Source organism: Ignavibacteriales bacterium (genome assembly GCA_026390595.1).
Lineage (GTDB): Bacteria > Bacteroidota > Ignavibacteria > UBA10030 > UBA10030 > UBA9647.
In genome coordinates, this window is record JAPLFQ010000015.1 from 57,672 (window position 1) to 115,342 (window position 57,671).

Consider the following 57,671-nt stretch of genomic DNA (forward strand, 5'->3'; position numbering starts at 1 on the left):
CTGAGTGTCCTTGCCATCGCAGTGCTCGACAACGTGAAGTACTTCAATGACACAGAGGAGAAAAGGTTCAAGAATTCGCGGGTGTTGGGAAGCGATCAGAATCAATTCGTTGGCGGAATTTCGTGGCAGCATCTCTTCGACAAAGGCTATATGACTCTGACGCTCGGCCAGTCATACGTCGAATACAATTTTGGACAGGCCGACTCCAATCTGGTTCCGATTTTCTCCAACGCGTCCTCGGAATACGAATCCTCATTGCGAGCCGACATTCTGCTTCATCCGTTTACTTCCACTGAGCTCCTGATTGGTACGCAGGCGAAAGTGCTTCGGTTCGCTGCGGATGTGTTCCTCCGTCCTTTCGAGACTCGTTTTGGGGACTTGCTGAGTGTCGATGCGATGTTCAAGACAACGGGTTTCAAAGGCTCTGCGTTTACCCAGGTTTCTCAGGTTCTGGGAAGCTCGCGCATTACACTCGGCGGTCGGGTTGATTACTTCGATCTCATCGACAAGTACGCTTTCTCACCGCGGCTTTCGTACACCGTCGCGCTCTTTCCGACGCTGAATCTCAACTTGAGTGTTGGGAAATATTCGCAGACGCCGTCGTATATCTGGCTGGCGGCGAACGAGCAAAACCGTAAGCTCGCATTCATTGATGTGACACAGTATGTTGCAGGTATCGATTACACGGTCCGTTCTGACACGAGGGTGACGGTCGAAGCGTACGTCAAGCAGTATGCTAACTACCCGGTGAGCCTTGCGCGCCCGTATCTTGTCCTCGCGAATACCGGTGCAGGTTTCGGCGGGTCCGATGACGGCTATTCATCTTTTGGTCTCGATCCGCTCGCGAGCAAGGGGACAGGACTTGCCCGTGGTGTTGAGCTGCTTGTGCAGAAGAAGCTCTCAGAGATCCCATGCTATGGAACGGCAAGCGTCAGCTTCAACCAGTCGGAGTTCAAGGCGCTCGACGGCGTGGAACGGCCAAGCTCATTCGATCAGCGATGGATCATCAATCTGGGCGGAGGGTATGTTTTCAATGAGAAATGGGAGATCAGCACGAAGTTCCGGTATGCCACTGGCAGGCCGTACACCCCATTCGACTCAAACGGCGACCAGAATCCGGCGTTCTACAACTCTGCCCGGATTGGGGCGAACCATAGTCTCGATGTCCGCGTCGACAGGCGATGGTCCTTCACCAAGTGGGAACTTGTCACGTACGTCGATATCCAGAACATCTACAACCGCAAGCCCGCAAACGTTCCCCGATACAATGAGCGGCTGCAGGCGGCCGAACAGAATACCTCAACAATCGGTATTCTCCCATCGATTGGCGTGAGCGCCGAATTCTGATCTGACAGATGAAATCTCCGGGGTCTTCCTGACCCCGGAGCCATGTTCTCTTCCTGAATCTTCTCCCTTCTTCTCCTTTCCTTTCGCTTCTTGGAAGCATTTGTTACATTCCTTCTCAAGCCCGTGTCTCATCAAGGAGGTTGCCATGACTTGCTCACCACGTCGTTTTCAGAAGCTCTGCGCGGTTCTCATCCTGATTATTGTCGTTGCCGAACACGCCTTATCCCAGGACATCCCCAAGGGATGGTCGCCAGAAGTCATGACCAGGATCAAACGGGTGGGAGGAACGTCCATTTCACCGGACGGGAAGTGGATCGCGTACACGGTGTCAACCCCGACCATGGAAGGGGAAAAATCGGAGTTCCTGACACAGATCTGGGTGGTGTCGGCGGATGGGAAATCGGACTATCAATTCACCTACGGTGAGAAGTCGTGCACCAATCCGTCATTTTCTCATGACGGGAAGTGTCTCGCATTTCTCTCTTCGCGTGGGCCAGGCGGGAAGAACCAGGTCTGGATGATGAGGATGACTGGAGGAGAGGCCGAGCAGCTGACCGATGCCAAGGCCGGCGTGAGTTCCTATGCCTGGTCGAAGGACTCCAAACGCATCGCGTACACAATGGTCGATCCCGACACGGAACAGGAAGAAAAGGCGAAGAAAGAAAAACGGGACATGGTTGTTGAGGACGCCAATCTCAAATACGCTCACCTCTATGCTATCCCCGTAACCGCCGATGCGCAGGCACAGAGAAAAATCAGGCGGCTCACAGGCGGTAATTTCCATGTCACGACGTTCGACTGGGCTCCCGATGGCAGGACGATCGTGTTTGCTCACCAACAAACTCCTTCTGCTGATGTCTGGCCGACGACCGACATCGCCACTGTCCCATCGGACAGCGGCGCTGTGAAATCCCTGGTTACCTGGAAAGGATCAGACTCGTCGCCCCTTTATTCTCCCGACGGGAAGTGGATCGCTTTTGCATCCGACAAAGGAGAAACGAGTTGGGCAAGCGCCTACGATCTCTACGTTGTGCCTTCGGGCGTCGGCGAGCCGAAAAAGCTGTCGGAGACTCCGGACCGGAATTTTGGAATCGTAGCGTGGTCGGGCGACGGAAAGGGAGTGTTCGTGACCGAGTCGGATCGAACGGTGAACCGCGTATTCTCCGTCCCGATTGACGGTGCGAAACCAATACCAGTGACGACCGGTATTGGCAATTTCTCGGGTGTATCGTTCAATGCGGATCGAACTGTCCTTGCCTTCGTCTATCAATCGTGCGAAACACCCCCGGAAATCCATGCCGCCAGCGCGAAGACATTCATACCTAAGAAGCTCACTCAGGTGAACGCGGATGTCCCGAAATTGCCGGTGGCGAAGACGGAAGTTATCCATTGGAAGTCAAAAGATGGAAAAGAGATTGAAGGGCTTTTGACGTATCCGGCAAACTATGAGAAGGGGAGAAAATATCCCCTCATACTCAATGTCCACGGCGGTCCGGCCGGGGTGTTCCTCCAAACCTACACCGCAGCAGGGAGTATCTATCCGATTCAGGCCTTCGCTCAGCAAGGCTATGCTGTTCTGCGTCCGAACCCGAGGGGGAGCAGCGGGTATGGCGCTGAGTTTCGGCGCGGAAACATCAACGATTGGGGCTTTGGAGATTACGAAGACGACCAGTCAGGAGTCGATAAAGTGATTGCCATGGGAATCGCCCACCCTGACAGTCTCATCATCTGCGGCTGGAGCTACGGCGGTTATATGACTTCGTTCACTGTCACGCGCACGAAGCGCTTCAAGGCCGCGAGCGTTGGGGCTGGTGTAACGGACCTCGTCAGCTTCACAGGGACTTCAGACATTCTGAGCTTTCTCCCTTCGTATTTCGGAGGCGAGTTCTGGGATCGTCAGGCAGCGTACATCAAGCATTCGGCTGTCTTCAACGTGAAGGGAGTTACAACTCCGACCCAGGTCATCCATGGCTTGAGTGATGTCCGCGTTCCGGCTTCTCAGGGATACGAATTCTACCACGCTCTTCGCCGTCAGGGCTGCCCCACTGAGATGATTGCATATCCGCGCACACCCCACGGTCCGCAGGAGCCGAAATTCATTCAGGACATCGGTCAGCGTATGATAGCCTGGTTCAACAAACACCTGGGCCGCAACACAGCCTCACAGTGAACATGCCAACCCCGGAGATCATAGCGCAGTGAACTCAGTTCAACACAAACATCCCTTGGTCACCATCCCGCACGCGGAGTTGCGGTTTCGCACTTCGCGCAGTGGCGGACCGGGCGGGCAGAATGTCAACAAGGTCGAAACGCGCGTTGAGCTGATGTTTGATGTCCTCCGTTCGACGTCGTTGAGTCACGACCAAAAGCGGACTATCATTTCAGTTCTGGCTTCAAGGATTGATGGCGAGGGGATCCTGCACATCAGTTCCCAGAAGTCGAGAAGTCAATGGGAAAACAAGCAGCTGGCAATTGAAAAACTCTCGATACTCCTGCGTTCGGCACTACGAGTCAGAAAGAAACGAGTCAACACAGCCCCGACGCGCGGATCAAAGGAACGCCGGGTTCAAACAAAGAAGAAACACGGCCAGAAGAAACAGATGAGGAGGGTCAGCCTGAGCGATGAATAGCGACCTTGGTAAAGTGTACGTCGAGTGGTGCCGGTTCCGGCTCCTCAATCAGTACTGGCCACGCGTGCAGAAGTGTGTGGAGGAATTGTCGCAGGACGATATCTGGTGGCGTGGCCATGAAACCAACAATAGCGTTGGTAACCTGCTGCTGCATCTGACGGGCAACCTGAACCAGTTTGTCCTCGCGGGGATCGGCGGAGCACCCGACACCCGGAACAAGCTGCTGGAGTTCACCGAGCGCCAGCGCGTCCCGAAGGATGAAATCTTGGGCAGGCTGCACCAGGCGCTTCTTGAGGCGGATCGAACACTCGGACGATTCGACCCCAATCGTCTTCTCGACCGCACGGTTGTTCAGGAGCGTGATCGCCCCATCCTCGAAGTCCTTTCCATCGTCGTCGAACATTTCGCTCTTCATGTCGGCCAGATCATCTACATTACGAAACTACGGACCGGCAAGGATCTGAAATTCTGATTCCCCGGATTGGAGTCTCTGGACGTGACTTCTCGCCGCGGCTTGTAACTTCCGAAGTTCCGGACTCGTAGGAACCATGTACGTTGTCTTCGATTACCGGACATCAAAGGATTAGCCTCATGAAACACTCCTGCCCAGCATTCTTAACCTTGATTCTCATCCTGGTTCTCCTCACTTCCGCGATTGCCCAGGAAAGCCGCGAAGTCAGGAAATCTGGCCCGTTTGGTGCGAATGGCCGTATCTCTGTCGATACATACAAGGGGAGCATCACCATCCTTCCGTGGGAGAAGTCGGAAATCGAAATACACGCCGTAATCGAAGCGGATGGAAGCGATCGTTACGAGCGGGAAATGGTCCAGGATACCGACGTCCGCATCGACCTCACCTCGGGTTCAGCGCGCATCAAAACCGACTATGAGCATGCGAAACGCAGACATCGCGGGTTTCTTGGATTGTTCGGCGAAAGTTCAGACAACCTGCCATCCGTGTATTACACGATCAAGGTGCCCCGATCCACCCGGGTTTCGATCAAAGACTACAAGTCCAAAACAACGATTGAGGATCTCCAGGCGGATGTGGACATTGAGACGTACAAGGGCGAAGTCTCGATGAGTCGGCTGTCGGGCGGTCTTGAGCTGAAGACCTACAAAGGCGAAGCGCACGTCGCGTTCGCCGACCTTTCGGGGCGTTCGAGAGTGGAAACCTACAAGGGAGAGATCGAACTGAGTATCCCAAGAGGCAGGGGATTTGATCTCGAAGCGTCCATCGGGAAGCACGCACGACTGGTGTCGGATTTTGAGAAGGTCCGCGATCGTGATACTGACCGTCGCAGGGGCTATGAGGCACGCACATCCGTGAATGGGGGAGGACCTCTGCTGAGGGTAAAGAGTGATCATGGTACAGTACGCGTACGTGAGCGCTAAAAAAGGAGAAACCTATGAAACGACTCTATCGATCCTATACTGACAAGAAACTCGCTGGTCTATGCGGCGGATTGGGTGTATACTTGAATGTCGATCCTACCGTGGTGAGACTCGCCGCTGTGTTTGGCGGTATCCTCACGGGCGTTTTCCCATTTGTTATCGGGTATATCATCGCCTGGGTGCTTGTGCCGGAAGCGCCTGCTTCCGTCTCTTCCTGACGACAAGCGTGTCTTCCATCCCTTGTCTTTGGGAACCTTGTTCCGCAATGGTGGTGTTATGTACTACGTCCGGCAACTTCTGTCAATTACATTGTAGAACGGAGACGACACCATGATGCGGTCCAGCCTGTTTCTCCCATTCATGTTCATTATCATTGTATCATCGGTGCTCGTTTCACAGCCAAAGGAGCAAGCAGCTGTGGGAAAAAAGAGCATGTACGATTTCACGATGAAAACCATCGACGGCAAGGACAAGTCTCTCGCTGAATACAAAGGGGATGTCCTTCTTGTCGTCAATGTCGCGTCGCAGTGCGGGTACACCCCTCAATACAAAGACCTCGAGGAAGTGTTTGAGAAGTATAAAGGAAAGGGGCTTCGCATCCTCGCTTTTCCCGCCAACAATTTCGGTGAACAGGAACCAGGCTCAGACAAGGAGATCAAGACTTTCTGTGAATCGAAGTACAACGTGACGTTTGACCTTTTCTCGAAAATCAGCGTGAAAGGGGACGACCAGCACCCTCTGTATCGATTCATCACAAAGGATTCACCCTATCCGGGGGATGTGAAGTGGAATTTCCAAAAATACCTGGTTGACAGAAATGGAAATATCGTCGCGATGTTTTCGTCTCGTGTTAAGCCAACCGACAAGGCGTTCATCGAGAAGGTTGAATCTCTTCTCGTCCCCGGAGTGTAAGAGAGTCCTTTCTACTAGCAACCAATTCGTGTGACCTGCGGCACGCCCGTTTCGTGAGACGGTCGCAGGTCTTGCTCTCCGTTACTCATTTGTCTACCTTCGTATTAAACTTCGCCTCTTCAGAGAGCGACTAACCAATAGTCTGATTTTCCCACACACGATCAACTCTGTCGCAGGAATGATGCTTTGGTTCGGCACAACAGCAGACTCCGAGCCGGAATGAATCGTCCTCAACCACGATCAAAGGTCGCATGAATCGACGACAATTCTTTACTGGTGCATCCGGCGTATCGTACTCCACTTCCGACCGTCCGTTCTCAAGCTCCGGCAACCAGACGAAAAATCTCATTCGGTCGCAGAAGGGAATTGAGCCCATCCCCGCTGCTGAGTGGAACGCAAAAACCGCGGCGCACTTGCTTCGCCGGACCATGTTCGGGCCCACGAGAGCTGAGATCCAGCAAGCCGCCTCGCAGTCGATGGACGCAACCATCAACGCTCTCTTCGCGCCGCAGCCTCTTCCGGATCCGCCTGTAGGTCCCGCACCGCTCGCCGCGGGCCAGACGTGGGTGACCTCCGCCTTCGACTCCACCAACGATGGCACCTATTCTGCCTATCTGAAAGCGTGGTGGGTCGGTCTGATGATTCGCCAGGGCATGTCTATCCGCGAGAAGATGGTTCTGTTCTGGCACAACCATTTTCCCACGGAGTTGGATACTGTGACCGACTCGCGATACCTGTACAGACAACTCGACTTGTTCAGGCGGAATGCACTTGGTAACTTCAAGCAGTTGACGAAACTGGTGACGCTCGATCCGGCGATGCTCCTGTATCTCAACGGTAACACCAATGTTGTCGGTCGCGCAAATGAGAATTACGGGCGTGAACTCCAGGAGCTGTTCACTATCGGCAAAGGAGCCGAGATCGCACAGGGAAACTACACGAACTATACGGAACAGGATGTCCAGGCCGCGGCGAGAATGCTCACCGGCTATACCGTTACGGGATATCGGGACACGACGAGCGCAGCCATCGGTTCGACCTTCACCGCTTCACGTCACGATTCCACAAGCAAGCAATTCTCCTCTGCGTACGGGAACAAGGTCTTTGCGGGACGTGCGGGGACGGATGGCGCAAAAGAGCTGGATGACCTGCTGGACATGATCTTTGCGCAAACCGATGCCGACGGCGTCGGGCGTGTGGCGAAGTATATGTGCCGCAAATTCTACCGTTGGTTCGTGTACTACGACATCGACGCCGCGGCGGAGCAGAACGTCATCGTGCCGCTTGCCCGGACGATGATGGCAAACAACTACGAAGTACAGCCGGTTCTCGATGCGCTCTTCCGGAGTGCGAATTTCTACGACGATATCAACATTGGGTGCGTGATCAAAAACCCCATTGATTTCGTGGCGGGGACGGTCCGGCAGCTTGGGATTTCGGTTCCGCCCATGACGGACACTTCCTACTACCGTCCGTTGAATGACCTTCGATCGCGCGCTTCAAATCTCCAGATGAATCTTCTTGATCCGCCCAACGTGGCGGGCTGGGAGGCATACTATCAGGTGCCGGATTTCTACGAACTATGGATCAGCACGACGACGCTGCCGCTGCGAGCCGGGGTCGGGGGGTTCACCGATCTCCTGTTCACCGGAGTTTCGGGACTCACGCTGGACCGGCTCGTGTTTGCAAAGACCATGGGGACGCCCGGCGATCCTTACAAACTCATCGCGGAACTTGCAGACGCGTTGTTTCCAATCCCCCTCACACAGTCTCAGAAAGACTACCTGATGTACAACGCCATGGGATTGAAACTGATGGATGAGTATGAGTGGACGGCGGTCTGGAACGCCTACTGGGCGCCGGGAGGTCAGACAACAGTGAACAAGACCAACGTGTTGAAATCACTTGACCCGCTCCTGAAGTTCATGTTCCGGATGGCGGAATTCCAGTTGTCGTAATTCGCTGACAACGTTTTCTATTGGCAGGGGACGCATGAAACGCAGACACTTTCTTCGTGGTGTTGTTCCGGTAACAGCAATGCCGTTCTTGCTGAACGGCCTCCCGCTTCGGGCATTTGGCCGCTCGCCATTTCTTGAGGCGCTCATCGGTGCTTACTCGGCGACGGACAGAGTGCTGGTTCTGGTTCAGCTTTCAGGGGGCAATGACGGAATCAATACCGTCATTCCGCTCGACCAACTGACGGCATACAACAACGCCAGGGGAAACATCGCCATCCCGCAAAGCGCTGTGCTGCCGCTTACGAGCGCAACAGGCCTCCACCCGAAGATGACCGGTTTCAAACAGCTTTACGACCAGGGGAAGCTGATGGTTGTGCAGGGCGTCTCGTATCCGAACCCGAACCTCTCGCATTTCAGGGCTACTGACATCTGGCTCACCGCGGCGAACTCGAACGAATACCTCAACGACGGATGGGCAGGACGGTATCTCAGCCAGGAGTTTTCCGGGTATCCAACCGGTTATCCCAATCAGGTCATGCCCGACCCCCTCGCGATCCAGATCGGCGCGGTCACATCCACCGCACTCGAAGGGCCGTCGAGGTCGATGGGTATCTCCATTCAGGATCCCAATTCCTTCTATCAGCTTGTGAACGGCGTCTCCGCCGGGGGACAGGACACACCCCCTCAGACTCCGGCAGGACACGAACTCACCTACATCAGAGAGGTCATGCTCCATTCGCAGCAGTACGCGGCCCAGGTCAAGGCCGCCGCAGACAAGATCAAGACCCAGGTGACGTACCCCGCATCGAACTCCCTTGCCGATCAACTCAAGATCGTCGCCAGACTGATTGGCGGAGGATTGAAGACCCGTGTGTATATCGTGAGCATGGGCGGATTCGACAACCATTCCGCACAGGTGGATTCGAACGACTCCACAATCGGGACGCATGCAACGCTGCTGCAGCGGCTGGCAGACGCCACGCTCGCATTTCAGAATGATCTGATACAACTCGGAGTCGAAGATCGCGTCATCGGATTGACCTTCTCAGAGTTCGGCCGCCGGGTGCAGTCGAATGCCAGCAGGGGAACGGACCACGGCACCGCAGCGCCGATGTTCGTCTTTGGCAAGGGCATCAACGGCGGTGTGCCGAACGGCGTGCTCGGTTTCAATCCAAGCCTGACGGACCTCTCGAGCTCAAATCTCAAGATGCAGTACGACTTTCGCTCTGTCTACGCGTCGGTGCTGTGCCAGTGGTTTGGCGTCAATCCGACTGAACTGAATGCGGTGCTTCTCCGGAACTTCCAGCAGCTGCCCCTCATCAAGGCGGGCGTCGCAGTCTCGGTTGAGGAGGCCTCGAACCTGCCTTCGGAGTACCGGCTCTATGAGAACTATCCTAATCCATTCAATCCAACGACCACGATCGCTTACGATCTCCCTGGCGACTCAAACGTCGTTCTGAAGGTGTATGATATGCTCGGCCGCGAAGTGACGACGCTTGTCGACCAGCATCAGGGAGCAGGCCATCACACGGCGCAATTTGCGCCCACGTCAGGACTCTCGAGCGGGGCATACATCTATCATCTTCAGGCCGGATCATTCCAGGACCGAAAGAAGATGATGTTCGTGAAGTAGCTGAGTCGAGGTGACCGTCACCTCCCAAGTGCTGACTTGGGTGCCGGTCACCTTCCGAGCAAATTGGACAGGCCCGACCGCATCGCGATCGGGCTTTTTTCGTTTTGGAGAAGGTCGCGGTGCGGGCGTCTACAGGGAAGCGCTGTCCCTGTCTTGAAATTCAGGCAATGTCTCAGTAGGTTGGCTCATTCGAAACCCAGAATGAACCTTCGTACGACCTATATCCGTTTCAAATCCCTTCTGCCAGACCCTCTTCGTGAGGCCCTGAGTGCTGTCAATCAGCGTCTGTTTGCACGGCGAACGCTTGCGAAGAAGTACGGAGACTGGTTCGACGTCGATTGGAGAAAGAAATATCGATCGCTGTCGGAAGACGAATGGAAGCGGGCCTACAACGAAGCGTGGAAACACAGGAACAACGACTGCGTTGAGGAAACCGATGCAGAGCTGATTCTCGGAGCTCTTGGCCCCAAAGGTTCTGTGGCAGAAGTGGGGGCCGGGATCGGAACGCTGGCTCTGCGGCTGGCGAAGGAAGGCTTTGACGTGACCGGTGTCGACGTCAGTTCTGAAGCCCTGAAACGAGCGGGGGAACGCGCCAGGCTGGAGCACCTGACAATCCAGTGGCGTGAGGGCTTTGCGGAATCGCTTCCTTTCCCGGACAAGTCTTTCGATTATGTGACCTGCTGTCACACGCTCGAGCATGTCAAAGATCTGGCGAAGGCTGTTTCGGAGTTGAAACGGATCGCGCGCAAGAAAGTGGTCGTTCTGACGCCGAAGCAGAAGTTCCGGCTGTACGCTGAAAACTATCACACTCAATTCTTTGAAACTCCCGGGCAGTTGTCGGATGCCTTTGATCTTCCCCGATTCGACTGCAGAGAGATCGACTGCATCGATCACAAGAATGAGTTCCAGGGCAAGGCGTTCTTCTATGTCGGGTATATCAGTGGATAGCACACAGAAAGCGCAGGAACAGAGCATGATTGTCTCGTCCCATCTGTGTCGTCAGCGTTCGCTTCTTCCAGGATGCATTCGACCTCTGAGGAAACACTTCTTACTCGCTTCGCATCGCACACTCTCAATGCCATGATCACACATCTCCCGCTGGCGCACCCGAAACCCAACGCATCCGAGTTCATCGATATCCTGATGGGACGTACGCCGCAGACGCGTACTCCCCTCGTGGAGTACATTGTCGACGACGTTGTCATGAAGCCGGTTGTTGAGAACCTCCTGGGGAAGCAATGGGTTGCCTACGGGGCAGATCGAGAATCTCAGAAAGCATATCTCGACAACTTCATCGAATTCTGGTACCGGATGGGGTACGATTTTGTCCGGTTCGAACAAAGTCTTCCGTTCCCGGAATCCAAGTTGATCATTCCCGATGCGGCACCGGGATCCCTGAAATCGAGAGAATGGGCTGACGAACATCAGAGCGCGCTCTCGGGCTGGGACGACTTTGAGAACATTCGCTGGCCGAAGGTGGAAGAGTTCGACTTCTTCGCATACGAATACCTGAACGCTCATCTCCCCGACGGCATGGGACTCATCAGTTCTCACGGAGGAGGGATCTTCGAACATATCACCTGGATGATGTCTCTCGAGGGGTTCTGCAATGCCCTCGTGAACGATCCTGCTCTGGTGAAGGCCGTTGCCGACAAGCTTGGCGAGCTCATGGTCGGGTTCTACCATCATTTGCTCGGCCTGGATCGACTGCTGGCGGTTTTTCCGGGGGACGATATGGGATACAATGTTGGCACTCTCGTATCACCGAAGGTACTGAGGACGTACTTCCTCCCATGGCATAAGAAATTCGCTGCATTGGCGCACGACAAGGGGCTCCCGTATTTTCTCCATTCGTGCGGGAATCTCGAGAAGATCATGGCGGATCTGATCGATGATGTGAAGATCGACGGGAAACATTCCTTCGAGAACAATATCATCGCTGCCGCTGATTTCCAGGCGCGCCACGGAAGCCATATCGCCGTACTCGGGGGACTCGATCTCAATATCCTCGGTGCCTCATCTCCTGAGGATGTGCGCGCACAGACCCGATTACTCGTCGAGACATGCGGTGCACGCGGCCGCTATGCGATCGGATCGGGCAATTCGATACCGAGTTATGTGCCTGTCGATAACTATCTTTCGATGGTCGACGAAGCCGTCGGAATTTCTGCACGGCAGGCTGGATCTGTGCATTGACTTTCGCAGTTGCCCGGGGTACTTCGGTATGACAACCCTACAATGTCGCCCTTTCGATGAGGTTACGCTATGAGCTGCCGCAAACATGTCATCATCATTGTGTCTCTCTGCATGCTGATGCTGCTTCCGGCCTGTCAGAATCCCGTCGACGACGCGTCGGCGGTCAATGATGTCTATGATCACGTAAGGGCAAGCTGGTCGCCTGACGGTCGGACGATCGCGTTTACTTCCTACGTCGAGAATGCCACAGGAATTCATCTGGTGGATTCCTCCGGCGCAAATATCCGGAAGATCTATGGGGGCGATGGCGTGGGACTCACTTGGTCGCCGGATGGCAAATGGCTGGTGTTCTCGCTCGGAGGCACCCTCACGAAGATCAAACCGACAGGGGACAGCCTTACCACGATGAGCGATGTGGCAGGGGCGATTCGTCCCTCATGGTCCCCCAATGGCAGGAAGATCGCCTTTGTCCAGCGGTCACCGGGATATGGAATCTGGATCTACGATGTTGCTGCAAAAGCCGCTACGCAGGTTCTTTCATACGGAGATTTTCCATCGTGGAATCCCCTCACCGGGGAATTGGTGGTCCTCAACGCTCAGTTTGATCAATCTACCGGATACGTCGTGTACAACTACATTGCCGTGGACTCCACGAACACGTTGACCCGTTCGCTCGGCTCTTTTGCAACCATCGCAAATGTTGGCTTCTCGCCGATCAATCCAAAGGGGAACAGCATTGTCCTTGGCGTGAAGCGACCCGATGACTACGCACAGGTGTGGGTGTTCGACCTGCTCGCCAGAACAATCACACAGTTGACGAGTGACGGCGGGGACTATCCCTCATGGAGCCCGGACGGGACAAAAATCGTCTACACCCGAACGCAGCTCGGCGACGGGGGCTTATGGGTGATGAACGCTGATGGGAGCAACAAGCACCGCATCACAAAGTCGTGAAATGTCGATACCAGCCATCGTTTGGCGCTCGGCGGTTTCCCAGTCCAAAGCAACGTATGATTGAATGAACATTCTTCTTGATCCGTTGAAAACCCGACTGCCATCCCTCAAGAGCCGCAGGCAGGATGGCATTCCCCGAATCAGTTTCGAACTTGCCCTCTTTTGCCTGTTCTCGCTTCTCTTGTCCCTCGTTGGCTGTAAGAATTCTCAGTCTGGTCCTGACCCGGCTTCAATTGTGATTCGAAACAGACTTGCCGCCGGAGGAACGACCTCTCCTTTCCTTGTCCGCGCCGATTCGATCGGCTCTTGCGAATTGCTGCATGCGTTCTATCAGAAACGATCGTATCGTCCCGCATGGTCTGCGTCGAAGCAAATACTCCCGGACGTGGACTCGCTGGTTGGCATGATAAGGGATGCCGAGCGTGAAGGCCTAAGACCCCTTGACTATCACCTGGCCACGCTGGAATCGGTACTTCTGGAGCTCGGCGATTCTGCAGAGTTGAAAGGAAGCCTGGATCCTTTCAAACGTGCCGACCTGGATATTCTCCTGACTGATGCGTACCTCCTTTTTGCTTCCCACCTCTCAGAGGGATGCATCGATCGCGATACTCTTCGCATGCGATGGAACGCGAGCACCACATCAGTCCGACACGATTCACTCCTGGAGCGCTCTCTGGATTCTCATACCCTGGCGCACGATCTCAGGCAGCTTCTGCCGCCGCATCCGCTCTATACCGATCTCAGGGACCTGCTCGCTTCATTCAGGATGATTACCAAGCGCGGGGGATGGGGAAAGGTCGCTTCAGGTCCTCCGATGAAGGGGGGAGATGTGGGAAGCCGTATCTTTGCTTTGAAGGGGCGTCTGCGCGTGTCTGGTGATCTTGTCCCAAGAAGCGGTGCAGGGGGTGATGAATTCGATTCTACTCTTGTCGATGCAGTGCGGGCGTTTCAGAAGCGCCTTGGCCTGGAACCGACAGGTATAGCGGATAGCTCAACCATCGCAGCGATGAATGTGCCGGTCGAAAAACGGATCGAGCAGATCAGGGTCAATCTCGATCGATGGCGATCGGCGCCTCACGATCTCGGGCAAAACTCCATCCGCATCAACATCCCGGATTTTCGCCTCTCGGTTTTCGAGAACGGAAAAGAAGTCGAGACGATGAAAGTGGTTCTCGGTCTCCCGAACTGGCAAACCCCTGTCTTCAGCGCGGAGTTGACCCAGGTGCTCTTCAACTCACACTGGATGGCTCCCGAAGATATTGTCGAGAAGGAAATGATCAACTACATGAAAGCGGACTCGAACTATCTCCGGAGCAACAACATGTCGCTCTGGCGCATGGTGCGCGATTCGCTCGTGCAGATCGATCCGCGGACTGTCGACTGGCCGTCGATGAACGAGAAGACGGTGGACTTCCGTCTGCGGCAGGAGGCCGGACCTCAGAATATTATGGGGCAAGTCAAGTTCCTGATGCCGAACAGATACAACATCTACCTTCACGACACACCGTACAGGGATGATTTCCGGAAGATGAACCGCATGTTCAGCCACGGGTGCATTCGCCTGGAGAGACCATCGGATCTGGCAGAATTTGTTTTGAGACAATTCCCTCACTGGGCGAGAGAAAGAATCGATACTGTGATTGCTCGAAACACAGAACAGACCGTTCTGTTGAAGAAACCGATTCCGGTTCATATCCTCTACTATACGGTTTGGAGAGAGAAGGATGGCTCGATCCAATTCCGTGATGATCATTACGGCCTTGACAGGCGCCTTGCCTGGGCGCTGCAGGCCGGGCAGATGAAGATGTCTGCGCCACCCGATACCGTGCGCTCGAAGGCGCCGGCAGCCAGAACCGCGAATTACCAATCCCCGATTCGTTCGCTTCGGGGCATTACAGGCATGCCCCCCACAAACCCTCTTGTTTATGTTCGATTTTGAACAATTGTAAGATCAAGTATCTCAATAAGTAAGAGGTATCCTGTAAAGAGCTCCTGCCTGAGATGTTTGACTTTTGCAGAGCGTTCGAGTAGCTTTGTTCCCGTGCTTCAGTTCCCGGCCACACATGGCGAGGACGCACTGATGAAGAACAAAGCCCTCATACCGAACATCACGATTCTCTCGAGCCTTGAATATGCGGATGCGCCTGGAGGACAAGGCTGCAATCCGCTGCGAAAACCCCCGTTTGCCCTCCCAACAAAGACTGGCGATTAGGATTCGAGCGACCGTTCGGCGTCCCCTGCCCGAATAGTCGCGCCGACCTTCTCCTTTGTGGGGGTACGTGCACTCATTTCAAATGCAATAGCAACCACAATTGAAAAACGTTGTTCTGTAGACTATGGAGCCAGCAATGACAACCCTACTTTGGTTTCTGGCGACAATTGTCGCCGCGTTCATCTTTTTGGTACTCTTGCCGTCTATACGGCTCATCGGTCCGACAGAAATCGGTTTGCCGATGAAGCGGTTCTCACTGAAGAAGCTGACTGAAGACAATCCCATTGCGTTCAACGGAGAGCCGGGTTACCAGGCCAGGCTGTTGATGCCGGGGCTGCGGTTCAAATTGAACATTCTTTACAAGGTGAAGACCTATCCCTGGGTGCAGGTGCCGGCCGGTGAGATCGGTGTGGTCATAGCACAGGTTGGATCGCCGCTCCCGATCGGCGCGAAATCGGCGATCTATAAGAAGGAGTTCGGCAATTTCACGGATGTCGAATATTTTGTCAAGAACGGTGGTCAGAAAGGTGTCCAGCGGCCGGTGCTTTCGCCGGGAACGCTGGCGCCCGTGCACCCGGTCGCTTTTCTGATTATCACGAAACGACAGCTGTATGGCATCCCCGTCGACCCTGAAATCAGGGAGAAGATGTCGCGCGATGGGGTTCTGCGGCCGGAATCTTTTGGCCTGACCGCGTCGCAGCTCGAACTTGTGCGCATAGGGCCCGAAGAGGTTGAAGGGGGCCACGTGGTGGACAAGATTGGGATCGTGACAACGTATGAGGGGGAGCCGTTGCCGTCCGGACACATCGCCAGCCGGATCGGAAGCTTCGACGACATTGTCGCGCTCGAAGCGAACACTGAGGTGACTGATGCTGAGATGAGCGAAACGCTCCTCGGAAGCAAGAATACCACCCACAACAACTACCAGGATTTTCAGGCGTTCCTGGAACATGGAGGCAAGATCGGTTTGCAGCACGATCCGTTGCTGTATGGAGCGTATACGCTGAATCCTTTCCTCGTTCGCGTCGAATTGGTTCCGATGCTCGTGGTGAAGCAGGGAGAAGTCGCTGTGATCAAATCGTACGTCGGTCTCGCGACAAAGGACATGTCCGGTGACGCATTCAAGTTCGGATCACTGGTGCGGCCGGGACACCGGGGCATCTGGCAGGAGCCTCTCCGAACGGGCAAGTATCCGATCAACCCGCGGTGTTACGAAGCGGAAATCGTTCCCACAGCGATCCTCACACTGAACTGGGCGGAAGCAGTCTCGGCTGCACACAACCTGGACAGGAATCTGCAACAGATTGTGGCCAAGAGCCGGGAGGGATTCGTTTTCAAGATCGACCTGCAGGTCCAGATCCATGTTCCTGATAAGAAAGCTCCTCGTGTGATTTCCATGGTTGGTACAATGTTCAACCTTGTGAACGAGGTGCTCCAGGCCGCGGTCGGAAACCACTTCCGCGACAAGCTCCAGAGCATGAAGGCGGTTCAGTTCATCGAAGAACGTCAGCGGGTCCAGCGGGAAGCGTTCGAGCACATCGAGGCGCAACTCAGGCAGTACGAGGTCGAGACCCGGGGCGCATATATCCAGGATGTGATCCTGCCGCAGGACATCGTGACTGTGCTGACGCAACGGGAAATCGCTTCGCAGCAGATTGAAACCTTCCAGAAGCAGAAGTCTGCACAGGACCAAAGGATCGAGATGGAGAAATCGAAAGGTGTTGCGGACAAGCAGGCGGATCTCGCGTCTTCCGAAGTGAACGTGAAAATTCAGGAAAACAAAACCTCGGCGAGAAAAGTCGAAGCCGACGGTGAGGCGACCTTTACTCAAATGACAGGCCAGGCGAAAGGAGCAGAAGTCCGGGCGATTGGAATGGCGAAGGCGGAAGCGTACGAACGGCAGGTCTCGGCCCTCGGTAAGGATGCCACCGCATTTGTCAACGCTATCACGGCCCTCTCAGACAGGGGGATGAAGATAGTTCCGGACATTCTTGTCGGAGGCGGAGGGCAGCAGTCATCGCTCGTCGACGCCTTGCTGGCAATGGTCATGCGCGGCGGGGTGAAAGGTCTGACACCCGGCGAGCCGAAAGCGTAGTACTGACAACAACCGATTGCCTCTCCATCCCCGGAAGGGGGCAGGAGAGGCGATCAGGATATACCAAACCAAGAATGACAACTCGGAAAGGATTCTACATGAAACACCGCAGTTTGGTTCTGTCGATTCTCTGTTTTCTGTTCTTTTCATGGAACACATCCGAAGTCCGGTCTCAGGGGACGGATTCATGGACGTCCAACGCTGTCAACGGGTATCGCATCACGCCGAACGTCATCTACTCGACAGCCAACGGCTATGACTGCAAGCTGGATGTGTATGCGCGAAACAATCCCGGCGTTACGACTCCCACGGTCATATTCATCCATGGCGGGGGATGGGTTGGCGGCACGAAAGAGGGAACGGTCATGAACCTCATGCCGTATTTCGAAATGGGGCTCAATGTCGTGAACGTCGAATACCGGTTGGCGAGGGTCTCCCTTGCGCCGGCTGCAGTTCAGGACTGCCGGCTGGCTCTCCGATGGATTTTCAAGAACGCGAAGCAATACGGATTCGATACGACGAAAATCATCGTTTCGGGAGGATCTGCGGGGGGGCATCTTGCGTTGACAACCGGGATGCTCGATGCCTCATACGGATTCGATTACCCGACCGACTGGGATTACACCGGTGTCGAGCCAAAGGTTGCTGCAATTGTGAATTGGTACGGTATCACGGACGTGAAAGACCTTCTTGCCGGTCCGAACAAGCAGGATTATGCGGTCGATTGGCTCGCCAACCTCCCGAACAAAGAAGCAGTGGCGGTCAGTGTTTCGCCACTTTCGTACGTGCGAAAAGGACTGCCGCCGGTCTTCACCGTGCACGGCGACAAGGATCAGCTCGTGCCGTACAATCATGCCGTCAGGCTCCACGATGCCCTCACGAAAGCAGGCGTACCAAATCAGTTGATGACTATCCCGGGCGGAAAACATGGCGGTTTTTCGAAGGAGGAGATGGGAAGGATCTACACAGCCATCAAAGAATTCTTGAAGAAGAACAAGATCGTGGAGTGATCACGGTGTAGGAGGCCGGGGAGGGACGCCTTCTTCCGATCTCCGGCCGGCAGCACGATACCGAGACATGCAGATGACATGACGATTGATCGGAGCGTGACGTCGTGTGTTGGTCTGAGGAAAGTCGTGTTGCAGGTTCTCGGCCGAGACCACAAATCCGACACAGCAGGAGGTAAACCGTGAACACCGAGGTCTCAACGCTTAAACGGCGGATCGAGGAACTTGAAGAGATTCACCGTCTGGCTCAATCACTGAGCTCGATGGTCAACGTCTACCAGACGCTTGAAGCGATCATCGATTGCTGCCTCAAACTCTGTCACGCAGAACGGGGAGCCATCCTGCTCTTCAGTTTGTCGGCTGATGAATCTGCCCAGACGGTGGTCCGGAATGTGCAAAATGATAATCGGGGGATCGATCATACGGTAAATTCCCTCGTCGCGGGTTGGGTCGGCGTCCACAAGCGTCCGTTCCTGACGGACGATGTTCTTCGCGAATTGAACTTCAAGAATCCCAGCGAACAACTCCGCCAACTGGGTGCGGCCATGGCTGTCCCGCTCATGGAAGAAGGGAAGCCGTTTGGCATGCTGCACCTCATCAACCCGAGAGGTGGCGAACGGTTTTCCGACGAACAGGTGAGGCTCGTGAGTGCCATCGCACCGCTTGCCGCCCAGTTCATCCTGAGGGCGAAGATTCAGGAAGCGGTCTTCGCTGACAATCAGCGGCTCAAGGCAACGCTGCAGAAGGAACGGGGTATAGGCTCGATCCTTGGAGTGAGCACGCTTATCGATGAAGTGCGGAACAAGATCGCCGTTGCCGGGCCCTCGAACGCAAGTGTCCTGCTGATTGGCGAGACGGGGACTGGGAAGGAAGTTGCGGCGAGAGCCATTCACGCTCACAGTCCCCGTGCGGACAAGCCCTTCATTGCTGTCAACTGCTCCGCCATTCCGGAGACGCTCTTTGAATCGGAACTGTTTGGGCACGAGAAGGGCTCATTCACCGGGGCGACGGGGACCATGAAGGGGAAATTTGAGCAGGCCGACGGCGGGACGCTCTTCCTTGACGAGATATCCGCAATGCCGATCGACATGCAGCCGAAGTTGCTAAGGGTTCTGGAGGAGAGGTCATTCTGCCGCATCGGCTCTTCGGATGAGCACAGGGTCAACATCCGGGTTGTGGCGGCTTCCAACAAGGACCTTCAGCAATCGGTGCAGAAAAACGAGTTTCGCGAAGACCTGTTTCACCGCCTGAATGTCATTCCGATTCACTTGCCTGCATTGCGTGAGCGCCCCGAAGACGTCCCTGTCCTGGCGCGGGCATTCCTCGCAGAACTGACCGGAGGCGCAAAGACTTTCGATGAAGCGGCGCTGCAGGTCCTTTCGGGATTTGAGTGGAAGGGAAATGTCCGCGAGCTGCGAAACGCGGTGGAACGGATCTCAATTTTCGCAGAAGCACCCGAGATTTCTCCGGCAGCACTCCGGCAAAGCTCCATCGGGGTCTCCGCGGCTCCTTCCCCGGACTCCGCGAGCTTCTTCCTCAGTCTTCTTCGGTCAAACGCCGCGCAAGTAAACCTCCTGGAGAGCGTTGAACGCGATTTGATTGATCTTGCGCTGAAGGAATCTCATGGCAATGCGGCCGAGGCCGCCAGGATCCTGGGAGTACACCGCAACGCCTTCCTGCGGCGCATAGAAAAGCACGATCTCCGCTAGTACTGAAAGGGGGCCGAGGGCTCTTCTCATCGCTTTCTGGCCTCTTTCTGTTCGAATTCGAACTTGTACATGTTCGGAAACGAACTCGTCACCGTTCCCATCCTCCAATTCTTACCAAATTCACCCTCCGAGATCTGGCCCGGGAGTTGAGCGTCTATGATCATCGATGTGATCGGGCGCAATCAACCCAACAGGAAATTCAAGACGTAACCCCAAATCTCAATTCAACTTTTTCTCGGAGGATGTCATGAAAACTTTAGGAACGATCTTCGTCGCACTGCTTCTTGCAGTGGTTTCACAGACCAATGCACAGGACGCAAAGAAGGATATGGGGGATGCGAAGTTCACGAAGGCGGTCGAAAACTACCTCGTCGGTCTCCAGAGCCCGAATGACGGATTGCGTCGCAGCGCCATTTATCAGCTCGGACAGCTGGCAGCGAAGGATGCCGCGATTCCCTTGATGCGTGTACTTCGCAACTGTAAGGATGAAAAATGCCGTATTGCCGCAGCCTGGGCCCTCTGCAAGATCGGCAACTCGGCCGGTACCTACGCTGTGAAGCAGGCGGTGAGATTCGACGAGAGCAAGAAAGTCCAACTTCACTCCGCATGGTACTACAATCTGTATGTCTCTCAAGGTACATTTGCATTCATCCCTGCCGCGAGCGGCACGACCACGATTGCTGAACTCCGGTAAGCTGCTCTCTTGCCAAGCGGCATGGATCCCTGGAAGCGGGTGAGACGAAACGGTCTCACCCGCTTCTCTTTGTACACGACACCGGTTTCATGTCCCTCATTCTGATTTCGGAATTGATCTACGCGAAGTTCGTTTCCGAACTGCAGAATGTTCGTGATCGAACATCGCTTCTCATGACCTGCGCGAATTGGACCAATTGCGGCGATCAGGTTCTGGCCCGCGAGTTGAAGGAAGATTACTGAAGTGTGCGTCAAAGAAACTGCGATTGCATATCTGTTGCACTAATACACCGTTCTCATATCTCATCATCCTCATGGGAGGTCGTCATGAAAACTGTTCTGGTGTTTCTCGCCGTCGTACTGATGTTCGCGCTTGCCGGCTGCAGCGAACAATCCGTCGAACCCATCGTCGCCAGCCCGGCAAAGCCGCTGTCACCCGCCCCGACGTTCCAGACGGTAACCATAAGCGAGCGGCTGCCTGTGAATACGCCGGAGGGCTTCACAGGATTTGTAGATGTTTCTGGAGAAATCAACTACCAGATGGTAAAGACTGTTGTCGCCCTCGGAAAGGAAATTCCAGTGCCGACGAAGGTCGTTTATAACACCTTGATCAGGGGAAATGGAATCGTCGCGTTCACGCCACCGAAGAGCGGACTGACAAAAGCCAATATCTACCGATTCAAAGGGGAGATGGCGATGGTGCTTGAAGAAGGGGGCGAAAGTGCCGTGGCGAGTTTCAAGCTAGAAGATGCGGGTTGGGCCGGTGCAATCTACCAGGTACGGTTCATGGTGAACAAAGGTACACTGGTGGATTTCACAAACCGTGTCCAACTCTTTCCGGAGATGTAGCAACACACCCTCCTGATCCGATCGCAATACCCGGGCGACATCCTTTGACGTATGAGGGATGTCGCCTTTTTATTGTTTGAGGTTTTCCCGCATTGAGGGTGCAACTCAATTCCAACTGCAACAAACACAGCATAGGGACGTTGGCATATCAGAGGGAAAAGAATTACCTTGCCATTGGAAATCAATCTGAGGTCATTTGCATGCCGACGCGCGCTCTATCCTGCATTGTTTTCTGCCTTTTGCTCCCCATTATTGCCTTCTCTCAGGGAATCGATATCCGCGGCGTTGTCACCGACAGCACGACAGGAGAGAGGATCCCCTTCGCGAACGTCACGGTGCCGGGAATGAACCGGGGTGCCAGCACGAACCTCCAGGGGTTTTTCCTCATCGCAAATGCCCCGCAGGGGCGTTACCAGATCAAGGCGAGTTCCATCGGCTACGAAACCCGGACCAGGACCGTCGATGCCTTCGGACCTCAGGTGTTGGCCGTCAACTTCCAGCTTCCGTCGAAACCGGTTGAATTCTCGGAGGTAATGGTCACCGATGTCGCCAAACGGGAACTGACTGAGATACACACTAGCGTGCATGTCATGGAACAGAGGGACATCCGGTCTGTGCCCATGGCGGCGATGGAAGACGTCTTCCGCTCGATCCGGATTCTGCCCGGGATCGTCTCGACGAGCGATGTGAATTCGCAGTTCTACGTCCGTGGCGGAGCAGGGGATCAGAACCTGATTCTTCTTGACGGTATGAAGATCTACAATCCCTACCACGCTTTTGGGATTTTCAGCATCTTCGATTCGGATATCATCAAGACCACCGAAGTGTATACAGGTGCATTTCCTCCCGAATTTGGAGGCCGGCTATCCTCCGTGGTAAACATGACTTCACGGGACGGGGGGACGAAAGCGTTTTCGGGAAAGGCGAACATCAATTTTCTTTCCACTAAACTCCAGGTGGAAGGCCCCGCGATGAAGGGTATGACGTATCTGGTTAGCGGCAGGAAGTCGCTCTTCTCCGATACGTTCAGGAAGTTCCTCAACAAAGATCTCCCCCTCTCGTTCTATGACGGATTTATGAAAGCCACAGTCCAGACAGGCGAAGGCCAGGGGAAATACAGTTTCCAGGCGTTCATGAGCGGAGATAACCTGAAGTCTGCCAACCTCAATGAGCCGGATTACTCATGGCGAACGAGCGCTGTCGGATTCGTTGCATCCGGCCTTATTCAGGACAGGGTGTACGTGAACGCAGTTGGATTTGACAATAAGTTTACCGCGGTGCGTGATTCGAAGGGATCCACGCAGGTTACTCCGGCCACAACGACCGTGCATGAAGGGGGTGTCAAGGCGAATGCGACGTTGTACACCGACACTCACGACCTGTACTTCTTCGGGTTCGAGTTCGGTTTTCCCACGCTCGAATATTCAGTCACGAACAACTTCGGCGTTGTGAATAATGTCACCAGCTCTTTCGCGGAGGCTTCCATGTGGGCCCGTTACCAGACCGCTCCCAGCCGTCTGCAGGCAGATATGGGGATCTTCCTCGATCTCGGCAGCTTGCTCTCCCGGGGAGGGGGACTGGAAGTGATACAACCGCGCATCAACCTGAGCTATGGACTATGGGACAACTGGAAGGGAAAGGTCTCCTACGGGCGGTTCAGCCAGAGCGTTGTGACGGTGAACAATGAGGACGACATCATCTCGATTTTCGACGCGTGGATACAAGTCCCTCAGGAACTGAAGTCCGAGCAAGCTGATCACTACGTCGTGGGACTCGAAGGAAATGTCCTCCCGTCGCTGTCAACAAATTTCCAGGCATACTACAAGTCGTACGGCTCGCTTGTGACGTATAATCGTGACAAAGTCGATGCGCAGGATCCCGACTATGTGGGGGGTACGGGAAGAGCGTACGGAGCAGAAGCGTTGATTCGGTACGGAAGCAAACTCGCTGATGTCTATGCAGCCTACACGCTGGGATGGACGACGGTCACGTCGGGTGGATTGACGTACTTTCCGCGATACGATCGCAGGCATACCCTCAACCTCCTGACCGTCTTCCACGCTGCGGAGGCTTTTGATATCACGGTGCGCTGGGAATTCGGTTCGGGGTTCCCGTTTACACAAACGATTGGGTACTATGACCGGTTGACGCTGCAGGATCTTTTCCACGGTTCATCCCTCGGTGAAACCGGTAAGCCGTACGCAGTGCTGGGGGATAAGAACGTCGCCCGTCTTCCGACCTATCACAGGCTTGACGCGAGCGCGATGTACCGGTTCTCGCTGAAGCCGATCACAGGAACGCTCGGCATTCATGTCGTCAACGTGTACAATCACAAGAATGTGTTCTATTTCGATCGGAAGACCGGTCAGGAAATCAATATGTTGCCCTTCTTCCCGTCGGCAACACTGAGCATCGACTACTGATGACCTTTTCCTTGCGAACATGCGTGGTACTGTCGGTGGTTCTCGCCATCACCGCAGGCTGCAACAGCCCCTTCAGCCCGAAAGGAAACTACGAGGACCGGCTGGTTGTCTACGGTGTCCTGACGAACCGGTCGGATACGCAGTATGTGCGTGTGTATTCGACATACAATCCGCCCGGTGTGGATCCCGCGGCGCAAACCAGCGACAACGGTCTCTCGGGAGCAGGTGTTGTCGTCACGAGCGGAGCCGGTGCATTCCAGTTCCGCGAGAACACCACACCGCGACTGGACAAGAGCCGCTACAGCGATGATATCATTGCGTACGCTTCATACCCGTTTCCGATTGAGCCGGGCAAAACGTACGGTCTGAGCGTCACCACAAAGACTTCAGGTGCGGTCACGGCGACCGTCGTCATGCCGAAGCGGGCGAGGATACAGTTCCTTAACGCATATATTCTGAATGGCGGGGGCAATGAAGATGAGAACATCGTGGTCTTTGGCTGGATCCGTGAGCTGACCTACGGTGTGATGATGCAACTGCATCTCTTCTACGACGTCCTCGAGGGAAATTCGTGGGTCAGACACCGTGAGGAAATGCCGGCTGTAAGACTGGTTTTCGGTGACGGATCGAAGGCCTACAACTTCCCTGTCCTGAGACGAAGGGTGACCTCCGGATTGATCAGGGACAAGGAAGAGAGCGAGATGTTCGTTTTCAGCAAGAATGCGTATTTCGAGAAAGTGGGAGAAATCCTGACACGTTATCCGGCAGGCACAGTTCACATCAAACAGGCCCTCATCGTCCTCACGCAAGTCGACAAGGACTTGTATGCGTATTCGAAGCGCGTCAACGGCTTCGAAGATCCCTACTCGATTCGCACCGATCTTCCTGACCATACCAATATCTCGGGAGGGCACGGGATTTTTGGAGCGATGGTCGACGATTCGGCCTTTGTCGAAATCACGGCATGGTGAACATTCTAGAAGCCATCTCAAAAAGCCGACAGCGTCATCGCGAGGCGTTTCCTGCCGAAGCGATCTTTCTTTTGCCTCGGCATACGTTGGTGAGATTGCTTCGCTCGCCCCTGCGGGGCATCGCTCGCAATGACTTTAGGGTTTTGAGATAACCACTACCCAGATTGAAAGCACGAGATCTTGCTGCTATGCGATACAGAATCACAAAATGCCGAATGCGTTTGATGCCGCAATATTCTCGTGTGTGGGGTCTCCTGCTGGTGTTGGCGGCGATCGCTATGTCCGGATGCGATGAGACCTTCGAACCGAAAGGATCATATCGGCAAGGGTTGGTGGTGTACTCCGTGATTTCCAACAGGACTGACAGTCTCTTCGTGCGGGTTTATTCGACGTACAATCCGCCGGGACACAACCCGCTCGAGAATACGGTCGATACCGAACTCAAAGGTGCCCGCGTGACGGTCGCTTCAGATTCGACCTCATATCTGCTCACAGAAACTGTCATCCCTCGCACCGACAAGAACCGGTACTCTTCAAATATTGACGGGTATCTCGCCCAGCCTTTTCCGTATCGGCCCGGCAAGCGATACACGTTGACGATTGCCTCCTCAGCGGGGAATGTTTCGTCGACCGTGACGGTACCGGGGGCCGGTCTTGTTGAACAGAACAATTCATTTATTCTGAAGGCACCTGAAAAGTACAGCGACGACATTTCCGCCAGGGTGAGGCTGTCGCCGGTCACTCAGGGATACCTTGTGCGGATCTTCATCGAATTCGACGCCGTTGTGGCCTCGAAGAAGGTCCATGTCCGTGCTGAGATTCCAAAAGCAATTCGGTCCGACGTCGAGGTGGGCTTTGTCTATGATTATCCCCGGCTGGTCAGAAGAATAACAGATCAGGTTGTCGTCTCCGAAATCGTCTACTTCGATCTCACAGCCTACGAGGCTTTCTTGCTCGACCAGGTGGCCTACTACGGAGAGATAAAAGTCACCAGCGCGACGTACATCCTGACTCAGGTTGAATCCAATCTCTACAAATACTACAACCTCTCGAACGGGTTCCTTGATGAGTATTCCATCAGGACCGATCTCCCGGACTATTCAAACATCGCTGGTGGTTTCGGCATCTTCGGCGCGATGCGGGATGACTCAGTGGTTGTCGATCTCCGTTGAGTCTGAAGAGTCGTCCGTTCTCTCCGTCAGCTTGCTAATCCCTCGAAAAAATGGTACGTTCAGCGAAAATTTCTGAATGAATCTCTTCTCTTCTTTGTTCGGATCCGGGAATCTTTCGCCTGAATGGTCCTACACCGCCAGCGGCATCGTCTGGCGCTTGCTGTTCACGGCGCGTGGAAGGATCGTCGGTGAATCCCGCGATCAGGAAAAGAAAACGGCTTCGTTCTTCTGTCTCGACGAGGAGTCGGGCAGGTGCTTGTGGCAGGACCTCCGGGTTGATGAGGCGTGGTGGGTTGGCATGGAGGGGGTTCAGGAGGATACGCTTCTGCTCCATGGATTCTCGAGCCCGGATATGCCTGAACACCGTGGTATCCGTGCGTACGACGTGGAAACCGGGAACCTTCTCTGGCGGAATGACGAGGCGACGTGCTGGTTTGGGACAGGTGCCCGGCTGTTCGCATATAGAGATCTCTTCGAGAGGCGGGTGGGATACGAAATCGATCTCCGGTCCGGGGAAGTGAAGACGACGTATGATCAGTCTCTCCAGGAACTCCACGAAATCCGGCGCAGGGCAGCGGCCGATTATGTTCCCGAGGTAACGCTCCCGGAAATTCTGAATGAAGAGTCCGCAGAGCCTTCCACAGTGGCTTTTGTGAAACGCGTGACGAAAGGGAAGGACGTTGCGGGCAATATCGAGTTCATCCAGCAGGACGACGTGATTGCATTCAATTACCACGTTCGTGCTCAGGCAGCGAAGACACAACCCCCGGTCTTTGAAAACCATCTGTTCGTCTACGAGTTATCCAGGGACAAGAGAGTGTTTTCGGAGATCATCGGCCGTGCCTTGAAGGCTCAGGTTCCGGATGCGTTTTTTCTCCGCAAGGGAAAATTGTTCTACATCAAGGATCAGACGACTCTCAAAGCGTTGCGTGTATGGAAATAGTCAGCAACCGCATCTCGGTGTCGACGCGCGGCAACTCGGAAGTTCGCGATATCACAGTAGATGTCGCCGCCGTGCTCGCCAGTTCGGGACTCAAAGAAGGCCTTGTGACGGTGTTTGTCACCGGGTCAACGGCATCGATCACGACGACAGAGTTCGAACCGGGTCTTCGGAAAGACATACCCGAAGCGCTGGACCAGCTCGCCCCGCGTGGAAGCCGGTATCACCATGACGACACGTGGCACGATGGAAACGGATTCTCTCACGTGCGTGCTGCAGTGATGGGTCCGTCTCTGACAATTCCATTTTCACAAGGAGTCTTGTGTTTGGGTACATGGCAGCAAATCGTCCTCGTAGATCACGATAACCGTCCTCGCGACCGCGAGATCGTAGTCCAGCTTATGGGAATGTGACGGACATTCCGACGCTTTCCAGACCGGGGAAAAAGGGGAGCACACGATGAAACCATACAAGATAAAGCATGTCGACGCGTTCACGACTGAGCCGTTTACAGGAAACCCGGCCGGAGTTGTACTCGATGCCCGCGGGATGACCGATGCTCTGATGCAAGAAATAGGAACCGAATTGAACCTGTCGGAAACGGCGTTTGTGCTTCCTCCGACGGCCAGGGGAGCTGATATTCAGATTCGATGGTTCACACCGGCGGCGGAGGTGCCGCTCTGCGGCCATGCAACGATCGCGAGTTTTCACGCGCTGGCGGAAGAAGGTATGTACGGAATGAAGCGTCCGGGTGTGTACAATTTCCGGCTGCAGACTAAAAGCGGCGTTCTTGGCGTCACTGTGGAGAAGAAATATTCTGGAACCATTGTGGAGTTCCAGCTTCCGATCCCGCGATTCCGGGTGCACAAAACCGTCCCCGCGTCCCTCCTCGATGCGCTCGGCATACGGGCTTCTGATGTGCTGGAGGATCTCCCGTTTGTTTCTCAATCGTACCTCTATCTCCCGCTCAAGAAGCTTTCGACTATCAGGAACTTGAAGCCGGATATGGGCAAGCTCGACAGGTTCACCAGAGCATGCAAGACACTCGGGATAAGTCTGTTCTCCCTGGAGACTGTTGAGCAAAGTTCGGCGGTTCACTCACGTTTCTATGCCCCCGCTGTCGGGATTGTCGAAGATCCGGTGACAGGATCTGCCAACGGTCCTCTCGGTGTCTATTTGTACCACTATGCTATTCGCCGGGACTACCCTGTGCCGTCGTTCTTGCTTCCGGACGGGCGTATGGAGTTTGTCGGAGAACAAGGAGACGATATGGGGCGACGGGGAAGGGTGAAGATACGGTTGAGAGTAACGGGCCATGGTGTCAAGCAGGTGAGCATCGCCGGAGAGGCCGTGACGATCATGAACTCTGTCTGTGCTTGCTGAAAGGTGAATGTCCATGACGACGAAGAACATTCTCTTCCTCCTTGTTCTCCTTGCCGCCCTTTCGGTCTTCGCCATGAGTGTGCGGCGCCTGATGAGGTACCTGAAACTGGGGCAGCCGGACAACAGGTTTGATTCTCCCGGCTCGAGGTTCAGGAGAATGCTCACGGTTGCGATTGGACAAACGAAGATTCTCCGTGAACCGTTCGCCGGCGCGATGCACGCATTCATATTCTGGGGTTTCCTTGTGCTGCTGACCGCCGTGCTCGAGTCGATCGGCGAAGGCATTGTGCACGGGTTTTCATTCCGGTTCCTGGGCGGACTCTACCCGCCGTTGATTTTCATGCAGGACCTCTTCTGCGGTCTCGTCATTCTTGCGGTGTTCGCTGCATTCTATCGCCGGGCGATCATGCGGCCGAAGCGACTGCAGCTTGCAGGCCACAGCCAATCTGACGCAGTCTTCATCCTTTCTATGATCCTGTTGATCATGATCAGCATGATCGGCCAGAATGCCACGCGGATAGTGCTCGAGGGTTCGCAGTCCTCGCAGGGGAGGCTCTTGTCCGGAATGATTGCCCCCTTGTTCGCATCTGTCGATCCCTCAGCATTGCAGGCCTGGTTCGACGTTTTCTGGTGGATCCATATTGGAGTGGTCCTTGTCTTCCTTAATTACCTTCCCCGCTCAAAACACCTTCACGTTCTCACGTCGATCCCCAATGTCTATTTCTCCGGACTGAGGCCGCGCGGAGCCCTCAAACCGATCAATCTTGAAGCGGAAAATGTCGAGAAGTTCGGTGCAGCGGATGTCGAGGATCTGACGTGGAAGCAGCTTCTGGACGGCTACACCTGTACGGAATGCGGGCGCTGCAGCGCGTCCTGTCCGGCGAACATCACGGGGAAACTTCTCTCGCCGCGCAAGATCATCATGGATATCCGGCAGCGATTGGAGGAAAAAGCTCCCCTGGTGCTCGCGGGCCAGAAAGCTCCCGAGACATCAGACGGCGGCACCAAACACCCGCTGCAAAAAACGCTGCTTCACGACTATGTTACCGCCGAGGAGTTGTTCGCATGCACAACGTGTATGGCTTGTGTGCAGGAATGCCCCGTCAATATCGAGCACGTCGACGCGATCGTGGACATGAGGCGAAGCCTCGTTCTCATGGAATCGAATTTCCCGCCGGAGGTTCAGGTCGTGTTCCGGAACCTCGAGAACAATTTTTCGCCCTGGGCTTTTCCTCCATCCAGTCGGGCCGATTGGGCCGAAGGATTGAACGTTCACACGGTTCAGCAGAATCCGAATGCAGAAGTCTTGTTCTGGGTGGGATGTGCCGGCGCGTTTGACAGCCGGTACGTCAAAGTGACGCAGGCGTTTGCGAAGCTCATGCAGCAGGCGGGTGTGTCCTTCGCTATCCTGGGTGTTGAGGAGAAGTGCACAGGAGATTCCGCCCGTCGAATGGGAAACGAATACCTTGCCCAAGTTTTGATGAAAGAAAACATCGCGACGCTCAACAACTACAATGTGAAATCCATTGTCACCGCCTGCCCTCACTGCTTCAACACACTCCGCAACGAATATCCGCAGTTCGGCGGCAACTACAAAGTCCTGCATCACACTGATTTTATCGTGCAGCTGTTGAATGCGGGGAAGCTAAAGCTGACGAAGGAAGAAGCCGCCAGAATCACATACCATGACTCGTGCTATCTCGGCCGGTACAATGACGTCTATGACCAGCCGCGCGAAATTCTTCGCGCTGTGCCCGGCGTCGAGATTGCTGAAATGGCCCGGTCGCGCAGCAAAGGCCTCTGCTGTGGAGCCGGAGGGGGTAGGATGTGGATGGAGGAGAAGGAAGGAAAGCGTGTCAACATCGAGCGGACGGAGGAGGCTCTCTCCACGAATTCCGGCATCATCGCAACAGCGTGTCCTTTCTGCATGACGATGCTGACGGATGGTGTGAAGGCGAAAGAGGCTACCGACCAAGTCGTGGTGAAGGATGTGGCTGAAATCCTCCTTGAAGCGACTCAGGTTTAGCGGGTTGTCAGATGGAACCCAATCTTCTGAAGGGCAAATGACGAACATGACTAACCTCGGAAAGACTATTCAAATCTACCTTCCGGATGGAAATCCGCGCGGATTGAAGTTGGCTGAAATTACCAGCCGAACGATCCAAATTGTCCTTGTGCCGCGTGCCCATCTCGCTATCGCAAGCGAGAGGCCCGAATTGTCAAACGTTGGGATCTATTTTCTTGTTGGCCCACCTGATCAAGAAGGCATTCCACAAGTTTATGTTGGCGAAGCGGAAGACTGTCTTCAAAGGATAAAGCAACACAACAAGCAGAAGGACTTCTGGCAAACCGCCCTTGTTTGCATCTCCCGCACACAGTACTTCACGAAATCTCATGTTAAGTATCTTGAATGGCATTCTCACCAGACCATCTCAGCAGCGGGACGTTTCCGCCTCGAAAACCCCACCGTTCCGACATGCCCATATGTCTCTGAAACGATGAAGGCGGATCTCCACGACAATTTTGATACAATTCACATACTTCTTTCTGCGCTTGGCTTTCCCCTGTTCGACGAGTTACAGAAGCCCTCGAAAAAGGATCTACTATACTGCCGCGGAAAGGACGCTGAAGCTGCAGGTGAATATTCGGGGGACGGGTTTGTCGTGTTTGAAGGCTCAACTGCCAATTTGGAAGAGTCAAATTCAGCAAAGGCCTCCTGGGTTGAGCACCTCCGACAATCTCTTATACAATCCGGTTGTATGGTAGCAGAAGAAAATATCTACCGCTTTTCGAGAAATTATGTGTTTTCTTCGCCCAGTGCCGCAGCTGTGAGTATCCTCGGCCGATATGCAAATGGTTGGACTGAATGGAAATATGCCGACGGAAGAACATTGGACGAAGTCAAGAGACGAAGTGACGAGCCAATGACATAGCCTTGTCGTAACCGTGGGTTGTGCAGCACAGAAAGGCACAAAACCACGGTGGCCGTAGCTTAGCATTCGCGAACTCAAGCCCGAAGTTCGTATGGATGGTAAAGCTGAATATGACTCTAGCCTACAGCCTCGCGAGAAGATTTCAGTTGACTTTTCTAAGTGACATTATCCAATCCGATATCCTGATATGACGACTCGGCTTCACCATTCTTTTCTTTTGTTGTTCTTGATTGTCAACACTTCCTCATCCCAGGTCGTGACGATCTCCGGGACTGTCCGCGACGGAATGACGCAAACGTCCCTTCCTTCCGCGAATGTACGTGTTGTGGGAACTTCGAAGGGGACGGTCTCGAACGCCGTGGGAGTCTACAGGCTCTCCCTCGAACAGGGCGACTATACGATCATTACCAGTTTCATTGGCTATCACTCAGACACGCTGAGGGTTTCGCTCGATCGCTCGATCGAATACAATCCGCGCCTGCAGCCGACGGCCATTGAGATGGCAGAAGTGGTGATCACGAGTGAAGATCCCGCGATGGCGATCATGCGCAAGGTCATCGAGTACAAGAAGCGGTGGTCTGAGACGCTGAAGTCATACGAGTTCGACGCCTTCACGCGGATGGCCATGCGGAGGGAGACCAGTATCGCGATGATCATGGAATCCTATACGACCGGTTACTGGCAGAAAGGGGACACGCTCAGGGAGGTGGTGAAGCAGAAACGCCGGACAGAGAACATTCCAGGATTCGGCAATCTCGCCGTCGGAGGTTCTGTGGTCAATTTCTATGATGACGACGTCTTCTTTGTCGGATACAGGTTTGTAGGTCCCACGTCGCCCGAGGCGTTTGATTACTACGATTTCAAGCTTGAAAAGACCAGGACCCGCGACGACAAACCCGTCTATACCATCAGGATCAGTCCCAAATCGCACATCGCTCCCCTGTTCAGAGGCAAGATTGACGTCATCGGCGACACGTACGCTCTTGTCGGAGTCGATATCGCTCCGAACGAAGCGTTCACGATTCCGTTCGTTTCCGGATTGGATATCCGCTACTCGCAGCAATTTGGCCTCTACGAAAGCCGGTATTGGATGCCGATGGACATCCGTTTGACGGGGGGATTTGAAATCAGCCTGGCGGGATTCTCGTTCCCCAAAATTGTCGTTGAGCAAGCCTCGGTGCTGTATGATTACCGGATCAACAAAGTCCTGGCCGATTCGATATTCAGGATGAAGCGCATCACTGAACTGCCGACGGCAAAGACCTTTGATTCGTTGTTCTGGGCCCAGCACGACGTGCTGCCGCTGACGCACGAAGAGCAGCATGCCTACAAGACTCTCGACAGCACGCAGACACTTGACAAGCAATTCAAACCATCGGGTCCGCTGGCCGATCTTACGGGGCCGGCATTCGGATTTCTGAGCTATATCAATATCCGCTACAACCGCGCTGAGGGACTGTTTCTCGGGGGACAATATTCCCGTGACAGCCTCTTCGTCAGCAGCCTCATGCTCTCCGGCTCGGCGGGCTACGGATTCTCGGACAAGAAAGCGAAATTCAGTTTTGGTGCTTCGGTATTTCTCGACGCCGCTCGCAGGTGGAAAATTGGGGCTGAAGGGTATGAGGGGATCGCTCATATTCCGGACGCCGGGTACTATCCGTCTTTCGCTATCGCCCTCGCATCAGTGCTGAATAAGCGGGACTACCGGGACTACTACTACGTTAAAGGCTGGCGTGCGTTCGCTGAGTCGAAGCCACTCAGGAGACTCTCGCTCGTGCTGGAATGCAAGAACGAGGACGAATCGACCGCATTCAAGACAACCGATTTCAGTCTCTTTCAGAAGAACGAACCGTTCCGCCCGAATCCGCCTATTCAGGATGGAACCATGCGGAGCCTCGATTTCAGGGTCCGCTATGGAGACGACCCTGTTCCGTTTGGACTCGTCGTCACGAATTCCGCTGAAGTGGAATTGGAACACTCCAACCGGGATTTGCTAGCGAGTTCGTTCGACTTCACAAGGGCGGTTTTTCGTGGAGAAGCGCGGATCAATACCTATTCAGCCCGGTTATTGTTTCCTCCAACCTTGAATCTCAAGCTGTCTGCCGGGATTGAGACGGGGTCCGTCCCTCCGCAGCGGATATTCAGCCTCGAGTCGCGCTATGATGGAATTGGCCCCCTGGGTGTCCTCCGCGGAGGGGGAGTGAAGGAGTTCTCCGGCCAACGATTTGTCGCGTTCACGATCGAGCACAACTTCCGAAGCACGCCATTTCTCATCCTTAACATCCCTTACCTTTACAGGAACAGCATCGAGGTGACTCTCTACGGGACGGCCGCGAAGACGTGGACCTCGGAGGCGCTTCCATTCGGTGTGACAACAAACGGTTGGTACACCGAAGCTGGGATCGGCATCAGCCGTATCCTGACTTTGTTTCGGTTCGATTTCACGTACCGCTTCGCTCAGCCACGCGGCCTTTTCGTGTCAGTTGGTGTCGCCCAGCTTATCTAGAGGTCATCTAAAGACACTTCGAAAAAAAGAGAATCTCTCGCAAAGCCGCAAATGCAAGTAATTTCAACACAATTTCTTGACTTTGCGTTCTTGGCGACTTTGCGTGAGAATCTTTGAGGCGGGTCCCAGGCAATTCCTCTCAGGAACTCCAAATCCTAAGTTCAATTGAGCCGCGGAAGAGGGGTTTAGGCAAACGTTGGTTCAGGATTTCGTGCTTCGTATTCTGACTTCTTGCATTTCGGATACCTCTTCGCTAAGTTGCGTGCAGTTCCTCTCAACACTCCCAAACCACCTCCTCTGACGTCAGGCCCAACCCTCACAATGGGCCGCGTTGCTTACTGGATTGTCGGCACTCTTCGGAAGGAAGTATGGATAGTACGGGCACCACTCCGCAACATCCCTCAATAGCAATGATCGGATGGACGACTGTCATAGCGTCGGCCGTCATGATTGTCATCGATGTGTTGAGCCTTCTGAGCTCAACGATGCTCGACACACTGGATCTCAGTGGTTCTATGCCGTTGCTTTCACAGTACGTCCCGGACTCGACGAAAACCGTGGTCAATCTCTTTCGCTACAGCCGATGGTGGACCGGATACGGGATACTGTTCTTCGGCTTCGTGCTGGTTGCCGGGCTCCAGTTTCTGCGGCTGCGGGCCTGGGGGCGAAAGGCGCTCGAAATTGCGTGCTGGGTTGGGATGTTTAATGCCGTCGTTGACACGCTGCTGAGTTACCTGATCTGGCAGAATATGCAGGAAACACTCTCCATGGCTCTGCGCGGACTTGGGGGCGGGCAGTATTCCTACCTCAATCCGTTGGGGCTTTTCACAATTGTGCTTGGCTTTCTGCTGTGGATCGTCCCCTCATTGGCGATGATTGTGTACCTGCGAAGGCCGATAATCAGGCAAACGGTAAGTCTACAGTGATCATTGAGCAAGAATTCCCGACAAGGAGAATCCGAACGATGACCCGCCCCTGCGTCATGCTGTCTCTCACAGTTGTTGTTCTTGTGCTCGCATGCACCAGCATCGCCGTTGCGCAGAATGAACCCTTCACCGGTTTGAACAATTACGTCTCCAAGGCAATGAAGGAGTGGGACACACCGGGGCTCGCGCTTGCGATCGTCAGGAATGATTCCGTCATATTCATGAGGGGTTATGGAGTGAAGAAGATGGGGGAGAACGATCCCGTGACGCCGAGAACGATCTTCGCGATCGCCTCCACCACCAAGGCGATGACGGCGGCATGCGTGGGCATGCTTGTGGACAGCGCGAAAATCAAATGGGACGACCCGGTTACCAAGTTTCTCCCATGGTTTCAACTATCCGACCCGTATGTCACGCGCGAGCTGACGGTGCGGGACCTCCTCTGTCACCGAAGCGGCCTCGAACGGGGAGACAATCTGTGGTATTTCTCTCCCTATAGCCGCGAGGAAGTGCTTCGCCGCGTTCGATTCCTGAAACCTGCGTGGAGCTTCAGGAGCAGATACGGGTATCAGAACATCATGTTTGTCGCCGCCGGACAGATCATCCCTTCGGTGACAAATATGACGTGGGACGATTTCGTCGCTCAACGGTTGTTCACGCCGCTTGGCATGACAAGGACGAATACGAGTGTCAAATATCTTTCTTGCATGGATGACGTGGCGACGCCGCATGAGAAGATCGATGAAAAGATGCAGCCTGTCGTCTGGCCCAACTTCGATAACGTCGGGTCCGCCGGGGCAGTCAACTCCTGTGTGCAGGACATGGCGCAATGGGTTCGACTCAACCTGAATGGCGGGGTCTACAAAGGGAAGCGGCTCATCAGCGCAGACGTCATCAAGGAGATGCAGACGCCTCAAACCATCATCCGCATCGACTCGCTTGATCAGGCCCTCCGTCCTTCGAATCATTTTGCCGCGTATGGTTTTGGGTGGACCTTGCGGGACTATCTTGGACGTAAACTCATCCAGCACGACGGTGCCCTCGACGGCATGCGGGCCCGCGTGGTGTTTGTGCCGGAAGAGAAGCTTGGGTTCGTCATTCTCATGAACTCTCAAAACACCAATCTCCATGCCTCGATCGCGTACCGGATTCTCGACCACTATCTCGGAGGAGCAACGCGCGATTGGAGCAGCGAGTTGCTGAAAATTGTAAAGGACCAGGAAGAAAAGGACAAGGCAGAGGAAAAGAAGACCATCGACGGCAGAGTGAAAGGGACCAAACCATCGCTGGCGCTGGAAGAGTACGCAGGGACGTACGACAACGAGATGTATGGGCCAGTCACGGTCAAGGTGGACAGCGGCAAGCTTGCGATGGACTTCTATCCCACTTATTCCGGCAAATCGGAGCATTGGCACTTTGACACGTTTCAGGTGCGTTGGAACGACCGGTCCCTGGACAAAGACATGATTACGTTTGTTCTCGGACCTGACGGCAAGGCGGCTGAATTGCGCTGGCAGGGGTTCACAACATTCAAGAAAACCAAATAGAATTCATGAAAAGGGTCTCCCGCCGAAGACCTAATGTTGATTCGTGTTGCATCGTGGAAAGGGCAGGTTCTTATCTGCCCTTTTTCATTCCGGAGCGCCTCTTGATGCTTCCTCGCTTGGCTTCAGGTACTCTGTTGAAACCAGCGATCCATTCGCGTCTTTATGAACTGTGTTGACACGACTTCGTGGCGTTTCCCTGGCCTGAGAGTGCAGAGGGTTTTTCTTCGCACCAAATTTGACTATATTCCCGTGTCGCACGGCGATCAGTACCTTGATTTCGCCACATCATGATTTTGCGATCTTAGAACGTTCTTTCAAGAACTCCGACTGAATTCGAACTGTGACTGAAACAAGAATCCTTCCCGTCTCTTCCCGTGCTCCCGATCCTGATGTGATCGCGCAGGCAGCCGGCGTTCTTCGCCAGGGGGGGCTCGTGGCATTTCCTACAGAGACCGTGTACGGTCTCGGGGCGGATGTGCTCAGCGCCGACGCGGTGAGGAAGGTGTTTTCCGTCAAGGGTCGCCCGCCCGACAATCCGCTGATTGTTCATGTGGCAGGGACCAAGATGCTCGACGACGTCGTCGATGAAATCCCTGACAAGGGGAAGATGCTCGGGGAAGCGTTCTGGCCGGGTCCGCTGACGCTCGTTATGAAGCGCACGATCCTCGTCTCCGATCTCGTTACAGCCGGACTCGACACGGTAGCCGTGCGTATGCCCGATCATCCGGTGGCGCTGGCCCTGATTCGGGCGTTCGGTGAGGGGATCGTCGGTCCGAGTGCCAACCTCTCAGGAAAACCGAGCCCTACCACTGCACAGCACGTCTATGATGATTTGCGCGGGCAAATCGAGTTGATCCTCGATGCCGGTCAGACCACGATCGGTGTTGAATCAACAGTGGTCGATGTGACCGTAGATCCGCCGGTCATTCTTAGATTAGGCGGCTTGACGAGGGAGCGGATCGAAGAGGTGATCGGACCAGTCGAGACTGACACAACCGGAGAGCGCTCCAAGCGATCCCCGGGGAGTCGTCACCGCCACTATGCCCCCAAAGCGAAGGTTCTTCTGGTGCGCCAGGACGACCAGGCCGCATTTGCCGCAATTTTGCAGGAACAACGCCAGGCGGGAAAGCAGGTCGGCTGTATCGTCCATTCTGCTCTCCTCGCGAAATTGGAATCGGGCGAGTCCTATCGTGTTCTCCCCTCATCCATCGACATCTTTGCCCGGTACTTGTTCCGTACGCTTCGAGAGCTTGATGCGATGCATGTGGATGTCATCGTCATTGAAGGTGTTCACGAAGATGGCCTTGGTGCCACCGTGATGGATCGGCTGCGCCGCGCTGAACAAGGATAATCGAGAAGCCTGCTTTCCCGCCCTCAATTTTTTGGTTCTTTTTCCGATTTTCCGGTATATTCATACTGAACAATTATGAGTCACCATAGCCACGATCATATCGGTGTCATCGAGGGATTCGCGAGGCTCGACGTCCGGCGGGCCGAGCGCACGGGAATTCCCGAGGCGATTTTTGCCGAGGGGAAGACGGTTGCCCAGGTTGTTGAGGCCCTGCGCCGCATGGGAGAAGCGTCCGGCATCGCTCTGGCGACACGCGTGAGCGAGGAGTTTGCGAAAGCTATCCGGCGTGGACTGGGGAGAAAATTCCTGATTGAGCAGAACGCACTTGGCCGCACGATGGTTGTCCGCAAAAAGGGCGTGGCCACCAAGCCGACGGGGGGAAGCATAGCAATTCTGGCCGCGGGAACGTCTGATATCCCGACGGCGGAAGAAGCACGGGTGACTGCAGAAGTGATGGGGTGCAAAGTCGTTGCGCATTATGATGTCGGCATTGCCGGTATTCATCGGCTTCTGGAACCTCTGCAGGAAATCCTCTCGAGCGGTGTGTCGGCGATTGTTGTCGTTGCTGGGATGGAAGGAGCTTTACCATCCGTTGTCAGGGGGCTTGTGAGTGTCCCGGTCATCGGCGTTCCGACGAGCACTGGCTATGGCTACGGCGGCCATGGTCAGGCCGCACTTATGACGATGCTGCAGTCGTGCGCTCCCGGCTTGACCGTCGTGAATATTGATAATGGATTTGGCGCAGGAGCGACCGCAGCACTCATCGCCAATCAGGTTGCTTTGGCCCGGGCGTCGTCTGCATAGCTTTTACAATTCAATCAAATCCTCTTTCTACTCCGAGAAGAAAAACACTATGGTTCCCAAGCGTAAGACAAGCGACGAGCGCCCGCTCGTTGGCATCATGATGGGGAGCGCATCAGATCTTGAGGCGGTTGAGCCTGCCCGAACGATTCTGAAGGAATTCGGAATCCAGTGCGAAATGAAGGTCCTCTCTGCGCACCGTACTCCGGATCAGGCTCTGAGGTACGCTGCTGAAGCAGAATCGCGCGGCATCGAGGTCATCATCGCCGCTGCCGGGGGGGCCGCTCATTTACCCGGCGTTGTGGCAGCCAAGACCCTGCTTCCTGTGATCGGAATTCCCATCAAATCAAAAGCTCTGAACGGTTTGGACTCGCTCCTTTCCATCGTTCAAATGCCTGCCGGTATTCCTGTCGCTACAGTCGCAATTGACGGCGCGGCAAATGCTGCACTTCTGGCAGTGACAATCATGGCCGGCAAACATCCGGAACTGCGTGCAAAGCTCAAGAAATACCGCAAGACTCTGGAAGAGAAAGTCCTCAGCGCAAAAGTATAGACAGTATACCGAAGCTGTTCGTTCTGGAATGCTGCTCCCGCAACGTCCTGGTCCGAGACAACACAGATTCGCAGCCGGGATCAGATGCACTCTTGGTCACCCAATCGATATCGTACTGTTATGAAGGAGGCTCCTATGCTCAGGAAATCTGTCGTTCTGCTCGCTCTCATTACAACGTCCATCATGCTTGCAGGATGCGGCAAAACAAAAACTTCGATTACGCTCGCTGGCTCAACTGCGTTTCAGCCGTTTGCAGAGAAGTTGGCCGATCAATATATGAAGGCACACCAGAGTGCTGCAATCACGGTTCAGGGAGGTGGTTCAGCAGTCGGTGTTCAGTCGGCGATCTCCGGTGCGGCACAAATCGGAATGGCTGACCTGGTGGAACTGCCGCCGGAAGCGAAACAGCTGACTGCCACGATCGTTGCCAGGGATGGCATAGCGTTGGTTCTCAATCCAGCCAACAATGTCATGAATCTCACGATGCAGCAAGTCCGGGATGTGTTCAACGGCAAGATCAAGAACTGGAAAGAAGTCGGAGGCGCGAACGCCGCGATTACTGTGGTCTCTCGCGAAGCGGGCTCCGGTACCCGGACGTCATTTGAACAGATTGTGAAGGACATCACCTTGACCAAGGACGCGCTGATTCAGGATTCCAATGGGACGATTCGGGAAACAGTCGCGAACGATCCAAATGCGGTCGGCTATTTGTCTCATGGGCTTCTGAATGCGAAAATCAAGGCCATCAAGATCGACGAACAGGAATGCACGACGGATCTTATTGCCGCGGGGAACTACAAGCTCGTCAGACCGATCTATCTTCTCGTCAAAGGAGATCCGCAGGGAGAGGTCAAGAACTTCATTGACTATATTCTTTCCGAGGAAGGGCAAAAGACGATCAAATCCAACGGTCTGATTCCCGCAAAGTGAACTGACGTATTCCATCAAGGTATTCGATGAGTCTGATCGGTGACAAAGGGGTTCAGAGAATCCTTTCGGTGACGGCCTTCTCGGCGATTTCAGCGCTCCTCCTCATTGCTCTCTTCATTCTCAATGAGGGATTGCCCTTCATTTTCCGCTACGGCCTCCATGATTTCCTCCTCTTGTCCGACTGGAATCCCCAAGCAGGGAAGTTCGGTATCTATCCCATGGTGGCAGCATCGCTGTGGGTGACATTTGGCGCCATGATTGTCGGCGCGCCATTGGGTGTCGCTGGAGCGATATTCCTCAGCGAATTCGTGCCGAAATCTGTGATGCACGTGGTCAAGCCCACTATTGAACTTCTCGCAGCCATCCCTTCGGTAGTCTACGGTTTCATCGGCGTGATGGTCCTCGCTCCGCTGATCCGAACCCAACTCGGGGGACCCGGTCTCTCTCTTCTCGCGGGCTCGATCATTCTGGGGATCATGATTCTCCCCACTGTCATCAGCATCTCGATCGACTCAATTCAGGCGGTCCCGCAATCGTACCGTGAAGGATCGTTGGCGCTTGGAGCTACAACCTGGCAGACGATCCACATGGTGACTGTTCGCGCTGCGAAGTCAGGCATCATCGCGAGCATCATTCTCGGGATGGGACGGGCAATCGGAGAGACAATGGCCGTGATCATGGTCGCCGGCAATTCTGTCAGAATCCCTCAGTCGGCATTGGACTCAGTGCGGTCGCTGACGGCAAACATAGCGTTGGAAATGAGCTATGCCACCGGACTCCATCGCCAGGCTCTTTTTGCGACCGGTGTCGTTCTCTTCGTCGGCATCATTATCCTCAATTCGATCGCCATCGTCGCGTTGAGGAAGAGGGTATACAAGAAATGAGGATCCATCCAAGATACACGCAACGGCTCGCCGTTACAGCTCTTGGTGGTGCTACACTGCTCACGCTGGCAGTTCTTGTGTTCATCATTGTTTTTGTGCTCGAGAAAGGCCTGCCGGTTCTGAATTTCAGTTTTCTTCTGACTAATCCGGAGGACATGGGAAGGGGAGGGGGGATTTTCACGACAATCGTCGGCACGATGATACTTCCCCTCCTGGCGATTCTCGTTGCCGCCCCACTGGGCATTTGCACCGCCGTGTATCTTACCGAATATACTGCCGAGACCAGGGCCACCAGAATAATCCGTTTTGGAACCGACTGTCTGGCAGGCATACCATCAATTATCTTCGGCCTGTTTGGCTTCATCTTCTTCGTCACTACGCTTGGCTTGGGTTGGTCAATACTTTCCGGAGCGCTGACGCTTGCGTTCATGATCCTTCCCACGATTATCCGAACTACCGAGGAAGCAGTGAAAGCCGTTCCGAAATCCTACCGGCAGGTCAGTTTCTCGCTGGGAGCAACCCGTTGGCAAACCGTGAAGAGAGTTATTCTGCCCAATGCTCTGCCGGGAATCCTCACGGGAATCATGTTGGGCATTGGCCGCTCGATTGGAGAGACGGCCGCGGTGATCTTTACGGCCGGTTCGTCTCTTCGCATGCCGACTTCCATATTTGATTCAACCCGGACAATGGCCGTGCACTTTTATATCCTGGCCCGTGAGGGCCTGTCGTCGGAGAATGCGTACGGTACAGCGGCGACTCTTATTATCGCTGTCCTTGTCATCAACCTCACTGCCTATTGGATGATGGGCCGCTTTATTGCCAAACGATCTTAACCATCAACACATGGACTGTAAGTTCGACATACAGAATCTGAACGTGTATTGGGGCGGGAACCTGTTATTGAAAAAGGTCAGCCTCAAGATCCCGTCTTGTCAGATTCTCGGCGTCATCGGTCCTGCCGGATCAGGGAAGACGACATTCATTCGATCCCTCGACCGGATGAACGAGTTGGAGGCGGGCTTCAGGATGGAGGGGAGGGTGCTGCTCGACGGCGAAGACATTTATGGATCTGAGTATGATGCCGTCACCTTGCGCAAGAAAGTAGGAATGGTCTTCGCACTCCCCGTCGCGTTACCGATGAGTATCTACGAGAATGTCGTCTACGGTCCCAGGCTGGCTGGAATTCGGAACCGCGAACGTCTAGACGAACTCGTTGAGCAAAGCTTGAAGGCGGCGTTCATCTGGAATGAAGTCAAAGACCGGTTGGATTTGTCGGGGCTTCGGCTCTCGGGCGGGCAGCAACAACGCCTTTGCCTCGCCAGAGTTCTGGCGATGGAACCCGATGTGATTCTCCTCGACGAGCCATGCTCGGGTCTCGATCCGATTTCTACCGCCAAGATCGAAGACGCTCTGACCGAGTTGAAAAAGAAGTACACGATCATCCTTGTAACAAATAACACGAAGCAGGCCGCACGAATCGCGGATCAGACCGCATTTTTCCTGATGGGAGAATTGATCGAGCTTGGTCCGACCGACCGCATCTTCACCTCTCCCGTTCACAAACAGACTGATGACTACGTTACCGGGAGGTTCGGTTGATGACGACGCCTCTCCAGGACGCACGCGTCTCTACCTTCAAGATGAAGGTCAATGTCCTTGATCTTTTCTACGGTCAGTTCCAGGCGTTGAAGTCGGTCGACATGTCTGTTCGTAACAATATGATCACCGCCCTGATCGGGCCATCGGGATGTGGAAAATCGACGCTTCTTCGCTGTCTCAATCGGATGAACGACCTCATCCCGGGCGTCCGTGTAAAGGGGAAGGTGCTCCTCGACGGTTCGGATATTTATGGCTCTTACATCGAAGTCGCGGAATTGAGGAAGCGGGTGGGTATGGTGTTCCAGCGCCCGAACCCCTTTCCGCTTTCGATCTATGACAATGTCGTATACGGATTAAGAGTGGCGGGCATCCGCAACTCAGCCCGGCTCAGAGAAATTGCAGAACAAAGTCTCCGGGCCGCGTGGTTGTGGGATCCTTTGAAAGATAAGTTGGATCACCCTGCGCTTGACCTGCCGTTGGATCAGCAGCAACGGCTGTGTGTCGCCAGACTCCTGGCGGTGCAGCCGGAAGTGATCTTGATGGATGAACCGTGCTCGGCGTTGGATCCGATAGCCACCATGAAGATTGAGGAGCTGATGCTGGAGTTGAAGAAGAACTATACCATCGTGATCGTGACTCACAACATGCAGCAGGCGGCCAGGGTGTCAGACTTCACAGGATACATGCTGCTCGGTGAAATGATCGAGTTCGGCAGAACGGACGACGTCTTTACCAAGCCGTCGAAGAAATTGACAGAAGATTACATTACGGGCAAGTACGGTTAGCAATAGCAGCCGGGACGGAGAGGATCTACCATTCAGAGGGGAGCACCATGGATAAGAGACATTTCGATGTCGAACTGGACCAGTTGAGGCAGAAGCTGGTCATGATGGCAACCAAAGTCGAAATACTGATCAATCATTCCATTGACGCCATTCGGACGCGGGATGCCGGCGCGGCCGAAGCCGCGCTCGCAATGGACAAAGAGATTGACCGGATGGAGATTGAGATCGAGGAAGCGGCAATATCTCTCATCGCCCGGTATCAACCGGCAGCGGGGGATCTACGGTTCCTTGTCGGCGCCATCAAGATCAACAATGATCTGGAGCGAATCGGTGATCATGGTGTGAACATTGCTCAGAGCGCCGCCCGACTGGCAGATCGGCCTGATGTCAAGGTGCTGGCCGAGATTCCCTGGATGGCGGGACTGGCTGTGAGTATGCTGAAGGACAGCCTCGACAGCTTCATCTCCGGGGATCCGGCGAAAGCCCGGGAAGTGTGCACCCGCGACGATCAGGTGGACGACTTGAAGGACCAGATTTTACGGATTGTTTTGACGTTCATGATGGAAAAGCCCGACTTCATTTCGTCCGGCATGACTCTTATTCTCGTGGCCCGCAATCTTGAGCGCATTGGCGACCTGGCAACTGACATTTCCGAAGAAGCCATCTATATCCACCAGGGTAAGGTCATTAAGCACGGGGCAGAGCAGGGATCGGGCGAAGGAAGCACGACTCCTTGACGTTGGCCGTAGAATGGAGGCGAACCTCGGCTCCACTGTCATATCACCAAACATCAGTGCCAGTCGTTCCCTGAATTGAGTATATTGAGGAAGAAACCTCCGTGAAGGTTTGAACTGCTCCCCCAAGAGGTCAATCTACCCGGCAACCAAAGTCATCGTAACACTGTACTCGACCCACACCACCAGAAACGGAAGACGACCGTGAAATTCGACAAGATAATCCAGAGGCTTCTGCCTCACGATGAATCATTCTACAAGTTTTTTGCGGAAGCATCACAGAATCTCGTGAATGCCGTGGCGCTTCTCAAGGAGCTCTCCGTCGCGAAGGAAGGATCAGACCGAGAGAAGCTCATTATGCAGATCAAAGAACTTGAGCACCACGGAGACAATCTGACTCATAAGATCTTCTCCGAGCTCAATGCGACGTTTGTGACCCCATTCGACCGTGAGGACATTCACCAACTGACATCGGCCCTCGACGACGTCATGGACCATATGGACGGGACAGCCAACCGCATCACCCTCTACAAGATCAAAGAGTATCCTGAGCCCATGGTGCGGCTGATTGACATTCTTCAACTGTCAATCGGCGAGCTCCACCGCGGTGTGGGAATGTTGCGGGATTTGAACAAGGCCAACGAGCTGCAGCGGGTATTTCAGAAAATCAATGAGTACGAAAACAACGCCGACGCGGTGTTTGAACAGGGAGTCGCAGATCTGTTCGAAAATGAAAAAGACGCGATCCAGGTCATCAAGCTCAAAGAATTGCTCGTCGGTCTGGAGACGGCGACGGATAAATGCGAAGATGCCGCGAACGTTCTCGAAGGCATCTACATCAAGAACGCGTAACCCGAAATCGACAACCCGCCATGATGATATTTATCGTTGCCATCATTCTGTTCGCTCTCTTCTTTGATTTTCTGAATGGATTTCACGATTCCGCGAATTCAATAGCCACCATCGTCTCCACGCGGGTTCTCACTCCCCGCAAGGCGGTCATGTGGGCTGCCTTTTTCAATCTGGCTGCCGCATTCTTCTTCGAAGACCAGGTCGCCAAAACGATTGGCAAGGGCCTCATCGAGCTCTCAAGCATCAACGAATATGTCATTCTGTGCGGCTTGATCGGCGCCATCGTGTGGAATCTGGTGACGTGGTATTTCGGCATCCCGACAAGCTCCTCGCACGCGCTGATGGGTGGACTAGGGGGGGCAGCAATCACCAAGGCCGGATTCGGGACGCTCATCATCAGCGGATGGACGAAGACGATCATTTTCATTGCCGTCGCCCCCGTGATGGGAATGGTCATAGGATTTGTTTTAATGGTGAGCTTGATGTGGATCTTCCACGGCCGGTCATCCACTAAAGTGAACAACCTGTTCAGGAAACTTCAACTCTTGTCGGCCGCACTCTACAGTCTCGGTCACGGAACGAACGATGCTCAGAAGACCATGGGTGTTATCACGACTCTTCTCGTGACGACGGGAGTCCTGAAATCGTTTGAAATACCATGGTGGGTCATCATCAGCTGCTATTTTTCAATTTCTCTCGGAACACTGTTCGGAGGATGGAGAATCGTCAAGACCATGGGGCAGAAGGTGACCAAGCTGAAACCATCGGGCGGGTTTTGCGCTGAAACCGCTGGTGGCATCACGCTGCTGGTTACCGCTTTCAGCGGAATCGCCGTCAGCACGACGCATACCATCACCGGAGCGATCATGGGCGTCGGCGCGACGAAAAGAGTGACTGCTGTCCGATGGGGCCTCGCGGGAAAAATCGTTTTCGCCTGGATCGTGACGATCCCATGTGCGGCGGCTGTGGCTGCCGTCTCGTATGAGCTTGTCCATTTTCTTCGGTTGGCCATTCGATAGTTTCGCGGTCGATTCACTCCTCCAGGATTAACAATGAAAGATTGATTCGTCCCGTTCACACCTCGATCTGACCCACATAATCCTTGTTTTCCGCACACAAATCTCCGATGCTTCTCATTAGTGGGAAGTAACGGAAGAGCCGCCGCCATCTTGTTGCTTTTCTCCACGCGATTTACATACTTTGTATGGGGTCATCATGAGAGCTGGCGGATGGGAAGGCGGTTGAGGCTTCCCGGACTTCCGTCTGTTTGCCCGTCTTTTCGGCTCGTGGATTAAACTGCTGGAAAGACATGCGATGCAATTCTACCGCTGCGTGTGAAGGGTCGCTCTGAGCGCGGTACAGCAGGAGGTGCACAGTGGTAATCTGGCATAATACGGTCGACGCGTCACGCATCCCCGAGTATGTTGCCGGGGGGCAGGAAGTGGAATTGTGGATCGGGACGTATCCGATCGAGGGGGGACAGTCGGTCTGGCTGGAGATTACGTTGTACACCGTTGATGGCAGAGAACTCTTCTGCAAGATGCCCGCACAATGGCATTCAAACAGCGAACAACGAGGCAACTCGTACTGGGTGATCAACCTGGGTTCGTTTGACCCTGGAGACAGGATCGAATACCGGGTCTACGGTTCGAAAGGGGAGGATCTGGTTTCCTGCAACGATACTTACGCATTTGAAGTCGGCTGATTAGCTTGAGCGTCATTCCTGCTCGCTCCGGCCTCGCTTTCATGTTGTTCCCGCTGAATACCTGATCACCTCCGCCTTTTCAATCGTCACCATCCCGCCGCTGCCGCATTGTTCAAAGAGTTCATCGACGCGTGGAAGGAACTGCCTGATGTTCTCTTCGGTGTCCACGAGTTCAACGACGATGGGGAGGTCTTCTGACAATCGCAGGATTTTTGCTGTGTGAATGACACGGCTCTTAGCGCCGAACCCTTCGATCCCGCGCAGCACAGTCGCTCCTGCGAGACCGTTCTTCCTCGCTTCCTGAACAATGATCTCGTAGAGCGGTGTGTGACCGATCTTGTCCGATTCACCCAGGAAAATCCTGAGCAGCTTGCCGTCGCCTGAGAGTTTCATCTCCTACCCTCTGAATGATTGACGCGATGATAAGAAACCGAACGCGAAGTGCGCACTCTGCTGAACAGACAGGGGGATGTTTGTCACTGTCAAGATCTCTGTGCTCGTCGCGGTTATCCTCTTTCAACACAGTACATTCCTGAATTCCGGCTAGAAGATCTTACCGAGGGAGTATCCCAGCCACGTGCCGCCGAGGCATGTCCCGACGCTGAGCAGTACATTGGCAGATGCGTAGAAGACTTCGCCATCCCTGAGCAAAGCCACGGTCTCAAAGCTGAAGCTGGAAAAGGTGGTAAATCCACCGAGAATTCCGATTGTGAGGAAAATCCGCAGGGACGGATATACGACGAACCTGTCTTCAAGCATCGACATCAGGACTCCGATCAGAAAACACCCGATGATGTTGACCATCAGTGTCCCGGAAGGAAACTCAGTTCCGAATCGCTGATGGATCAGCCCTGAGAGCCAGTACCGTGTGACAGCGCCGATGCCGCCGCCTGCGAATACCAAGAGATAGTTCTGCAATGAATGCTCCTCGTGAAATCTTGTAGTGTATCCCTGATAAGGTTACAGCAACCCGTATTCCCTGTACCAATCAATCGTTGCTCTCAAACTCTCTTCAAGTGAGACCTGAGTTCTAAACCCGATATGATCCTCCAGCTTTTGGGGACTGCAGACCCAGTCCGTCTGCAGCAGATCGCGGGCTTTCTCGACGTTGAGGACCGATGCGTTGGAGCTGAAGATGGAACCGAGTTCTGCAATCCCTCCGAGGGTGTAGAGGAGGGGGGAGGGAAAGCGGACATTGATGCCTCGCTTTCCGAACATCGCTGCAACACATTCGAGGACGCTGGACAAGCGGTAAGGCGCCGGGTCGGCCACGAAATACGTCTGCCCTGCAGTCTTCGGAGATATCGCAGCTTCGACCATCGCACGCGCCAGCTCGGGGCCGTACACAACGCTGAGTTTCTTCTGGTCGCTTCCGAAAACTGGTTTGAGACCGAGTTTTACCCATCGAAAGATCTCGAGCAGATCGCGGTCACGCGGGCCGTACACCGCGGGGGGACGAAGTATGACGATGGGGAGACGAGGGGAGTACAATTCGCACACAGTCTCAGCTTCGAGTTTTGACACCCCGTATGCGGTGATGGGATGACAGGGGGCTTCTTCGTCGAGAAGCGTACCGTCCGGACTGGGCCCGACAGCAGTGAGGCTGCTTACGAAGCAGAACTTCTTGAGGGTTGAATTCCCCGTTGCCGCTTCCAGGAGGTTTCTTGTGGCGACGACATTTCCCTGGTGGTATTGGCTCTGCTTCTTCGCCTTCGTGACTCCGGCGACATGGAAAATGTACTCCGCATCGTGAATTGCTTCGCGAAGCGTATCGACATCGAGGTAACTTGCACGGACGATTTCTGCCTTGGAGCCTTCGATCCAGCCGAGGTTCGATCGTGTGCGCCGCACGAGACACCGCACCTTGAATCCGCGCTGCAACAAAAGCTCAATCGTGTGGCTTCCGATGAAGCCGGTGCCGCCGGTAACGAGAGCGGTCGGAATGGAGCCTCCCTTCGGGTTTCGTTGACTTTCTTTGCTTATTGAAGTATATTTAAAAAAGTACTGATTAGCAAAGCCACTCGATTCTCATCTCTTTTCTCACCACTGACAGAGGTAGCATTGGACCTATTTGACAAATGTCGCAACTTCACGCGCGCCGATGAAACGAAAGCTCTTGGCCTCTATCCCTATTTCCATGCAATCGAAGAAAGCGAAGGACCGGTAGTTCAGATTGAGGGGCGGAAGATTATCATGGCAGGTTCGAACAACTACCTGGGTCTGACCACTCATCCCAAAGTGAAGGAAGCCGCCATAAAAGCTGTTCAGAAATATGGCACAGGCTGCTCCGGATCGCGATATCTGACGGGGACACTGGATTTGCATGTGGAATTGGAAAGCCGTCTCGCGAAGTTCATGGGCAAAGAAGATTGCCTTCTCTACAGCACAGGGTTCCAGACTGCTCAGGGAATCATCCCGACTCTCATGGAGCCGGGCGAGTACGTGGTATCGGACAAAGACAACCACGCGTGTATCGTTGCCGGAAATCTGATCGCAAACGGGGCCGGATCACTCGTCGACAAGGATGCACAGACCGTCGTTCGATATAAGCACAACGATATGAAACACCTGGAGGTTGTTCTCTCCAAGCTTCCGCTCGATGCCCCCAAGCTCATCGTCTCTGACGGTGTCTTCAGTACGTCGGGAGAGATCGTCGATCTGCCGGAAATGGTCAAGGCGGCAAAGAAACACAACGCCCGTATCCTCATCGATGATGCCCACGCCGTTGGCGTCATTGGAAAAGGGGGACGGGGGACAGCGAGCCATTATGGCCTTGAAAAGGAAGTCGACATGACCATGGGAACTTTCAGCAAAACATTTGCGTCGCTGGGAGGATTTGTGGTCGGTGACCGGTCGGTCATCAATTACCTGAAGCACCATGCGCCCGCCTTGATCTTCAGCGCGAGCCCTACTCCTTCATCTGTCGCCGCTGCCCTCGCCGCTCTCGAGGTCCTCGAAACAGAGCCGTGGCGCATCGACAAGCTCATGAAGAACGCGCGCAAAATGCGCAAGGGCCTGAAAGACATGGGCTATAGAATCGGCGAACACGATTCTGCCGTTGTCCCGGTGATCATCGGCGATACAGAGAAAGTTTTGTATATGTGGAAGATGTTGTTTGAAGCGGGGGTCTTTGTCAACGCGTTTATCCGCCCGGGTGTGCCGCCGGGACTGGAAATGCTGCGCACGAGCTATATGGCGACCCACGAAGATGAGCATCTCGACAAAATTCTCAACGTGTTTTCAGATATTGGGAAGAAGGTCGGAGCTATCAACTGAGCGAGCAGCAACCCCTCGCGTGTATTACATGGAGTCAAAAAGCCGCTGCGCCCGCGTCGCGGCTTTTTTGTTCTGACATTAGGAGGATACTGAAATACAAGAACTGAGACCACCACAAAGACACGAAGTCACAACACTGTGCTTTTAGGAATGGCAGTATTTTGTCAGAACGAAATGTATTGAATTCGGGCCCTTCGGGTCTTTGTGACTTTGTGGTGAGAGTTTTCAGTTTTTCCGTATCCGGCTAGTCTCAATTTTTCCCATCTCCTCGAGGCCAATCAATGAGCGCAATCCAAATCCAGCCGGTAGTAACAAACTCAGATCGCGAACAATTCATCAAGTTTCTCTGGAAGATCTACGAGGGCAACCCCAACTGGGTGCCCCCCCTCCTGATGGATCGCCGGAAGCTGATGGATAAGAAGAAGAACCCGTTTTACCAGCACGCTGATGCTGAGTTTTTCCTCGCACGACGGAATGGCCAGATCGTGGGACGCATCGCCGGTATCGTCAACTACAACCACGACAAAGAACACAATGAGAAAATGGGGTTTTTCGGGTTCTTCGAGTGTATCGATGACCAGGCGGTTGCCAACGCTCTGTTCGACGCCGCGAAGAAGTATGTACAATCGAAAGGGGCTACCGCATTCCGGGGACCGGCAAATCCGTCAGTCAACGACGAGTACGGCCTCTTGTTTGAAGGTTTCAATTTGCGCCCGACGGTACTGATGACGTACAATCCCGAATACTATGTGAAACTCGTCGAGCAGTACGGCTTCGTCAAAGCGAAGGATCTCTATGCGTACACGCTCGCCCAGGCTGAGGTCTACACCGAACGGTTCGAACGGGCAAACAGCCTCGTGAAATCGAGAAACAGCCTCACCGTTCGCCCGATGAACATGAAGAACTTCGCACGCGATGTCGGAATCGTGAAGGAGCTCTACAATGCCGCGTGGGCGAAGAACTGGGGAGCGGTTCCGATGACCGATGGGGAAATCGATGCCCTGGCCGCCGATCTGAAGCCGATTGTGATCCCTGATTTGGTCCTTTTTGCGGAAAGCAAGGGAAAACCTGTCGGATTCGGGCTCTCGCTCCCGGATATCAACGTCCCACTCTGGTATAACAAGAAGGGGAGATTGCTGCCAGGATTGTTTCAGTTGTATTTTCGTAAGAAAGAAATTAATTTGGTTCGCGTTATCGTCCTTGGCGTGCTTCCCGAGTATCTCAACACCGGCGCGGCTGGAGTCCTGTTCTACGAGACGGCCGTCCGGGCCAAGAAACTCGGCTATGAGTACGGAGAAGCGAGCTGGATTCTGGAGGACAATGTCAGGATGGTGAAGTCAGCCGAGGCGATGAAAGGCAAGATCACCAGACGGTACCGCATCTACGAAATGCCGATCACGTAAACGCACTCTCCCGTACTGGCCACATCACTAACTGCGGATGATTTATGCCGATACAAAAAGTCGACAAGATATGGATGAATGGATCGCTGGTGAACTGGGACGATGCGAAAGTCCACGTGCTGACGCATGCCATGCACTATGGATCGAGCTGGTTTGAGGGTATTCGCTGTTACAACACCAAGCGTGGTTCAGCGATCTTCAGGCATCATGACCACGTGCGAAGATTGTATGATTCTTGCCGCATGTACCGTACGGAAATCCCGTACACGCTGGACCAGTTTATCGCTGCCGTGAAAGACACGATCCGCGTCAATAAGATGAAATCATGCTATATCCGCCCGCTTGCCTACCGGGGCTACGGTGAAGTCGGCGTGTTTCCTCTGGCTTGTCCGGTCGATGTGATGATCGCAGTGTGGGATTGGGGAGCCTATCTTGGATCCGACGCCATCGAGCACGGCATCGACGTCTGCGTTTCTTCGTGGAACCGCCCGGCTCCCAACACCATCCCCACAATGGCGAAATCCGGCGGCAACTATCTTAACTCCCAGCTCATCAAGATGGAAGCAGTCCTCGATGGATACAGCGAAGGGATCGCTCTGGACACGGCCGGCTACATCAGCGAGGGGAGCGGAGAGAACATCTTCATCGTCCGGGACAACGTGATTTACACTCCGCCGTTGATTTCCGCCATTCTTCCCGGCATCACGCGCATGTCGGTCCTGAAACTGGCCGACGACGCGGGTTTCCGAGTGGTGGAAGGACTGATTCCCCGCGAGATGCTTTTCGTTGCCGACGAGATGTTCTTCACAGGCACGGCGGCGGAAATCACCCCCATCCGCTCGGTCGACAAGATCAAAGTGGGAAACGGCAAACCGGGTCCGATTACGAAGGCCCTGCAGGATGCGTTCTTTGATGTCGTGCATAACGCCAACGATCCCCATAACTGGCTCGATTTCGTTTACGAGTGACGGAGGCTGCCCGTGTCACATTCATCGAATGGAAGTGCCGTCTGGAAGAATCTCTTCTCAGGGAAGAGTATCCAGGACGGAAGTACAGAATCTGTTCTGAGCAGAGTCCCGGCCTTCACCGACCTCTCCGCCCGTGAATTACGGGGAGTCGCTGCGATTGTACACAAACGAGAGTACAAAGCGGGCGAACCGGTGTTTTATCAGGGGGACCCGGGACTGGGCATGTATATCATCCGGGAAGGGGAAGTGTCGATCCGGATCGCTGAGGGGGAAGAGGATGACAAGGAACTTGCGGTTCTCACCGACGGTGACTTCTTCGGCGAACTGGCCCTTCTGGATGAGTCTCCCCGTTCGGCGACAGCGATCTGCAGAACGGATTGTTCGCTCATCGGGTTTTTCCGTACCGATCTCTTCGAGATGATTGAACAGAAGACCGATCTTGGACTCAAGATCGTCATGCGGCTGGCTGAGATTCTCGCTGTCCGGCTTCGAAAGACCGACAAGGAGCTTTCGAAACTCCGGAGCCAGCTCGATGCTGCGACGCAGCATCTTCAAGAACATTATCCGCTTGCATCGGAGGACCACCATGGCAAAGACGAAACGAAAACCGCCGGTCCGAGGAGCGAAGCGTCAGAAGCGCGCTAGCGCGCGCCGAGACTCCCCGATCGAATTGGGACGAATTCTCGTCCCCATAGACTTCTCTGAGCATTCCAAGAAAGCACTGCAGTACGCCATTCCCTTCGCGGAACAATTCAAGGCATCCATCGATCTTCTCTACGTCGTGGAGCCGACTGTCTACCCCGCTGATTTCAGCTTCGGCCAGGTGGGATTCCCGTCCGTCGAAGATGAACTGCGCCATCGAGGCGGCGAAGAGTTGGAGGGGTTGATCCAGAGGGAGATAGGCACGCGGGTGCCGGCCCGGAGTGTGGTACGCACGGGCAAAGCGTTCAACGAAATCGACCAGTACGCCAAAGAAGAATCGGTGGATATGATTATCATCGCCACGCACGGGCATTCAGGCATGGAGCACGTTCTGTTCGGGAGCACCGCCGAAAAAGTGGTGCGGTACGCCCCCTGCCCGGTATTGGTCGTGAGAATCGATGAAAAAGAGTTCGTGCGAATGTAACACAACGGCTTCAGGATTGTCATCAAACACTTACAACGAAGGAGAGGGCGTATGAAGACGAGGATGATGTTGGGAATCTTGTTCGTGATGTCGCTGACGGCAACCTTCGTGGTTGCCCAGGATCAGGCAGCCACGATGAGTCCCGCAAAACCGAAAATCGGCGACGAGATCGTTGTCACCTATAACCCATCGGTCAAGAGCGCGACGCTGAAGGGCGTGAAAGAACTCACCGCAGAGGTGATGCTTGCCAAGGGATCCGGAGAAATGCCCCAGCTGAATGAGCTGCCGATGAAATCCGAAAGCGGCGTCTGGAAGGCTTCGTTCAAGCTGTCTGATGAGAAGGTGCGTGTGCTCCTTCTCCGCTTCACATCCGGAGAGCAGAAGGATGACAACGGAGAGAAATCCTGGGCAACGATGATCTGTGGCGCAAATGGCAATGCGCTGGAAGGTGCGCACCTTGCATGGGCATCCATGCTCCGGTCTGGTTCCTTTGCTGATTTCAAGGTGACCAAAGACGCGGAAGGGATGAAGAAGGAACTCGCGATTGAGAAAGAGCTGTACCCCGCGAATTATTCCGCCGTTTTCATGCAATGGTCGATGATGTTACGGGAAGCTCCAGGAGACGAAACCAAGGCGAAAATCAAGGGTGAACTGAATGCGCTGTATGACAAGAACAGTTCGAACGAGGATCTCCTACCTCTGGCCATCGGCATGTATCAGCAAATAGGGATGAAGGAAAAATCAGAGGAGATCAGAAAGGCAGCTCTTGCCGCAAACCCGAAAGGAAAGGTGGCTGAGAGTGCGCGGCTGAACGAAGTACGTGCTGAGAGAGACGCGGTCAAGCGGGTGTCAATGATGGAGAAATTCATTGCGGAATTCCCTCCGGATGCGAAGAACAAAGAGAACTACAACAACTCTCTCATCTCTTTTCGCATGACTGCTGCCATGTCTCAGAAGAAATACGAAGAAGCAGCCAAAATCGTAGAATCGATGCCAATACAAGATGGCGGCATGTACAACAGTCTCGCATGGCCTCTCATCGAGAAGGGTGAGCAGCTCGAGCTCGCCACCGCCTGGGCGAAGAAGGGCGTGGAGTTTCTGAAAAACCCCGATCCGGCGTCCAAACCATCGTACTACAGCGCAAAGCAATGGAAAAAGCAGAATGAGTCGTCGCTTGGCATGGTCCTGGACACCTACGGTTTTGGACTGCTGCAGCTTGGGAAGGCCAAGGAGGCAGCGGCAGTGATGAAAGAGGCGGTCGACTTGACAAAAGGCGAGCAGGCCGATATCAATCAGCGATTGGTCGAATGCTACGTGAAAGACGGAAGCTACGACAAGGCGATGGCGGTCGGTGCTGACTTCATTCAAAAAGGAAAGTCAAACGACAAGCTGCTTGAAGCCTATAAGACCGCATATGTCAAGGTGAAGGGTTCGGACAAGGGCTTTGACGAAGCGATTGCGCAGGCAAAGCAAACCGGTAAAAGCGAAATGAAGAAAGATCTTGCCAAAAGCCGCGTGAACAAACCGGCGGTCGATTTTGCCCTCAAGAACCTCGAGGGAAAAGTCGTGAAGCTCTCAGATCTCAGGGGCAAAGTGGTTGTGGTGGATTTCTGGGCGACGTGGTGCGGACCATGCAAAGCGTCCTTCCCGTATCTGCAGCAAGTCTACAACAAGTACAAAGACAATCCGAAGATCGTGATCCTTGCGCTCAATACGTGGGAAAATGTCTCGGGGAAGGAGCGGGAGGACCTTGTGAAGAAGTTCATGGCTGATAACAAATATACGTTCCCCGTTCTCTATGACGAAGGCTTTGTCGAGAAATACGGCGTCGAGGGCATCCCGACTAAATTCGTCATCGACAAGAAGGGCATGATCCAGTTCAAGACAATCGGATTCACTGGTGAGAAGATGGTGGATGAAATGATCACGCAGTTCGACATGCTGCTGGATGACAATTTCTACTCATCATCGAAATAGAAATCAACCGACGTCAGTCTGAGCAGCGCGGGGCGCTGCCTTGTCCTGGGAATGACCCAATGCTGATCTGCTGATCGTGAGCTTTGCTCACGATCGCCCAGGTTTCATCGGGAGCTGAGCTCCCGATGAGAGTGGAGTCGGATCGTAGCAGGCTCACAGAAACACAAAACCCCGTCTGATAATCCAGGCGGGGTTTCTTGTTCTTGATGTCCATTGTACCCCGGGATAAATCCCGGGGCTACTCTCATACTCAGTACTCCCATACTCCGTACTTCTTACTCCCCCTCAACTCTCCCGCTCCATCACAAAATCAACAAACTCGAGCAGCGCTTCTTTGGATTCGGAGGCGGGCAGGGTGGCCAGATCCGTGCGTGCGAGATCTGAATAATGCATCGCACGTTCCACTGCATAGTCGATTCCTCCCATCCGCTTCACGAAATCGACAACCCATGCAATCTCTTTCTGCTTTGCTCCGTTCTTCACGATCTTCAACGCCTGCTTCGCGTCGCTTGGTGCCCCTTTGTGAAGGGCGTAAATCAGCGGGAGGGTCAGCTTCTTTTCTTTCAGATCGATGCCGGTCGGTTTTCCGATGATGCTCCTGCGCCCGAGATAGTCGAGCAGGTCGTCCCGTATCTGGAACGCGATGCCGACATGCTCGCCAAAATCGCGCATCTGCTGCCGGCGATTCGTATCCTCCGTTGCACTGGCGGCTCCGATCTCCGTGCAGGTAGAAAGGAGCGATGCTGTCTTGTCGCTGATGATTCTCAGGTAGGTCTCTTCATCGATGTTGAGCTGGCGGCTCTTCTGAATCTGGAGAAGTTCGCCTTCGCTCATGCGCTTGACGGCATCGGACGTGCGGTGGAGAAAGTAGTAATCCTTGTTTTCGAGCGAAAGCAAAAGGCCGCGCGAGAGGAGGTAGTCACCCATCAGAACAGCCACTTTGTTCTTCCAGACGGCGTTGATGGACGCAAGACCCCTGCGTGTATCCGCATCGTCAACCACGTCGTCGTGGATGAGGGTGGCGGTGTGCAATATCTCCACGAGGGTTGCAGCGCGATACGTGCTCTCGTTCACATCGCCGCAGGCTTTGGCGCTCAGGAACACCAGAATCGGTCTGACGCGCTTGCCTTTCTGCCGGACGATGTATCTCGCAATCAGGTCAATCAACCCGACCCGCGAGCGCATTGCGTCTCTGAAGAATCCGCCGAATTCCTTCAGTTCTGAGTCAACTGGCCGCTTGATATGGTCAAGCGATGCAGTGCCACTGCCCCGGGCGGTTACCATAGCTCTTCATCGGACTGTGCTGTGTCTTCGTGCGACTTCGTGGAGTTTGTCTCGTCCTTCTCTTCTTTCTCCGCTTTCTTCTTGTAGACAACCTTGACGATGAAGATGCTCAACTCGTACAGGACGAACATCGGAGACGCCATGAGCAATTGCGTGACCATGTCGGGCGTCGGTGTCACAATCCCGGCGACGAGTAAAATGACGACATACGCATGCCGGCGGTACTTCCGCATGAAGGCGGCGGAGACGATCCCCAACTTCGCCAAAAAGTAGGCAACCATGGGAAGCTCGAACACGAGGCCGGTGCCCAGCACGAGAGCGAGGAGAAATGTGATGTATCGGTCGACAGCGATATTGAGCGCTATGTTCGCCGTGCCGAAGCCGGCAAAAAAGGTAAGGGCAGTGGGGACCAGGACAAAGTACCCAAATGCACATCCGGCGAAAAAGAAAAAGGAGGTCGATGCAACGATGCCAGACACGTACCGGCGTTCGTTGGGCATGAGTCCGGGGGCGATGAATTTCCAGAGCCAGTAGAGCGTGTTCGGCATACTCAACACCAGGCCGCTGACGAGCACCGCCTGGATGTATAGCATGACGATTCCGTACGGTGCAAGAACCTGAGCCTTGAGACCGACCGCGAGGAGGGGGGCGAGCAGCACCTTCTGGACGAGGAATTCAACAAAGACGCCGCAAAGGATCATGGCGAGCACCAGGCCGGCGGCCGCTTTGACGATGTGCCAGCGCAGTTCCTCGAGGTGATCGAGAAAGGACATCTCTCTCTGATCGAACTCGAAGTCCTTGGCGCCCTTGCCGCGCACTACCCGAAGTATGAACTCACGAAGCACTGAGGGGGACCTATTGGGCTTGTCTTAGTTCAGAATACAGCGGAAAGGATGAGCACAACTGGTGGATGTCGCTCCGGACCCGGCCGTACTCCGCTTCGTTCCCGATGTTTGTAACGACGCGATTGATGAATCCGGCAACGATCTCCATCTCACGCTCCGTCATTCCCCGCGTCGTCAAAGCCGGTGTACCGACCCTGATGCCGCTAG

General features: G+C 54.4%; 55 protein-coding genes (2 of these 55 cut by a window edge). 49 read left to right on the plus strand and 6 right to left on the minus strand.

Translation table 11 applies throughout. The annotated features are described in order from the left end of the window. The 43 genes from NTU47_06215 to NTU47_06425 all read left to right on the plus strand — a co-directional run. On the plus strand, window positions 1-1,347 hold the 3' portion of the coding sequence (locus tag NTU47_06215) for a TonB-dependent receptor (GenBank protein MCX6133392.1). The gene continues 987 nt to the left of window position 1, outside the view; the window shows 1,347 of its 2,334 coding nt (coding positions 988-2,334); the start codon falls outside the window, past its left edge; the stop codon is at window positions 1,345-1,347. 145 nt (window positions 1,348-1,492) lie between these two features. After that, the gene (locus NTU47_06220; protein ID MCX6133393.1) at window positions 1,493-3,517 is read left to right on the plus strand and encodes a S9 family peptidase; all 2,025 of its coding nucleotides are present in this window, start codon (window positions 1,493-1,495) and stop codon (window positions 3,515-3,517) included. A gap of 28 nt (window positions 3,518-3,545) precedes the next feature. Then, a complete protein-coding gene (gene arfB / locus NTU47_06225) occupies window positions 3,546-3,977 on the plus strand; it encodes an alternative ribosome rescue aminoacyl-tRNA hydrolase ArfB (protein MCX6133394.1) in 432 nt (143 codons plus the stop codon). Next, window positions 3,970-4,449, plus strand: a complete 480-nt coding sequence (locus NTU47_06230; protein MCX6133395.1) for a DUF1572 family protein — start codon at window positions 3,970-3,972, stop codon at window positions 4,447-4,449. Before arfB ends, NTU47_06230 begins: the two co-directional genes overlap by 8 nt. 119 nt (window positions 4,450-4,568) lie before the next feature. Next, the gene (locus NTU47_06235) at window positions 4,569-5,372 is read left to right on the plus strand and encodes a DUF4097 family beta strand repeat-containing protein (GenBank protein MCX6133396.1); all 804 of its coding nucleotides are present in this window, start codon (window positions 4,569-4,571) and stop codon (window positions 5,370-5,372) included. A 14-nt stretch (window positions 5,373-5,386) separates the two neighbouring features. Next, on the plus strand, window positions 5,387-5,590 hold the full coding sequence (locus tag NTU47_06240; protein ID MCX6133397.1) for a PspC domain-containing protein: 204 nt from the start codon (window positions 5,387-5,389) through the stop codon (window positions 5,588-5,590). A 112-nt stretch (window positions 5,591-5,702) separates the two neighbouring features. After that, window positions 5,703-6,284 (plus strand): glutathione peroxidase, encoded by a 582-nt coding sequence (locus tag NTU47_06245; GenBank protein MCX6133398.1) that lies wholly within the window; start codon window positions 5,703-5,705, stop codon window positions 6,282-6,284. A gap of 251 nt (window positions 6,285-6,535) precedes the next feature. Continuing rightward, window positions 6,536-8,242, plus strand: coding sequence for a DUF1800 domain-containing protein (locus tag NTU47_06250; GenBank protein MCX6133399.1), 1,707 nt, complete (start codon window positions 6,536-6,538; stop codon window positions 8,240-8,242). Between the two features lie 34 nt (window positions 8,243-8,276). Continuing rightward, the gene (locus tag NTU47_06255) at window positions 8,277-9,875 is read left to right on the plus strand and encodes a DUF1501 domain-containing protein (protein ID MCX6133400.1); all 1,599 of its coding nucleotides are present in this window, start codon (window positions 8,277-8,279) and stop codon (window positions 9,873-9,875) included. Window positions 9,876-10,076: 201 nt separating this feature from the next. After that, window positions 10,077-10,823 (plus strand): class I SAM-dependent methyltransferase, encoded by a 747-nt coding sequence (locus tag NTU47_06260; GenBank protein MCX6133401.1) that lies wholly within the window; start codon window positions 10,077-10,079, stop codon window positions 10,821-10,823. Between the two features lie 132 nt (window positions 10,824-10,955). Beyond that, entirely contained in the window at window positions 10,956-12,071 is a 1,116-nt protein-coding gene (locus tag NTU47_06265; GenBank protein ID MCX6133402.1) for a hypothetical protein, read from the plus strand. A 69-nt stretch (window positions 12,072-12,140) separates the two neighbouring features. Beyond that, complete coding sequence (locus NTU47_06270; GenBank protein ID MCX6133403.1) at window positions 12,141-13,025, plus strand: hypothetical protein; 885 nt, start codon at window positions 12,141-12,143, stop codon at window positions 13,023-13,025. 64 nt (window positions 13,026-13,089) lie between these two features. Continuing rightward, window positions 13,090-14,964, plus strand: coding sequence for a L,D-transpeptidase family protein (locus NTU47_06275; GenBank protein ID MCX6133404.1), 1,875 nt, complete (start codon window positions 13,090-13,092; stop codon window positions 14,962-14,964). Between the two features lie 141 nt (window positions 14,965-15,105). Beyond that, window positions 15,106-15,237, plus strand: coding sequence for a hypothetical protein (locus NTU47_06280; protein ID MCX6133405.1), 132 nt, complete (start codon window positions 15,106-15,108; stop codon window positions 15,235-15,237). Window positions 15,238-15,373: 136 nt separating this feature from the next. Further along, on the plus strand, window positions 15,374-17,332 hold the full coding sequence (locus tag NTU47_06285) for an SPFH domain-containing protein (GenBank protein MCX6133406.1): 1,959 nt from the start codon (window positions 15,374-15,376) through the stop codon (window positions 17,330-17,332). A gap of 98 nt (window positions 17,333-17,430) precedes the next feature. Next, complete coding sequence (locus NTU47_06290; GenBank protein ID MCX6133407.1) at window positions 17,431-18,342, plus strand: alpha/beta hydrolase; 912 nt, start codon at window positions 17,431-17,433, stop codon at window positions 18,340-18,342. A 179-nt stretch (window positions 18,343-18,521) separates the two neighbouring features. Next, window positions 18,522-20,048, plus strand: a complete 1,527-nt coding sequence (locus NTU47_06295) for a sigma-54-dependent Fis family transcriptional regulator (GenBank protein MCX6133408.1) — start codon at window positions 18,522-18,524, stop codon at window positions 20,046-20,048. Window positions 20,049-20,295: 247 nt separating this feature from the next. Then, window positions 20,296-20,742 (plus strand): HEAT repeat domain-containing protein, encoded by a 447-nt coding sequence (locus NTU47_06300; GenBank protein ID MCX6133409.1) that lies wholly within the window; start codon window positions 20,296-20,298, stop codon window positions 20,740-20,742. Window positions 20,743-20,831: 89 nt separating this feature from the next. After that, window positions 20,832-20,984, plus strand: a complete 153-nt coding sequence (locus NTU47_06305) for a hypothetical protein (protein ID MCX6133410.1) — start codon at window positions 20,832-20,834, stop codon at window positions 20,982-20,984. An 84-nt stretch (window positions 20,985-21,068) separates the two neighbouring features. Then, window positions 21,069-21,590 (plus strand): hypothetical protein, encoded by a 522-nt coding sequence (locus NTU47_06310; protein MCX6133411.1) that lies wholly within the window; start codon window positions 21,069-21,071, stop codon window positions 21,588-21,590. Window positions 21,591-21,790: 200 nt separating this feature from the next. Beyond that, window positions 21,791-24,013, plus strand: coding sequence for a TonB-dependent receptor (locus NTU47_06315; protein ID MCX6133412.1), 2,223 nt, complete (start codon window positions 21,791-21,793; stop codon window positions 24,011-24,013). Continuing rightward, window positions 24,013-24,984: a DUF4249 family protein gene (locus NTU47_06320; GenBank protein MCX6133413.1), complete on the plus strand. Its 972-nt coding sequence runs from the start codon at window positions 24,013-24,015 to the stop codon at window positions 24,982-24,984. The genes NTU47_06315 and NTU47_06320 overlap by 1 nt, the downstream gene beginning before the upstream one ends. A 224-nt stretch (window positions 24,985-25,208) precedes the next feature. Further along, entirely contained in the window at window positions 25,209-26,156 is a 948-nt protein-coding gene (locus tag NTU47_06325; GenBank protein MCX6133414.1) for a DUF4249 family protein, read from the plus strand. 76 nt (window positions 26,157-26,232) lie between these two features. After that, window positions 26,233-27,099, plus strand: a complete 867-nt coding sequence (locus tag NTU47_06330) for a DUF4905 domain-containing protein (GenBank protein MCX6133415.1) — start codon at window positions 26,233-26,235, stop codon at window positions 27,097-27,099. Continuing rightward, entirely contained in the window at window positions 27,090-27,509 is a 420-nt protein-coding gene (locus tag NTU47_06335; protein ID MCX6133416.1) for a secondary thiamine-phosphate synthase enzyme YjbQ, read from the plus strand. The genes NTU47_06330 and NTU47_06335 overlap by 10 nt, the downstream gene beginning before the upstream one ends. Before the next feature lie 46 nt (window positions 27,510-27,555). After that, window positions 27,556-28,479 (plus strand): PhzF family phenazine biosynthesis protein, encoded by a 924-nt coding sequence (locus tag NTU47_06340; protein ID MCX6133417.1) that lies wholly within the window; start codon window positions 27,556-27,558, stop codon window positions 28,477-28,479. A 13-nt stretch (window positions 28,480-28,492) separates the two neighbouring features. After that, window positions 28,493-30,505, plus strand: coding sequence for a (Fe-S)-binding protein (locus tag NTU47_06345; protein MCX6133418.1), 2,013 nt, complete (start codon window positions 28,493-28,495; stop codon window positions 30,503-30,505). Between the two features lie 109 nt (window positions 30,506-30,614). After that, window positions 30,615-31,412 carry a GIY-YIG nuclease family protein gene (locus NTU47_06350; GenBank protein ID MCX6133419.1) on the plus strand — a complete coding sequence of 266 codons (798 nt, stop codon included), beginning with the start codon at window positions 30,615-30,617 and terminating at the stop codon, window positions 31,410-31,412. Window positions 31,413-31,599: 187 nt separating this feature from the next. After that, window positions 31,600-33,918, plus strand: a complete 2,319-nt coding sequence (locus NTU47_06355; protein ID MCX6133420.1) for a DUF5686 family protein — start codon at window positions 31,600-31,602, stop codon at window positions 33,916-33,918. A gap of 368 nt (window positions 33,919-34,286) precedes the next feature. Then, on the plus strand, window positions 34,287-34,844 hold the full coding sequence (locus NTU47_06360) for a hypothetical protein (protein ID MCX6133421.1): 558 nt from the start codon (window positions 34,287-34,289) through the stop codon (window positions 34,842-34,844). Between the two features lie 38 nt (window positions 34,845-34,882). After that, entirely contained in the window at window positions 34,883-36,391 is a 1,509-nt protein-coding gene (locus NTU47_06365; GenBank protein ID MCX6133422.1) for a serine hydrolase, read from the plus strand. Window positions 36,392-36,731: 340 nt separating this feature from the next. Next, on the plus strand, window positions 36,732-37,742 hold the full coding sequence (locus tag NTU47_06370) for an L-threonylcarbamoyladenylate synthase (GenBank protein MCX6133423.1): 1,011 nt from the start codon (window positions 36,732-36,734) through the stop codon (window positions 37,740-37,742). A 75-nt stretch (window positions 37,743-37,817) separates the two neighbouring features. Beyond that, window positions 37,818-38,546, plus strand: a complete 729-nt coding sequence (larB, locus tag NTU47_06375) for a nickel pincer cofactor biosynthesis protein LarB (GenBank protein MCX6133424.1) — start codon at window positions 37,818-37,820, stop codon at window positions 38,544-38,546. A 49-nt stretch (window positions 38,547-38,595) separates the two neighbouring features. After that, the gene (gene purE / locus NTU47_06380) at window positions 38,596-39,096 is read left to right on the plus strand and encodes a 5-(carboxyamino)imidazole ribonucleotide mutase (protein MCX6133425.1); all 501 of its coding nucleotides are present in this window, start codon (window positions 38,596-38,598) and stop codon (window positions 39,094-39,096) included. Between the two features lie 135 nt (window positions 39,097-39,231). Beyond that, a complete protein-coding gene (locus NTU47_06385; GenBank protein MCX6133426.1) occupies window positions 39,232-40,026 on the plus strand; it encodes a phosphate ABC transporter substrate-binding protein in 795 nt (264 codons plus the stop codon). Window positions 40,027-40,052: 26 nt separating this feature from the next. Beyond that, window positions 40,053-40,910: a phosphate ABC transporter permease subunit PstC gene (gene pstC / locus NTU47_06390; protein MCX6133427.1), complete on the plus strand. Its 858-nt coding sequence runs from the start codon at window positions 40,053-40,055 to the stop codon at window positions 40,908-40,910. Further along, window positions 40,907-41,743 carry a phosphate ABC transporter permease PstA gene (pstA, locus tag NTU47_06395; GenBank protein ID MCX6133428.1) on the plus strand — a complete coding sequence of 279 codons (837 nt, stop codon included), beginning with the start codon at window positions 40,907-40,909 and terminating at the stop codon, window positions 41,741-41,743. The genes pstC and pstA overlap by 4 nt, the downstream gene beginning before the upstream one ends. 10 nt (window positions 41,744-41,753) lie before the next feature. Continuing rightward, a complete protein-coding gene (gene pstB / locus NTU47_06400; protein MCX6133429.1) occupies window positions 41,754-42,509 on the plus strand; it encodes a phosphate ABC transporter ATP-binding protein PstB in 756 nt (251 codons plus the stop codon). Then, complete coding sequence (pstB, locus tag NTU47_06405) at window positions 42,509-43,294, plus strand: phosphate ABC transporter ATP-binding protein PstB (protein ID MCX6133430.1); 786 nt, start codon at window positions 42,509-42,511, stop codon at window positions 43,292-43,294. Before pstB (NTU47_06400) ends, pstB (NTU47_06405) begins: the two co-directional genes overlap by 1 nt. Window positions 43,295-43,341: 47 nt before the next feature. Next, complete coding sequence (phoU, locus tag NTU47_06410; GenBank protein ID MCX6133431.1) at window positions 43,342-44,031, plus strand: phosphate signaling complex protein PhoU; 690 nt, start codon at window positions 43,342-43,344, stop codon at window positions 44,029-44,031. Between the two features lie 201 nt (window positions 44,032-44,232). Continuing rightward, window positions 44,233-44,880 (plus strand): DUF47 family protein, encoded by a 648-nt coding sequence (locus NTU47_06415; protein MCX6133432.1) that lies wholly within the window; start codon window positions 44,233-44,235, stop codon window positions 44,878-44,880. A 20-nt stretch (window positions 44,881-44,900) separates the two neighbouring features. Further along, complete coding sequence (locus NTU47_06420; GenBank protein MCX6133433.1) at window positions 44,901-45,899, plus strand: inorganic phosphate transporter; 999 nt, start codon at window positions 44,901-44,903, stop codon at window positions 45,897-45,899. A 356-nt stretch (window positions 45,900-46,255) separates the two neighbouring features. Then, window positions 46,256-46,585, plus strand: a complete 330-nt coding sequence (locus NTU47_06425) for a hypothetical protein (protein MCX6133434.1) — start codon at window positions 46,256-46,258, stop codon at window positions 46,583-46,585. A gap of 39 nt (window positions 46,586-46,624) precedes the next feature. Here the strand turns inward: NTU47_06425 and NTU47_06430 are convergent, their stop codons facing one another. From NTU47_06430 to NTU47_06440, 3 genes are all read right to left on the minus strand, one after another. After that, window positions 46,625-46,978 carry a DUF190 domain-containing protein gene (locus NTU47_06430; protein MCX6133435.1) on the minus strand — a complete coding sequence of 118 codons (354 nt, stop codon included), beginning with the start codon at window positions 46,976-46,978 and terminating at the stop codon, window positions 46,625-46,627. A gap of 150 nt (window positions 46,979-47,128) precedes the next feature. Next, window positions 47,129-47,503 (minus strand): fluoride efflux transporter CrcB, encoded by a 375-nt coding sequence (crcB, locus tag NTU47_06435; GenBank protein MCX6133436.1) that lies wholly within the window; start codon window positions 47,501-47,503, stop codon window positions 47,129-47,131. Window positions 47,504-47,545: 42 nt separating this feature from the next. Next, window positions 47,546-48,529 carry an NAD(P)-dependent oxidoreductase gene (locus tag NTU47_06440; GenBank protein MCX6133437.1) on the minus strand — a complete coding sequence of 328 codons (984 nt, stop codon included), beginning with the start codon at window positions 48,527-48,529 and terminating at the stop codon, window positions 47,546-47,548. Window positions 48,530-48,646: 117 nt separating this feature from the next. On the opposite strand from NTU47_06440, the gene NTU47_06445 reads away from it, so the two are divergent. The 6 genes from NTU47_06445 to NTU47_06470 all read left to right on the plus strand — a co-directional run bounded on the left by NTU47_06445 (window position 48,647) and on the right by NTU47_06470 (window position 55,335). After that, window positions 48,647-49,861: a pyridoxal phosphate-dependent aminotransferase family protein gene (locus NTU47_06445; GenBank protein ID MCX6133438.1), complete on the plus strand. Its 1,215-nt coding sequence runs from the start codon at window positions 48,647-48,649 to the stop codon at window positions 49,859-49,861. Window positions 49,862-50,142: 281 nt separating this feature from the next. Continuing rightward, window positions 50,143-51,264, plus strand: a complete 1,122-nt coding sequence (locus tag NTU47_06450; GenBank protein ID MCX6133439.1) for a hypothetical protein — start codon at window positions 50,143-50,145, stop codon at window positions 51,262-51,264. Window positions 51,265-51,308: 44 nt separating this feature from the next. Then, window positions 51,309-52,232: a branched-chain amino acid transaminase gene (locus tag NTU47_06455; protein MCX6133440.1), complete on the plus strand. Its 924-nt coding sequence runs from the start codon at window positions 51,309-51,311 to the stop codon at window positions 52,230-52,232. 12 nt (window positions 52,233-52,244) lie between these two features. Further along, window positions 52,245-52,877 (plus strand): cyclic nucleotide-binding domain-containing protein, encoded by a 633-nt coding sequence (locus NTU47_06460; protein ID MCX6133441.1) that lies wholly within the window; start codon window positions 52,245-52,247, stop codon window positions 52,875-52,877. Continuing rightward, on the plus strand, window positions 52,819-53,358 hold the full coding sequence (locus tag NTU47_06465) for a universal stress protein (protein MCX6133442.1): 540 nt from the start codon (window positions 52,819-52,821) through the stop codon (window positions 53,356-53,358). Before NTU47_06460 ends, NTU47_06465 begins: the two co-directional genes overlap by 59 nt. A gap of 51 nt (window positions 53,359-53,409) precedes the next feature. Continuing rightward, on the plus strand, window positions 53,410-55,335 hold the full coding sequence (locus NTU47_06470; protein ID MCX6133443.1) for a TlpA disulfide reductase family protein: 1,926 nt from the start codon (window positions 53,410-53,412) through the stop codon (window positions 55,333-55,335). A 285-nt stretch (window positions 55,336-55,620) separates the two neighbouring features. Here the strand turns inward: NTU47_06470 and NTU47_06475 are convergent, their stop codons facing one another. The 3 genes from NTU47_06475 to NTU47_06485 all read right to left on the minus strand — a co-directional run. Then, on the minus strand, window positions 55,621-56,619 hold the full coding sequence (locus NTU47_06475; GenBank protein ID MCX6133444.1) for a polyprenyl synthetase family protein: 999 nt from the start codon (window positions 56,617-56,619) through the stop codon (window positions 55,621-55,623). Further along, window positions 56,613-57,392, minus strand: a complete 780-nt coding sequence (gene tatC, locus NTU47_06480) for a twin-arginine translocase subunit TatC (GenBank protein ID MCX6133445.1) — start codon at window positions 57,390-57,392, stop codon at window positions 56,613-56,615. Before tatC ends, NTU47_06475 begins: the two co-directional genes overlap by 7 nt. Before the next feature lie 82 nt (window positions 57,393-57,474). Beyond that, a protein-coding gene (locus NTU47_06485) for a serine hydroxymethyltransferase (GenBank protein ID MCX6133446.1) crosses the window boundary here: on the minus strand, window positions 57,475-57,671 show its end. The gene runs 1,108 nt beyond the window's last position; only the last 197 of its 1,305 coding nucleotides appear in the window; the start codon falls outside the window, past its right edge; the stop codon is at window positions 57,475-57,477.

Excerpts from the sequence above, each read along its gene's own strand:
- NTU47_06220 (MCX6133393.1), top strand. The coding sequence starts at position 1,493 with ATGACTTGCTCACCACGTCGTTTTCAGAAGCTCTGCGCGGTTCTCATC.
- NTU47_06230 (MCX6133395.1), top strand. The coding sequence starts at position 3,970 with ATGAATAGCGACCTTGGTAAAGTGTACGTCGAGTGGTGCCGGTTCCGG.
- NTU47_06235 (MCX6133396.1), top strand. The coding sequence starts at position 4,569 with ATGAAACACTCCTGCCCAGCATTCTTAACCTTGATTCTCATCCTGGTT.
- NTU47_06240 (MCX6133397.1), top strand. The coding sequence starts at position 5,387 with ATGAAACGACTCTATCGATCCTATACTGACAAGAAACTCGCTGGTCTA.
- NTU47_06245 (MCX6133398.1), top strand. The coding sequence starts at position 5,703 with ATGATGCGGTCCAGCCTGTTTCTCCCATTCATGTTCATTATCATTGTA.
- NTU47_06250 (MCX6133399.1), top strand. The coding sequence starts at position 6,536 with ATGAATCGACGACAATTCTTTACTGGTGCATCCGGCGTATCGTACTCC.
- NTU47_06255 (MCX6133400.1), top strand. The coding sequence starts at position 8,277 with ATGAAACGCAGACACTTTCTTCGTGGTGTTGTTCCGGTAACAGCAATG.
- NTU47_06260 (MCX6133401.1), top strand. The coding sequence starts at position 10,077 with ATGAACCTTCGTACGACCTATATCCGTTTCAAATCCCTTCTGCCAGAC.
- NTU47_06265 (MCX6133402.1), top strand. The coding sequence starts at position 10,956 with ATGATCACACATCTCCCGCTGGCGCACCCGAAACCCAACGCATCCGAG.
- NTU47_06270 (MCX6133403.1), top strand. The coding sequence starts at position 12,141 with ATGAGCTGCCGCAAACATGTCATCATCATTGTGTCTCTCTGCATGCTG.
- NTU47_06275 (MCX6133404.1), top strand. The coding sequence starts at position 13,090 with ATGAACATTCTTCTTGATCCGTTGAAAACCCGACTGCCATCCCTCAAG.
- NTU47_06280 (MCX6133405.1), top strand. The coding sequence starts at position 15,106 with ATGAAGAACAAAGCCCTCATACCGAACATCACGATTCTCTCGAGCCTT.
- NTU47_06285 (MCX6133406.1), top strand. The coding sequence starts at position 15,374 with ATGACAACCCTACTTTGGTTTCTGGCGACAATTGTCGCCGCGTTCATC.
- NTU47_06290 (MCX6133407.1), top strand. The coding sequence starts at position 17,431 with ATGAAACACCGCAGTTTGGTTCTGTCGATTCTCTGTTTTCTGTTCTTT.
- NTU47_06300 (MCX6133409.1), top strand. The coding sequence starts at position 20,296 with ATGAAAACTTTAGGAACGATCTTCGTCGCACTGCTTCTTGCAGTGGTT.
- NTU47_06305 (MCX6133410.1), top strand. The coding sequence starts at position 20,832 with ATGTCCCTCATTCTGATTTCGGAATTGATCTACGCGAAGTTCGTTTCC.
- NTU47_06310 (MCX6133411.1), top strand. The coding sequence starts at position 21,069 with ATGAAAACTGTTCTGGTGTTTCTCGCCGTCGTACTGATGTTCGCGCTT.
- NTU47_06315 (MCX6133412.1), top strand. The coding sequence starts at position 21,791 with ATGCCGACGCGCGCTCTATCCTGCATTGTTTTCTGCCTTTTGCTCCCC.
- NTU47_06320 (MCX6133413.1), top strand. The coding sequence starts at position 24,013 with ATGACCTTTTCCTTGCGAACATGCGTGGTACTGTCGGTGGTTCTCGCC.
- NTU47_06325 (MCX6133414.1), top strand. The coding sequence starts at position 25,209 with ATGCCGCAATATTCTCGTGTGTGGGGTCTCCTGCTGGTGTTGGCGGCG.
- NTU47_06330 (MCX6133415.1), top strand. The coding sequence starts at position 26,233 with ATGAATCTCTTCTCTTCTTTGTTCGGATCCGGGAATCTTTCGCCTGAA.
- NTU47_06335 (MCX6133416.1), top strand. The coding sequence starts at position 27,090 with ATGGAAATAGTCAGCAACCGCATCTCGGTGTCGACGCGCGGCAACTCG.
- NTU47_06340 (MCX6133417.1), top strand. The coding sequence starts at position 27,556 with ATGAAACCATACAAGATAAAGCATGTCGACGCGTTCACGACTGAGCCG.
- NTU47_06345 (MCX6133418.1), top strand. The coding sequence starts at position 28,493 with ATGACGACGAAGAACATTCTCTTCCTCCTTGTTCTCCTTGCCGCCCTT.
- NTU47_06355 (MCX6133420.1), top strand. The coding sequence starts at position 31,600 with ATGACGACTCGGCTTCACCATTCTTTTCTTTTGTTGTTCTTGATTGTC.
- NTU47_06360 (MCX6133421.1), top strand. The coding sequence starts at position 34,287 with ATGGATAGTACGGGCACCACTCCGCAACATCCCTCAATAGCAATGATC.
- NTU47_06365 (MCX6133422.1), top strand. The coding sequence starts at position 34,883 with ATGACCCGCCCCTGCGTCATGCTGTCTCTCACAGTTGTTGTTCTTGTG.
- larB (MCX6133424.1), top strand. The coding sequence starts at position 37,818 with ATGAGTCACCATAGCCACGATCATATCGGTGTCATCGAGGGATTCGCG.
- purE (MCX6133425.1), top strand. The coding sequence starts at position 38,596 with ATGGTTCCCAAGCGTAAGACAAGCGACGAGCGCCCGCTCGTTGGCATC.
- NTU47_06385 (MCX6133426.1), top strand. The coding sequence starts at position 39,232 with ATGCTCAGGAAATCTGTCGTTCTGCTCGCTCTCATTACAACGTCCATC.
- pstC (MCX6133427.1), top strand. The coding sequence starts at position 40,053 with ATGAGTCTGATCGGTGACAAAGGGGTTCAGAGAATCCTTTCGGTGACG.
- pstA (MCX6133428.1), top strand. The coding sequence starts at position 40,907 with ATGAGGATCCATCCAAGATACACGCAACGGCTCGCCGTTACAGCTCTT.
- pstB (MCX6133429.1), top strand. The coding sequence starts at position 41,754 with ATGGACTGTAAGTTCGACATACAGAATCTGAACGTGTATTGGGGCGGG.
- pstB (MCX6133430.1), top strand. The coding sequence starts at position 42,509 with ATGACGACGCCTCTCCAGGACGCACGCGTCTCTACCTTCAAGATGAAG.
- phoU (MCX6133431.1), top strand. The coding sequence starts at position 43,342 with ATGGATAAGAGACATTTCGATGTCGAACTGGACCAGTTGAGGCAGAAG.
- NTU47_06420 (MCX6133433.1), top strand. The coding sequence starts at position 44,901 with ATGATGATATTTATCGTTGCCATCATTCTGTTCGCTCTCTTCTTTGAT.
- NTU47_06430 (MCX6133435.1), bottom strand. The coding sequence starts at position 46,978 with ATGAAACTCTCAGGCGACGGCAAGCTGCTCAGGATTTTCCTGGGTGAA.
- NTU47_06450 (MCX6133439.1), top strand. The coding sequence starts at position 50,143 with ATGAGCGCAATCCAAATCCAGCCGGTAGTAACAAACTCAGATCGCGAA.
- NTU47_06455 (MCX6133440.1), top strand. The coding sequence starts at position 51,309 with ATGCCGATACAAAAAGTCGACAAGATATGGATGAATGGATCGCTGGTG.
- NTU47_06465 (MCX6133442.1), top strand. The coding sequence starts at position 52,819 with ATGGCAAAGACGAAACGAAAACCGCCGGTCCGAGGAGCGAAGCGTCAG.
- NTU47_06470 (MCX6133443.1), top strand. The coding sequence starts at position 53,410 with ATGAAGACGAGGATGATGTTGGGAATCTTGTTCGTGATGTCGCTGACG.
- NTU47_06475 (MCX6133444.1), bottom strand. The coding sequence starts at position 56,619 with ATGGTAACCGCCCGGGGCAGTGGCACTGCATCGCTTGACCATATCAAG.
- tatC (MCX6133445.1), bottom strand. The coding sequence starts at position 57,392 with ATGTCCTTTCTCGATCACCTCGAGGAACTGCGCTGGCACATCGTCAAA.